Origin of the sequence: Gottschalkia purinilytica (assembly GCF_001190785.1) — a bacterium.
In the GTDB taxonomy this organism is placed as follows: Bacteria; Bacillota; Clostridia; order Tissierellales; family Gottschalkiaceae; genus Gottschalkia_A; species Gottschalkia_A purinilytica.
Genome location: NZ_LGSS01000003.1, coordinates 57672 through 115342, shown reverse-complemented (window position 1 = coordinate 115342; position 57671 = coordinate 57672). Strand labels below are relative to the sequence as shown.

69 protein-coding genes, 1 other RNA gene and 1 other annotated feature (1 of these 71 only partly in view) are annotated in these 57671 nt (G+C 29.2%); of the genes, 63 read left to right on the top strand and 7 right to left on the bottom strand.

Annotated elements, in window-relative coordinates; genetic code table 11:
• From CLPU_RS03915 to rnpB, 27 genes are all read left to right on the top strand, one after another.
• Window positions 1-35: the end of a histidine triad nucleotide-binding protein gene (locus CLPU_RS03915; protein ID WP_050354346.1), read on the top strand. 310 nt of this gene lie to the left of the window's left edge; 35 of the gene's 345 nt are visible here — the last part of the coding sequence; the start codon falls outside the window, past its left edge; the stop codon is at window positions 33-35.
• 128 nt (window positions 36-163) lie between these two features.
• Window positions 164-346 (top strand): 30S ribosomal protein S21, encoded by a 183-nt coding sequence (rpsU, locus tag CLPU_RS03910; protein WP_050354345.1) that lies wholly within the window; start codon window positions 164-166, stop codon window positions 344-346.
• Window positions 347-358: 12 nt separating this feature from the next.
• Window positions 359-802, top strand: coding sequence for a GatB/YqeY domain-containing protein (locus CLPU_RS03905; RefSeq protein ID WP_050354344.1), 444 nt, complete (start codon window positions 359-361; stop codon window positions 800-802).
• A gap of 181 nt (window positions 803-983) precedes the next feature.
• Window positions 984-2051: an N-acetylmuramoyl-L-alanine amidase gene (locus CLPU_RS03900; protein WP_050354343.1), complete on the top strand. Its 1068-nt coding sequence runs from the start codon at window positions 984-986 to the stop codon at window positions 2049-2051.
• A 148-nt stretch (window positions 2052-2199) separates the two neighbouring features.
• Window positions 2200-2478: a sporulation protein YqfC gene (yqfC, locus tag CLPU_RS03895; RefSeq protein WP_050354342.1), complete on the top strand. Its 279-nt coding sequence runs from the start codon at window positions 2200-2202 to the stop codon at window positions 2476-2478.
• Between the two features lie 14 nt (window positions 2479-2492).
• Window positions 2493-3701 carry a sporulation protein YqfD gene (yqfD, locus tag CLPU_RS03890; protein WP_050354341.1) on the top strand — a complete coding sequence of 403 codons (1209 nt, stop codon included), beginning with the start codon at window positions 2493-2495 and terminating at the stop codon, window positions 3699-3701.
• A 28-nt stretch (window positions 3702-3729) separates the two neighbouring features.
• The gene (locus CLPU_RS03885) at window positions 3730-4704 is read left to right on the top strand and encodes a PhoH family protein (protein WP_082154062.1); all 975 of its coding nucleotides are present in this window, start codon (window positions 3730-3732) and stop codon (window positions 4702-4704) included.
• A 25-nt stretch (window positions 4705-4729) separates the two neighbouring features.
• Window positions 4730-6835, top strand: a complete 2106-nt coding sequence (locus CLPU_RS03880) for an HD family phosphohydrolase (protein ID WP_050354340.1) — start codon at window positions 4730-4732, stop codon at window positions 6833-6835.
• The gene (gene ybeY / locus CLPU_RS03875) at window positions 6836-7318 is read left to right on the top strand and encodes an rRNA maturation RNase YbeY (protein WP_050354339.1); all 483 of its coding nucleotides are present in this window, start codon (window positions 6836-6838) and stop codon (window positions 7316-7318) included.
• A 16-nt stretch (window positions 7319-7334) separates the two neighbouring features.
• The gene (locus CLPU_RS03870) at window positions 7335-8033 is read left to right on the top strand and encodes a diacylglycerol kinase (RefSeq protein ID WP_050354338.1); all 699 of its coding nucleotides are present in this window, start codon (window positions 7335-7337) and stop codon (window positions 8031-8033) included.
• Window positions 8034-8047: 14 nt separating this feature from the next.
• On the top strand, window positions 8048-9316 hold the full coding sequence (locus tag CLPU_RS03865) for a hemolysin family protein (protein ID WP_235436096.1): 1269 nt from the start codon (window positions 8048-8050) through the stop codon (window positions 9314-9316).
• 29 nt (window positions 9317-9345) lie between these two features.
• Window positions 9346-10356, top strand: a complete 1011-nt coding sequence (locus CLPU_RS03860) for a DUF3048 domain-containing protein (protein WP_050354337.1) — start codon at window positions 9346-9348, stop codon at window positions 10354-10356.
• 13 nt (window positions 10357-10369) lie between these two features.
• A complete protein-coding gene (locus CLPU_RS03855; protein WP_050354336.1) occupies window positions 10370-10759 on the top strand; it encodes a cytidine deaminase in 390 nt (129 codons plus the stop codon).
• 23 nt (window positions 10760-10782) lie between these two features.
• The gene (gene era / locus CLPU_RS03850) at window positions 10783-11670 is read left to right on the top strand and encodes a GTPase Era (RefSeq protein ID WP_050354335.1); all 888 of its coding nucleotides are present in this window, start codon (window positions 10783-10785) and stop codon (window positions 11668-11670) included.
• A gap of 135 nt (window positions 11671-11805) precedes the next feature.
• A complete protein-coding gene (locus CLPU_RS16525) occupies window positions 11806-11967 on the top strand; it encodes a YqzL family protein (RefSeq protein ID WP_082154060.1) in 162 nt (53 codons plus the stop codon).
• 13 nt (window positions 11968-11980) lie between these two features.
• Complete coding sequence (recO, locus tag CLPU_RS03845) at window positions 11981-12730, top strand: DNA repair protein RecO (RefSeq protein ID WP_050354334.1); 750 nt, start codon at window positions 11981-11983, stop codon at window positions 12728-12730.
• Between the two features lie 13 nt (window positions 12731-12743).
• Window positions 12744-13202 (top strand): DUF4342 domain-containing protein, encoded by a 459-nt coding sequence (locus tag CLPU_RS03840; RefSeq protein WP_050354333.1) that lies wholly within the window; start codon window positions 12744-12746, stop codon window positions 13200-13202.
• Window positions 13203-13256: 54 nt separating this feature from the next.
• Window positions 13257-13426: a binding site (T-box leader), on the top strand.
• A 55-nt stretch (window positions 13427-13481) separates the two neighbouring features.
• Window positions 13482-14873: a glycine--tRNA ligase gene (locus CLPU_RS03835; protein ID WP_050354332.1), complete on the top strand. Its 1392-nt coding sequence runs from the start codon at window positions 13482-13484 to the stop codon at window positions 14871-14873.
• Between the two features lie 105 nt (window positions 14874-14978).
• Complete coding sequence (gene ccpN, locus CLPU_RS03830; RefSeq protein WP_050354331.1) at window positions 14979-15620, top strand: transcriptional regulator CcpN; 642 nt, start codon at window positions 14979-14981, stop codon at window positions 15618-15620.
• Window positions 15621-15634: 14 nt separating this feature from the next.
• Window positions 15635-16456 carry a pyruvate, water dikinase regulatory protein gene (locus CLPU_RS03825; protein WP_050354330.1) on the top strand — a complete coding sequence of 274 codons (822 nt, stop codon included), beginning with the start codon at window positions 15635-15637 and terminating at the stop codon, window positions 16454-16456.
• Window positions 16457-16881: 425 nt separating this feature from the next.
• Window positions 16882-18714: a DNA primase gene (dnaG, locus tag CLPU_RS03820; RefSeq protein WP_050354329.1), complete on the top strand. Its 1833-nt coding sequence runs from the start codon at window positions 16882-16884 to the stop codon at window positions 18712-18714.
• Window positions 18715-18747: 33 nt separating this feature from the next.
• Window positions 18748-19857 carry an RNA polymerase sigma factor RpoD gene (rpoD, locus tag CLPU_RS03815; protein ID WP_050354328.1) on the top strand — a complete coding sequence of 370 codons (1110 nt, stop codon included), beginning with the start codon at window positions 18748-18750 and terminating at the stop codon, window positions 19855-19857.
• A gap of 198 nt (window positions 19858-20055) precedes the next feature.
• Window positions 20056-20763, top strand: a complete 708-nt coding sequence (locus CLPU_RS03810) for an HAD family hydrolase (RefSeq protein WP_050354327.1) — start codon at window positions 20056-20058, stop codon at window positions 20761-20763.
• A 29-nt stretch (window positions 20764-20792) separates the two neighbouring features.
• On the top strand, window positions 20793-21485 hold the full coding sequence (locus CLPU_RS03805; RefSeq protein ID WP_050354326.1) for a tRNA (adenine(22)-N(1))-methyltransferase: 693 nt from the start codon (window positions 20793-20795) through the stop codon (window positions 21483-21485).
• Window positions 21479-22582, top strand: coding sequence for a Nif3-like dinuclear metal center hexameric protein (locus CLPU_RS03800; protein WP_050354325.1), 1104 nt, complete (start codon window positions 21479-21481; stop codon window positions 22580-22582). The genes CLPU_RS03805 and CLPU_RS03800 overlap by 7 nt, the downstream gene beginning before the upstream one ends.
• Window positions 22583-22607: 25 nt before the next feature.
• Window positions 22608-23903 (top strand): deoxyguanosinetriphosphate triphosphohydrolase family protein, encoded by a 1296-nt coding sequence (locus tag CLPU_RS03795; protein WP_050354324.1) that lies wholly within the window; start codon window positions 22608-22610, stop codon window positions 23901-23903.
• A gap of 210 nt (window positions 23904-24113) precedes the next feature.
• Window positions 24114-24458, top strand: an RNA gene (gene rnpB, locus CLPU_RS04885) — RNase P RNA component class A.
• A gap of 65 nt (window positions 24459-24523) precedes the next feature.
• Here the strand turns inward: rnpB and CLPU_RS03790 are convergent.
• The 3 genes from CLPU_RS03790 to CLPU_RS03780 are packed head-to-tail and all read right to left on the bottom strand — an operon-like array spanning window position 24524 to window position 26886.
• Entirely contained in the window at window positions 24524-25675 is a 1152-nt protein-coding gene (locus CLPU_RS03790; protein WP_050354323.1) for a site-specific integrase, read from the bottom strand.
• Window positions 25676-25722: 47 nt separating this feature from the next.
• A complete protein-coding gene (locus CLPU_RS03785) occupies window positions 25723-26268 on the bottom strand; it encodes an ImmA/IrrE family metallo-endopeptidase (RefSeq protein WP_050354322.1) in 546 nt (181 codons plus the stop codon).
• A gap of 24 nt (window positions 26269-26292) precedes the next feature.
• Complete coding sequence (locus CLPU_RS03780; RefSeq protein ID WP_050354321.1) at window positions 26293-26886, bottom strand: helix-turn-helix domain-containing protein; 594 nt, start codon at window positions 26884-26886, stop codon at window positions 26293-26295.
• A gap of 211 nt (window positions 26887-27097) precedes the next feature.
• On the opposite strand from CLPU_RS03780, the gene CLPU_RS03775 reads away from it, so the two are divergent.
• From CLPU_RS03775 to CLPU_RS03730, 10 genes are all read left to right on the top strand, one after another.
• A complete protein-coding gene (locus tag CLPU_RS03775) occupies window positions 27098-27286 on the top strand; it encodes a helix-turn-helix transcriptional regulator (protein WP_050354320.1) in 189 nt (62 codons plus the stop codon).
• Window positions 27287-27359: 73 nt separating this feature from the next.
• Window positions 27360-27674, top strand: a complete 315-nt coding sequence (locus CLPU_RS17610) for a helix-turn-helix domain-containing protein (RefSeq protein ID WP_200898477.1) — start codon at window positions 27360-27362, stop codon at window positions 27672-27674.
• A gap of 132 nt (window positions 27675-27806) precedes the next feature.
• Window positions 27807-28562 (top strand): phage antirepressor KilAC domain-containing protein, encoded by a 756-nt coding sequence (locus tag CLPU_RS03765; protein ID WP_050354319.1) that lies wholly within the window; start codon window positions 27807-27809, stop codon window positions 28560-28562.
• Complete coding sequence (locus tag CLPU_RS03760; RefSeq protein WP_050354318.1) at window positions 28543-28845, top strand: hypothetical protein; 303 nt, start codon at window positions 28543-28545, stop codon at window positions 28843-28845. Before CLPU_RS03765 ends, CLPU_RS03760 begins: the two co-directional genes overlap by 20 nt.
• A 14-nt stretch (window positions 28846-28859) precedes the next feature.
• A complete protein-coding gene (locus CLPU_RS03755) occupies window positions 28860-29162 on the top strand; it encodes a hypothetical protein (protein ID WP_050354317.1) in 303 nt (100 codons plus the stop codon).
• Window positions 29140-29382 carry a hypothetical protein gene (locus tag CLPU_RS03750; protein WP_050354316.1) on the top strand — a complete coding sequence of 81 codons (243 nt, stop codon included), beginning with the start codon at window positions 29140-29142 and terminating at the stop codon, window positions 29380-29382. The genes CLPU_RS03755 and CLPU_RS03750 overlap by 23 nt, the downstream gene beginning before the upstream one ends.
• On the top strand, window positions 29382-30095 hold the full coding sequence (locus tag CLPU_RS03745) for a hypothetical protein (RefSeq protein WP_050354315.1): 714 nt from the start codon (window positions 29382-29384) through the stop codon (window positions 30093-30095). Before CLPU_RS03750 ends, CLPU_RS03745 begins: the two co-directional genes overlap by 1 nt.
• A 251-nt stretch (window positions 30096-30346) precedes the next feature.
• The gene (locus tag CLPU_RS03740; protein WP_050354314.1) at window positions 30347-31087 is read left to right on the top strand and encodes a phage replisome organizer N-terminal domain-containing protein; all 741 of its coding nucleotides are present in this window, start codon (window positions 30347-30349) and stop codon (window positions 31085-31087) included.
• Window positions 31088-31089: 2 nt separating this feature from the next.
• Entirely contained in the window at window positions 31090-32379 is a 1290-nt protein-coding gene (locus CLPU_RS03735; RefSeq protein WP_050354313.1) for a replicative DNA helicase, read from the top strand.
• 314 nt (window positions 32380-32693) lie between these two features.
• The gene (locus CLPU_RS03730) at window positions 32694-33089 is read left to right on the top strand and encodes a hypothetical protein (RefSeq protein WP_050354312.1); all 396 of its coding nucleotides are present in this window, start codon (window positions 32694-32696) and stop codon (window positions 33087-33089) included.
• Window positions 33090-33575: 486 nt separating this feature from the next.
• On the opposite strand, the gene CLPU_RS03725 is transcribed toward CLPU_RS03730, so the two are convergent.
• The gene (locus CLPU_RS03725) at window positions 33576-33782 is read right to left on the bottom strand and encodes a helix-turn-helix domain-containing protein (protein WP_050354311.1); all 207 of its coding nucleotides are present in this window, start codon (window positions 33780-33782) and stop codon (window positions 33576-33578) included.
• A 233-nt stretch (window positions 33783-34015) separates the two neighbouring features.
• The gene (locus tag CLPU_RS17495; RefSeq protein ID WP_164492050.1) at window positions 34016-34156 is read right to left on the bottom strand and encodes a hypothetical protein; all 141 of its coding nucleotides are present in this window, start codon (window positions 34154-34156) and stop codon (window positions 34016-34018) included.
• 183 nt (window positions 34157-34339) lie between these two features.
• On the opposite strand from CLPU_RS17495, the gene CLPU_RS03720 reads away from it, so the two are divergent.
• The 23 genes from CLPU_RS03720 (at window position 34340) to CLPU_RS03625 (ending at window position 51021) form a co-directional block, all read left to right on the top strand.
• Window positions 34340-34915, top strand: coding sequence for an HGGxSTG domain-containing protein (locus tag CLPU_RS03720; RefSeq protein ID WP_050354310.1), 576 nt, complete (start codon window positions 34340-34342; stop codon window positions 34913-34915).
• Window positions 34912-36177 (top strand): PBSX family phage terminase large subunit, encoded by a 1266-nt coding sequence (locus tag CLPU_RS03715; RefSeq protein WP_050354309.1) that lies wholly within the window; start codon window positions 34912-34914, stop codon window positions 36175-36177. The genes CLPU_RS03720 and CLPU_RS03715 overlap by 4 nt, the downstream gene beginning before the upstream one ends.
• 11 nt (window positions 36178-36188) lie before the next feature.
• Window positions 36189-37670, top strand: coding sequence for a phage portal protein (locus tag CLPU_RS03710; RefSeq protein ID WP_200898476.1), 1482 nt, complete (start codon window positions 36189-36191; stop codon window positions 37668-37670).
• A complete protein-coding gene (locus CLPU_RS03705; RefSeq protein WP_200898475.1) occupies window positions 37576-38571 on the top strand; it encodes a minor capsid protein in 996 nt (331 codons plus the stop codon). The genes CLPU_RS03710 and CLPU_RS03705 overlap by 95 nt, the downstream gene beginning before the upstream one ends.
• Before the next feature lie 59 nt (window positions 38572-38630).
• Window positions 38631-38798 (top strand): hypothetical protein, encoded by a 168-nt coding sequence (locus tag CLPU_RS17165; RefSeq protein WP_157857700.1) that lies wholly within the window; start codon window positions 38631-38633, stop codon window positions 38796-38798.
• A gap of 61 nt (window positions 38799-38859) precedes the next feature.
• The gene (locus CLPU_RS03700; RefSeq protein ID WP_200898474.1) at window positions 38860-39504 is read left to right on the top strand and encodes a capsid assembly scaffolding protein Gp46 family protein; all 645 of its coding nucleotides are present in this window, start codon (window positions 38860-38862) and stop codon (window positions 39502-39504) included.
• Between the two features lie 20 nt (window positions 39505-39524).
• Window positions 39525-40475: an SU10 major capsid protein gene (locus tag CLPU_RS03695; protein ID WP_050354307.1), complete on the top strand. Its 951-nt coding sequence runs from the start codon at window positions 39525-39527 to the stop codon at window positions 40473-40475.
• 18 nt (window positions 40476-40493) lie between these two features.
• Window positions 40494-40667 carry a hypothetical protein gene (locus tag CLPU_RS17160; protein WP_157857699.1) on the top strand — a complete coding sequence of 58 codons (174 nt, stop codon included), beginning with the start codon at window positions 40494-40496 and terminating at the stop codon, window positions 40665-40667.
• A gap of 11 nt (window positions 40668-40678) precedes the next feature.
• A complete protein-coding gene (locus tag CLPU_RS03690) occupies window positions 40679-41020 on the top strand; it encodes a phage head-tail connector protein (RefSeq protein ID WP_050354306.1) in 342 nt (113 codons plus the stop codon).
• Entirely contained in the window at window positions 41017-41322 is a 306-nt protein-coding gene (locus CLPU_RS03685; protein ID WP_050354305.1) for a hypothetical protein, read from the top strand. Before CLPU_RS03690 ends, CLPU_RS03685 begins: the two co-directional genes overlap by 4 nt.
• On the top strand, window positions 41312-41737 hold the full coding sequence (locus tag CLPU_RS03680; protein ID WP_050354304.1) for an HK97 gp10 family phage protein: 426 nt from the start codon (window positions 41312-41314) through the stop codon (window positions 41735-41737). The genes CLPU_RS03685 and CLPU_RS03680 overlap by 11 nt, the downstream gene beginning before the upstream one ends.
• Window positions 41734-42102: a hypothetical protein gene (locus CLPU_RS03675; RefSeq protein WP_050354303.1), complete on the top strand. Its 369-nt coding sequence runs from the start codon at window positions 41734-41736 to the stop codon at window positions 42100-42102. Before CLPU_RS03680 ends, CLPU_RS03675 begins: the two co-directional genes overlap by 4 nt.
• A 17-nt stretch (window positions 42103-42119) precedes the next feature.
• Window positions 42120-42644, top strand: a complete 525-nt coding sequence (locus CLPU_RS03670; protein WP_050354302.1) for a phage tail tube protein — start codon at window positions 42120-42122, stop codon at window positions 42642-42644.
• Between the two features lie 14 nt (window positions 42645-42658).
• On the top strand, window positions 42659-43117 hold the full coding sequence (locus CLPU_RS03665; RefSeq protein ID WP_050354301.1) for a hypothetical protein: 459 nt from the start codon (window positions 42659-42661) through the stop codon (window positions 43115-43117).
• 152 nt (window positions 43118-43269) lie between these two features.
• A complete protein-coding gene (locus CLPU_RS17155; RefSeq protein WP_157857698.1) occupies window positions 43270-43422 on the top strand; it encodes a hypothetical protein in 153 nt (50 codons plus the stop codon).
• Window position 43423: 1 nt separating this feature from the next.
• Window positions 43424-46210: a phage tail tape measure protein gene (locus tag CLPU_RS03660; protein WP_050354300.1), complete on the top strand. Its 2787-nt coding sequence runs from the start codon at window positions 43424-43426 to the stop codon at window positions 46208-46210.
• Window positions 46211-46222: 12 nt separating this feature from the next.
• A complete protein-coding gene (locus CLPU_RS03655) occupies window positions 46223-47119 on the top strand; it encodes a phage distal tail protein (protein ID WP_050354299.1) in 897 nt (298 codons plus the stop codon).
• Window positions 47120-48235 (top strand): siphovirus ReqiPepy6 Gp37-like family protein, encoded by a 1116-nt coding sequence (locus tag CLPU_RS03650; protein ID WP_082154059.1) that lies wholly within the window; start codon window positions 47120-47122, stop codon window positions 48233-48235.
• Between the two features lie 4 nt (window positions 48236-48239).
• Window positions 48240-49781 (top strand): hypothetical protein, encoded by a 1542-nt coding sequence (locus CLPU_RS03645; RefSeq protein ID WP_050354297.1) that lies wholly within the window; start codon window positions 48240-48242, stop codon window positions 49779-49781.
• Between the two features lie 21 nt (window positions 49782-49802).
• Entirely contained in the window at window positions 49803-50018 is a 216-nt protein-coding gene (locus CLPU_RS03640) for a hypothetical protein (protein ID WP_050354296.1), read from the top strand.
• 18 nt (window positions 50019-50036) lie between these two features.
• Window positions 50037-50219 (top strand): hemolysin XhlA family protein, encoded by a 183-nt coding sequence (locus CLPU_RS03635; RefSeq protein ID WP_050354295.1) that lies wholly within the window; start codon window positions 50037-50039, stop codon window positions 50217-50219.
• Between the two features lie 11 nt (window positions 50220-50230).
• Window positions 50231-50455 carry a phage holin gene (locus tag CLPU_RS03630; protein ID WP_050354294.1) on the top strand — a complete coding sequence of 75 codons (225 nt, stop codon included), beginning with the start codon at window positions 50231-50233 and terminating at the stop codon, window positions 50453-50455.
• An 11-nt stretch (window positions 50456-50466) separates the two neighbouring features.
• Window positions 50467-51021 carry an N-acetylmuramoyl-L-alanine amidase family protein gene (locus CLPU_RS03625; RefSeq protein ID WP_050354293.1) on the top strand — a complete coding sequence of 185 codons (555 nt, stop codon included), beginning with the start codon at window positions 50467-50469 and terminating at the stop codon, window positions 51019-51021.
• Window positions 51022-51062: 41 nt separating this feature from the next.
• On the opposite strand, the gene CLPU_RS03620 is transcribed toward CLPU_RS03625, so the two are convergent.
• Complete coding sequence (locus CLPU_RS03620; protein ID WP_050354292.1) at window positions 51063-51932, bottom strand: polysaccharide deacetylase family protein; 870 nt, start codon at window positions 51930-51932, stop codon at window positions 51063-51065.
• A gap of 248 nt (window positions 51933-52180) precedes the next feature.
• On the opposite strand from CLPU_RS03620, the gene CLPU_RS03615 reads away from it, so the two are divergent.
• On the top strand, window positions 52181-52945 hold the full coding sequence (locus CLPU_RS03615) for a hypothetical protein (RefSeq protein WP_050354291.1): 765 nt from the start codon (window positions 52181-52183) through the stop codon (window positions 52943-52945).
• 112 nt (window positions 52946-53057) lie between these two features.
• Here the strand turns inward: CLPU_RS03615 and CLPU_RS03610 are convergent, their stop codons facing one another.
• Window positions 53058-53249 carry a hypothetical protein gene (locus tag CLPU_RS03610; RefSeq protein ID WP_050354290.1) on the bottom strand — a complete coding sequence of 64 codons (192 nt, stop codon included), beginning with the start codon at window positions 53247-53249 and terminating at the stop codon, window positions 53058-53060.
• Window positions 53250-54458: 1209 nt separating this feature from the next.
• Here CLPU_RS03610 and CLPU_RS03605 point away from each other — a divergent pair.
• Both CLPU_RS03605 and CLPU_RS03600 read left to right on the top strand, forming a co-directional pair.
• The gene (locus CLPU_RS03605; protein WP_050354289.1) at window positions 54459-55337 is read left to right on the top strand and encodes an HNH endonuclease signature motif containing protein; all 879 of its coding nucleotides are present in this window, start codon (window positions 54459-54461) and stop codon (window positions 55335-55337) included.
• A 60-nt stretch (window positions 55338-55397) separates the two neighbouring features.
• On the top strand, window positions 55398-56507 hold the full coding sequence (locus tag CLPU_RS03600) for a M48 family metalloprotease (protein ID WP_050354288.1): 1110 nt from the start codon (window positions 55398-55400) through the stop codon (window positions 56505-56507).
• Window positions 56508-57671 lie beyond the last annotated feature (1164 nt).

Genomic DNA, 57671 nt, shown 5'->3' with positions numbered 1-57671 from the left:
TTGGTGGAAGGCAATTGCAATGGCCTCCTGGCTAAAATAAAAGTTGCATAAAGTATGGATTTAATGTATAATAATCTAGTGCCGAATTCCACTTACTGAAATACAGTAATGTAGCATAAATAAGAACCCTTTTGTAGTGGTGGTTGAGGGGAGGGAGAATCGAATGTCAGAAATTAGAGTTGGTGAAAACGAAACATTAGAAAATGCCCTAAAAAGATTTAAAAGACAATGCGCTAGAGCTGGTGTCTTAGCTGAGGCTAGAAAAAGAGAGCATTATGAAAAACCAAGTGTGAAGCGTAAAAAGAAATCTGAAGCTGCAAGAAGAAAAAGTAGCAAAACCAGATAAGAGGTGATATATATGTCCCTAAAAGATAAATTAATGGATGATTTAAAAGCATCTATGAAGGATAGGGATAAAGTTCGTAAAAATGTTGTCACTATGATAAGAGCAGCTATAAAACAAAAAGAAGTTGATGAAAGAATAGAATTAGATGACGATGGTATAATAGATATAATATCTAAGCAAGTAAAGCAGAAAAGAGATGTAATAGATGACTTTAAAAAAGGTGATAGACAAGATTTAGTCGAACTTACTGAAAAAGAAATACAAATTCTGCTTGAGTACTTACCACTACAGTTAACAGAAGAAGAGTTAAAAGTAATTGTTAAGGCTGCTATAGAAGAAGTTGGCGCAAGTAGTGTAAAAGATATGGGAAAAATAATGTCAAATGTCTTACCTAAAGTTAAAGGTAGAGCAGATGGCAGTTTGGTTAATAAAATAATAAGAGAAAACTTAAAATAAACGAAAACCTGAATACATATGTGTTCAGGTTTTTTTATTACTTAAAGGCTTCGTATTATAAGCTAAGATATAACTCCTAAAGATATAATATTAACTAATAATGGATTTTTATTTACAATTATGGTATATTATTGAAAGTATGATTAGATTATAATATATTATGTCAATAGGGGGGAAAACATTGAAAAAAATTGTTTTGTTTTTTATGGTAATTATTATGGTATTAGGTTTAAGCATCGGGGGATTTGCTCAATCAGAATCTATTAGTGTATACATAGATGGACAGAGTATGAATTTAAAAAAATCAAATGTAATTTTTAATGGAAAACTTTTAGTATCGGACTCTTCACCTATTATATATCAAGGAACCACTATAGTTCCTATTAGAGCTATTGGTGAGAGCTTAAATGCGGAAATAGACTGGAACAAAAAAACTAATGAAGCTACGTTAACTTTTGTTAATAAAAAGATAATATTTAAGGTTAATAGTAGTCATGCTATAGTTAATGGAGTAAAAAAGAAAATTCCATCTGCTCCTGCTAAGCTTATCAATGACGGGAGGATAATGGTTCCACTTAGGTTTATTGCAGACGAGCTAGGGTATACTATAGATTGGAATCAGAATACTTGGACAGCAAATTTAGTAAAGAAAGAAGATAATATAACTCCTATACCACAGCCTAAGCCAGATATTAAAGAAAAAGTAATAGTAATAGATGCAGGTCATGGAGGAAGAGATCCAGGAACTACAGCTGCCTCTGGTAGACCTGAAAAGGAATTTAATCTTGAGGTTACATTAAAACTTGATAAAAAACTTAGAAGTTTAGGCTATAAAACTATTCTTACAAGAGATAAAGAGCTTAGTAAAAATTATAAATTAGAATTAGAAGATAGATCATATATAGCTAATAAACATAACGCTGATATATTCATATCTATACATCATAATGCCTTTGAAGAAAATCCTAATGTTACAGGAATAGAATCCTTTTACTACCCTAGTGCTAAAGAAGGGAAAATTCTTGCAGAGCTTATACAAAAAGAACTAATACAAGAATTGAAAGCGGTAAATAGGGGTGCAAAACCAAATAATTTTGCAGTGTTGAGACAAACCAAAATGCCTGCAGTTTTATTAGAGCTAGGATTTATTTCAAATCCTAAAGATGAAAAGATAATAGAAACAGAAGATTATCAGGATAGAGCTGTAGAAGCAATAGCTAGAGGATTAAATAAATATTTTAATAGATAAGATAAAATAAGGTTGATCCAGTATTAAACGTTAACTGTGGATCAACCTTATCTATTTTTTGAGCTAAATTATACTATAATTTTGATATTCAATATTGTAATACAAAATCAATATTCTTCATACATTTATATAAGAGGGAGGGCTATCATTGAAAAAGAGAGTGGATGAAATAAAAGAAACAGTTTCCGAAATGTTAGAACTACCAAAAGATATTATGTTAGATTTGCCTAAAGTAACTATGGTGGGTAATTTACAAGTTTATATAGAAAATCATAAAGGAATAATAGAATATAGTAAACAACGTATTCGAATAAATACTAACAATGGAGTTCTAAGAATTTTAGGAAACGATATGTTTATAAGAACAATACTTACAGAAGAAATAATAATCATTGGAGAAATATATACTATAGAATTTACAGAATAAAAGGGGTGTAAGATATGCCAATTATAAGATTATGGAATTATTTTAGAGGATATGTTATCATTAAAGTTGAAGGACTTACTCTGGAAAGGTTCATAAATCTAGCAATATCAAAGGATATCTTTCTATGGGATATAGTTAGACTAGATTATACAACTTTAGAGGCTAAAGTTAGTATAAAAGGTTTCAGAGATTTGAAAGAGATAGTGAGGACGGTAGGTTGCAGAATAAGTATTAAAGACAAAAATGGATTTCCTTTTTTTGCAAGTAAATTTAAATATAGAAAAATGTTGCTGTCAGGCTTTGGTGTTGCTATTGCACTTATAATATATTTGACATCATTCATATGGTCAATAGAAATAATAGGAAATGAAAAGATAAAAGAAGAGAAAATATTAGCAGATCTTAAAAATATAAATGTAAAGTTAGGAATAAAAAAGAGCAAATTAGATACTGATAAAGTAAAAGGATTTTTACTTTCAAAATCCCAGGAATTTTCTTATGTAAGTGTATATACTAAGGGCACAAAGCTAATAGTAGATGTTAAGGAAAGGGATATTCAACCAGAAAGAATTGAAGATGATACCCCATGTAATATAGTATCTAAAAAGAAGGCTGTAATAGAAAAAGTTATTGCCAAGAATGGAAAAAGAGTAGTTGAGAAAGGAGATATTGTTAAAAAAGGACAAGTTTTGATATCAGGAATCATACAAGATGAATCAATGGAAGAATCAACAGAAGAATCAGCAGAAGAACCATTTTTAGTGCATTCTAATGGAAGCGTCTTAGGTAGAACATGGTATAAGGAAGTTGTGAAAGAACCTTTAATAAAGACTATAAAAGAAGAAACAGGTAAGATTCATACTAGTAGAGAATTAAAAATAGGTGATAGAAAAATACAGCTTATGAAAGGTGAAATACCTTTTAAACATTATATAGAAGAAAAAAAAGTTAAAAAACTTCTAAAAACAAGTGTTTTCGAACTTCCAATAGAGGTAATAATACATACATATAAGGAAGTAAATTTAAAACAAGTTACGCAAAATTCTGATTCATTAAAAGAAATAAATGAAGTAAAAGGAACTCAAGCTCTTATGAAGAAATTACCTAAAGAGTCTAAAGTTATTTCTAAAGATGTAAAGCATCAATTAGAAGATAAAGCTTTAACTACAGAAATCATTGTAGAGGTTGAGGAAGAAATAGGTCAAAAAGAAAAAATAAGATAACTAATTTAATTTTTGGGGAGGATTAATATTGGAGAAAGAAACACTTCAAAAAATAATCGAAATAGGAGATAATGATTATACTAGGGAGCTATTTGGAGATTTTGATGAAAATATAAAATTAATTGAGAAAACTTTTAATGTAGATATTGTATCTAGAGAAGGTGAAATAAGAGTAATAGGAGAAGAGATTTCTACTAATATAGTAGAAAAATTAATCAATAAGCTAATACACATTATAAAGAAACAAGGAAAACTGAATAAGCAAGAAGTTCTTTATACTATGCAACTTGTACTAGAAGGACAAGAAGATAAAGTGCGGGAACTTTTAGATGACGTTATATGTATAACATCATCGGGAAAATCTATAAAGCCAAAAACTTTAGGACAAAAAAGATATGTAAATGCTATAAAAGAAAATGATATAGTATTTGGAATAGGTCCAGCTGGTACAGGAAAAACTTATTTAGCTATGGCAATGGCTGTGATGGCATTTAAAAATAAAGAAATTAATAAGATAATATTAACAAGACCAGCTGTAGAGGCTGGGGAAAGTCTAGGTTTTTTACCAGGAGATCTTCAAGAAAAAGTAGACCCTTATTTAAGACCTTTATATGATGCAATGTTTGATATACTAGGAGCTGAAACTTATTCTAAATACATGGAAAGGGGTTTAATAGAAGTAGCTCCATTAGCTTATATGAGAGGAAGAACTCTAGATTCTTCGTTTATTATACTGGATGAAGCTCAAAATACTACGAATGAACAGATGAAGATGTTTTTAACTAGACTTGGATTTGGATCAAAGGCAATTATAACTGGTGATATTACACAAATAGATCTTCCAAAAGGAAAGACTTCTGGGCTAAAGCAAGTATCACATGTTTTAGATAAAATAAAAGGTATAGAATTTGTATATTTAGATAAGAGAGATGTAGTTAGACATCAGTTAGTTCAAAGAATTATAGAAGCATATGAAAAATTTGAAAATAAGGAACAAAAATAAAGTCACATGTATGGAGGGAATTTCCATGCTTTTTTTACTGGAGAAGAACTTAAAAAAATTTAGGAAAACACAATTATATAAAACTTTATCAAAACCTAAAGCCAAGTATATGACTTTAGGGATTATATTTACTAGCATACTTTTTATACTAATAATGATTAGTATAGTACCAGAAAGAATTAGTGTAAGAGTAGGAGATATATCTCCTAAGGATATTAGAGCTACTAAAGACATAGTAGATGAAGTTACAACTGAAAAGTTTAAACTAGAAGCTATGGAAAAAGTAGAGCCAAAATATAGAATAGATACTTCTATACAGATAAAAGTTAAGAGTGATATCAGGAAGTTTTTTGAATTAGTAAAAAGATTATACAATGACAATGATATTAACTTATCTGATAAAGAAAAAGAAGATTCTCTTTTACAACAGGAATATGTAAAGTTATCATCTGAAGAATGTAAGCAACTACTGACAATATCTCCAGAAACTTTACTGACCCTAGAAAGCAACATTTATGAAGTAATAAATCAGATAATGGGAGTTGGAATAAAAGAAGAAGAATTAAAATATGAAAAAAATAATGTAGCTAAAACTTTTGAAAATTTTGATAACTTAACACAAGAGTCAAAGTTAATAGGTGCAAAAATAGTAAAAGATAAAATACAACCTAATAAATTTGTAGATATGGAAACTACTCAACAAAAAAGAGAAGAAGCTGCAGAAAGAGTAGATCCTGTTATTATAAAAGAGGGACAAATAATAACAGAGAGAAATAAAACAATCGACAAAACTGCTTATTCTCTTATTAAGAAAACAGGACTTTTAAAAGAAAATAAAGGAATAGACTATACCCTAATATTTGGAGCACTAATTTTAACTATACTAATAGAAACTATAATTATGGGGTATCTATACGTATTTGATAGAAAGGTGATATATAACTTTAAATTGTTGGTTATTTTAGCTATCATAATTCTACTAATAAGCATGATAGCTAAGAGTATATATGGATTGTCAGGTTATATGATTCCAATATCAAGTGCTACTATACTAATTTCTATACTAATAAATCCGAGATTATCTATATTAATAAATATTATATTATCTATAATTATTGGGATTACAACATCAAGTGAACTAAGTATTTTAATAGTTTGTTTAATATCAGGTATAGTAGGTGCATTTGCTACGGTAAATACACAACAAAGATATAATATTTTTTTAATAGGACTATTAGTTGGAACAATTAATATAATAACCATATTAGGATTCGGACTAGCTTATAGCTTGGAATTTAATGAGATATTAAGAAGAAGTATATATGGTATGACTAATGGAGTAATTAGTTCTATATTAGCAATAGGTTCATTGCCATTATGGGAAAACATATTTAATATACTAACTCCACTTAAGTTATTGGAACTTATGAATCCAAATCAACCTCTATTAAAGAGGTTGTTAATAGAAGCTCCAGGGACTTATCATCATAGTATAATTGTAGGCAATTTAAGTGAAGGAGCTGCTGAAGTTGTAGATGCTAATGCTTTAATAGCTAGGGTAGGAGCTTATTATCATGATATTGGAAAGTTAAAAAGACCATACTTTTTTAAGGAGAATCAAAAAAATGGGGAAAATCCTCATGATAAAATAAACCCTAATTTAAGTGCCTTAGTAATAACTAATCATACGAAAGATGGTATAGAGCTAGCATGTAAACATAGATTGCCAGAAGAAATAAAAGACATTATAAAGCAACATCATGGAAAAACATTGGTGGCTTATTTCTATCATAAAGCTTTAAACGAAGAAGGCTCTGAATTTGTTCAAGAAGAAAGATTTAGATATGAAGGGCCTAAACCTCAATCTAAAGAAGCTGCTATAGTAATGTTAGCGGATTCAGCAGAAGCTGCTGTCAAAGCTATGAAAGATCCTACAAAAGGAAAAATAGAGGTTCTAGTAAGAAAAATAATAAAAGATAAACTAAATGATGGACAGCTAGATGAGTGTGGACTTACTTTAGGAGACTTAAATAAAATAGCTAACTCCTTTATGAACACTTTCATGGGGATATACCATGAAAGGATCGAATATCCTAACCTTAACTTAGCAGAACTTAAAGGAGGAAACTAAATGGAAATATTAATAAATAATGAACAAGACAAAGTCAATATGCCTGAGAATATGATTGATATATTAAAAGATGTAGTATGTGAATGTTTGACTTTAGAAAACAAAGATACAAATTATGAAGTGAGTATAACTTTTGTTGATAATGATAGAATAAGAGAGCTAAATAGAGATTATAGAAATATAGATAAACCTACAGACGTATTATCATTTCCTATGTATGATGATATAAGTGAAGAAGAGATGTTCGATGTTTGTGATGAAATTAACTCTGAGCTTCTTTTAGGAGATATAGTTATATCATTAGAAACTGCATTAGTACAATCAGAGGAGTTTGGACACTCTTTAGATAGGGAAATAGCTTATTTAACAGCTCATAGTATGTTTCATTTATTAGGATATGACCATATGGAAGAAACAGAAAAATTAAAAATGCGAGAAAAAGAGAAAGAGATTATGAAAAGGTTAAAAATTTTTAGAAACTAATAAAGCTGGTGTTTGTATGAAGAATAGAAGGCTTATAGATAGTTTTAATTATGCTGTAGCAGGTATTATTAGTGCTTTAAAAACTGAAAAAAATATGAAAATACATTTTGTTGCAGCATTTTTTATTTTATTTTTAAGTTTATTTTTTAATTTTAGTAGAATTGAAATGTTAATATTATTTTTTACGATTTCCTTGGTAATAATAACAGAAATGATTAATACTGCTATAGAAAGAACTATAGATTTATATACAAAAAACTATCATCCTTTAGCTAAAATAGTTAAGGATATTTCAGCAGGAGCAGTTCTTATAGCTTCAATAAACTCTTTAATAGTGGCATACTTATTATTTTTTGATAGAATTAGTCCTTACTCATCCATATTAGTTTATAAAATAAGAAATTCACCTATACACTTAACCTTTATTAGTATTATACTAGTTATAATTTTAACTATTTCAATAAAAACAAAAAAACATTCAGGAACACCTTTTAAAGGTGGAATAGTTAGTGGACATTCTGCTATAGCATTTGCTACAGCTACTGCTATAACTTTTATGACTAAAAATACTTTGGTAACTACTCTAAGCTACTTAATGGCTTTACTTGTAGCAGAAAGTCGTATAGAAGCAAAAATACATTTTTTTTCGGAGGTATGTAGTGGGGCAATATTAGGAACACTTATTACTATACTTATATTTCAAGTTATAGGATAAATGGAGGGATAATTTTGCCTATCGATGTATATGTTAAAGGGATTGTACTAATAATATTGTTAGTATTATCAGCTATTTTTTCAGGTTCTGAGACTGCTATAACTTCTATTACTGCATCTCAAATTAGTAAACTAAGAGAAGAAAATGAAGAGCAAGCTGAGAAATTAAAAAAAATAAAGAAAAAAATAGGCGATATACTTGCAACTATTCTTATGGGAAATAATATAGTTAATATAGCGGCTACTTCTATATTGACGGAATTGAGTATAGAAATACTAGGTCCTAAAAGTTCCACGTTAATTACCACCGTTGTTATGACTATTCTTATATTAGTGTTTGGAGAAATTACTCCTAAGTCATATGCGGCACAAAATACTACTAAAGTGGCAGTTAGAGTTGCAGGACTATTAGAAGTATTAGCATATATTTTCAAGCCAGTCTTATTTGTATTAACTAAAGTAACCAACTTTATAGTAAGGCTTTTAGGAGGAAATGTTGGAACAACTAATGCATTTGTAACGGAAGAAGATATTAGATCCTTAGTAGACGTTGGGGAAGAAGAAGGGGTTCTAGAGCATGAAGAGAAAGAAATGATACAGAATATATTTGAAATAAATGATAAAGAAGTAACAGAAGTCATGGTACCTAGAATAGACATAGTAGCAGTATCTGAGGATTCAGACATTAAAGAGGCTTTAGATATTATCATAACTTATGGACATTCTAGAATACCAGTATTCAAAGAAACTATAGATAATATTGTAGGAATACTTTATGCAAAAGACTTATTACCTCACTCTTTTTCTAATATAGAAAAACTACAAGAGAAAACTATAGCTAGTATAATGAGAACTGCTTATTATATTCCTGAAACAAAAAAGATAAATCAATTGTTAAAAGAACTTCAACAAAGTCAGGTTCATATTGCAATAGTTTTAGATGAATATGGCGGTACAGAAGGTCTAGTTACTATTGAAGATATACTAGAGGAAATTGTAGGAGATATATTTGATGAGTACGATAATGAAATAGATTTAATAGAAAAAATAGATGATAATTCATATATAGTTCAGTCAGAAGTTTCCTTAGAAGAAATAAATGAATTACTTGAGTTGGATTTACCAGAAGAAGACTTTGATTCATTGGGAGGATTCATATTTAGCACATTGGGAAGAGTTCCTATACAAGGGGATATTGTAAAATATGAAGATATAACTATGAAAGTAATAAAAGTTCAAAATAGAAGAATCAAGAGTATTGAGATTAAAAGAACAGTCATATAAAAGTAAAAAAACTGGGGGGATATGACAATATGAAAAAAAGGATATTTATAATCTCTATATTACTTATTTTTACATTATTAGTTGCTTGTGGGAAACAAGGTGATTTAAATATAAAAGGAAATAAACAGACAGAAGATAATAGTAAATCAGGAACAGCCTCGCCATTGAGTGGAATATATGTAGATGAGGAAAAAATAAATAGAAGACCTGTTGCAGTCATGTTTGATAATCATCCTAGAGCAAGATGGCAAGCAGGACTAAATGAAGCTGAGATAGTATATGAATTTTTAGTAGAGCATCCTTATACAAGATACATGGGAATATATCTTATCAATGACCCTAAGCTTATTGGTCCAGTTAGAAGTGCTAGACCATACTTTATATCAACTCTTTTACAATATGATCCTTTATACGTTAGATGCGGTGGAAGTGAACAGGCAAAATCTGATGTTATAAAATATAATGTAGCTGATATAGATGGACTTGTTAGTAAATCATTTTGGAGAAGTACAAAAACTGGGAAAAAATCTCCACATAATTTATACACAAGTATGAAATCAGTAAGAGAAGAACAAAAAAGAATGGGATATAGTGATACTTCTGATTATGAAGGATTTAAGTTTAATAAAGAAGATACAAGTATAGAAGGCTCTAGTGCAAATACAGTTAAAATAATATATAATGGTGAAAACAGTACCAAATATGTGTACAATGAAGATAAAAAGGTATATGAAAGATATAAAGATGGTAAACTACACATAGATGAATCTGATAAATCAACTATTACAGCCAAAAATATAATAATACAAAAAACTACTGGTAAGACAATAGATAGTGAAGGTAGAAAAGAGATAGATGTTGTAGGCTCAGGTGATGGTATGTATATAACAGATGGTAAGGCTAAAAGAATTACTTGGGAAAAAGCATCAGTAAAAAGTAGAACAATTTACTATGATGAAAATGGTGAAGAGATATCACTTAACCCAGGTGTTACATGGATTCAAGTAACTGCATCTAATACAAATGTATCTATGGAGTAGAAGGAGATATTAAATGGATATAAAAGAGCTTATAAAAAAAGCAATAGAAGTTAGAGAAAAAGCTTATGCCCCATATTCTAATTTTAGAGTAGGGGCTGCAGTTTTAACTAAAAATGATAAAATATATACAGGGTGTAATATAGAATCTGCATCTTATACACCTACTATATGTGCAGAAAGAACAGCTATATCTAAAGCAATTTCAGAAGGAGATAAGGACTTTAAAGCTATTGCAATAGTAGGAAGTTCAGATTATACTTTTCCATGTGGAGTATGTAGACAAGTTATAAGGGAGTTTGGGAAAGATATAATAGTCATAGTTGCCAATAGCGAAGATGACTATAAGACTTTTAGCTTAGAAGAATTACTCCCACATAGTTTCGGACCAGAAGATCTAGACTAAATCTAATAAATAGGAGTGGTAAAATGGCGTATAAGTCAGGATTTGTAACTATAATAGGAAGACCAAATGTAGGGAAATCAACTTTTTTAAATAGAGTGATAGGAGAAAAAATAGCTATAATATCAGATAAACCTCAAACAACTAGAAATAAGATACAATGTGTATATACAGGAGATGACCATCAGATAGTCTTTTTAGATACACCTGGAATACATAAGCCTAAAAATAAGCTAGGACAATATATGGTAAGTGTATCAAAAGATAGTCTTAAAGAAGTAGATGTTATACTTTTATTGGTAGATGAAAGCTTAGAGATGGGACCAGGAGATAAATATATATTAGATGAAATAAAAGACATAAAAACACATAAAATATTAGCAATAAATAAAATAGATAAGCTTAAAAAAGATGAAGTTGATCAAATAGTACGTAACTATGAAGAATTTGGAGTATTTGATGAAATAGTACCAATCTCAGCTCAATTAGGTAGTGGAGTAGGCTATCTAATACAAGCGATAAAAAAACTTTTACCAGAAGGTCCTCAATACTTCCCAGAGGATATGATAACAGATCAGCCAGAAAGACTAATTATATCAGAAATAATAAGAGAGAAAGCACTACATTACTTAGAAGAAGAAATACCTCATGGAATTGCTGTAGGAATAGACATGATAAAGCAACGAGAAAATAAAGACATAGTAGATATTAATGCTACTATATATTGTGAAAGAGAGTCCCATAAAGGAATTGTAATAGGAAAAGGCGGAAGAAAGCTTAAAGGTATAGGTAAAAGTGCTAGAATCGACATAGAAAATTTACTTGGTAGTCAAATATATCTTAACTTATGGGTAAAAGTAGAAAAAAACTGGAGAGATAAAGAAAAAATAATAAAATATTTCGGATATAATTAATAATTCTACAAAAACATTTCATTCTTTGCACAAAAATAGAATAATTTGTATTGTATTAAAAATGAGATATAGACCTAGAATAATAATATGAAATAAATATTAATATAAAACAGTCTCTTACAGGAGGTAGAAAGTATGATAAAGAATGAAATGTGGAAAATGTTTGAATTGACGGGTAATATAGAAGCGTATCTTTGCTATAGAGATTGTGTTGATGATATTAAAATACACGAAAATGAAAGCAATAATTATTATAGTGTAAATCTAAGCGAGGAGTTATTTTTTCAAGGCATTTAGCTGAGGTGAAAAAATGTTAGTAAAAAGTGAAGGGGTAGTATTAAGGAACATAAATTATAGTGAGGCAGATAAAATACTTACAATATTCACTAAACAAAATGGTAAAGTTCAGGCTATAGCAAAGGGTGCTAGAAAATATAAAAATAACTTGGTAGCAAGTACCCAAACTTTTTGCTATAGCAATTTTTTAATGTATGAAGGAAAAAATTTCTATCATATAAATCAAGGAGAAGTTATAGATTCATTTTTTTCATTAAGAGAGGATTTAGAAAAACTGGCATATGCCACATATATAATAGAGCTTATTGATGCTGGAACATTAGAGGGAGAATCAAACCCAATATTATTTGATCTATTAATAAAGACTCTACAGGTTCTTACGAATATAGAAAAAGATTATAAAAATCTACTTCTAGCATTTGAATTAAAATATATAAGCTTTATTGGATATAAACCTCAACTTAAGAGATGTGTATCTTGTGAAAGTGACTTTACTAATAATATTAAGTTTAGTGTAGCTCATGGTGGAGCTTTATGTGAAAATTGTTTTAATATTGATGCAAATAGTAAAAGTATAGATTTAATAGTTTTAAATAAAATGAAAGAGTTGTTATATTTAAAACTAGACGAAATTTCAAATATAAAAATTAATAATAAAGAAGCCAATAGAATAGAATATTTATTGCTTAGATATATAACTTCTCACTTAGACAAAAAGAATTTTAAATCATTAGAATTTATAAAATCCCTAGAAGGGAAATAAAGGAGGCTATAAAATGGAAATTAGTTTAGAAAAAATAGACATGATAAGAGAAAGAACAGGAGTAAGCTATAAAACAGCGAAAGAAGTTCTTGAAAAACACAATGGAGATGTAGTTGAAGCTCTTGTGGAATTAGAAGAAAAAGGAAGTTCATGGGCTAATAATATTACTAGTAAAGGTGATGAACTTTTAGAAAGAATAAAAGAAGTATTAAAAGAAGGTAATGTTACTAAGATAACTGTAAAAAAAGATGGAGAAATAATAATGAATATACCAGTCAATGCAGGTGCAGTTGGTGTATTAATTTCTCCACTACTTGCAACTTTCGGACTTACAGCAGCTGTATTATCTAAGTGTACTATCGAAATAACAAAAAAAGATGGAGAAGTAATTAAATTAGAGGAAGTTGCAGGAAAGGCAATGGATAAAGTGAAACAGGCTGTAAAAAAAGATAACAAAGATGGTAATGAGTAGTATTGACAATATAAAAGATATCTGCTAAATTATGTACTGTAAAGTAAGAGTAAATTGAATGCTATGAGGAAAAGAGTAACTAAAATAAATTATTAAAGCGAGCTAGTGATAGTGAAAGTCTAGTATAATTTTTTTAGTGAAAGGCATTTCTGAGCATTATTATAAAGCGGACATTTTTTATGTCAAGTAGGGTGGAACCGCGGAAGTAACCTTTCGTCCCTATACGTTATGTAGGGATATTAGGTTGCTTTTTTTATTATAAAAAAAGGAGGGCATACTATGGAAAATAAAAAAACAATGGAAAAGATAGTTTCTCTTTGTAAATCAAGAGGATTTATTTTCCCTGGGTCAGATATATATGGAGGATTAGCCAACACATGGGATTATGGCCCATTAGGAGTAGAACTTAAGAATAATGTAAAAAAAGCATGGTGGAAAAAATTTATTCAAGAGTCTGTACATAACGTAGGACTAGACTCTGCTATACTAATGAATCCACAAGTTTGGGTAGCATCAGGACATATAGGAGGATTTAATGATCCACTTATGGACTGTAAAAAATGTAAATCAAGATTTAGAGCAGATCACCTTATAGAAGGTTATATGAAAGAAAACAATAAAGAGGATGTAGTTGTAGATAGCTGGTCTAATGAGCAAATGGAAGACTATATAAGAGAAAACTCAATAAAATGTCCAGAATGTGGTGAGCTAGATTATACAAACATAAGACAATTTAACTTAATGTTTAAAACATTTCAAGGTGTTACGGAAGACTCACAAGCTGAAATATATTTAAGACCTGAAACAGCTCAAGGAATATTTGTTAACTTCAAACAAATAGCAAGAACATCGAGAAAAAAGATTCCTTTTGGAATAGGTCAGATAGGTAAGTCGTTTAGAAATGAAATTACTCCTGGTAACTTTATATTTAGAACTAGAGAGTTTGAACAAATGGAGTTAGAATTTTTCTGTAAACCAGGGGAAGATTTAGAATGGTTTAAGTATTGGAAAGATTTTTGTAAAAACTGGCTACTTGACTTGAAAATAAATGAAGAGAACTTAAAATTAAGAGATCATGAAGAAGAAGAGTTATCACATTATAGTAATGCTACTACAGATATTGAATATAATTTTCCATTTGGATGGGGAGAATTATGGGGTATATCAGATAGAACTGACTTTGACTTAAAAAGACATATGGAGACATCAGGAGAGGATTTAAGCTATACTGATCCAGTTACTAATGAAAAATATGTACCTTACTGTATTGAACCATCATTAGGAGCTGATAGAGTTACTCTTGCATTCTTAACAGAAGCATATACAGAAGAAAAGCTAGAAGATGGAACTGAGAGAATTGTATTAAAACTTCATCCAGCTCTATCACCATTTAAAGCTGCAGTATTTCCTTTAACTAAAAAACTAAGTGAACCAGCTATGGAATTATATAATGAATTAACTAAAAAGTTTATGATAGACTATGATGAAGCAGGTAGTATAGGAAAAAGATATAGAAGACATGATGAAATAGGAACACCTTTCTGTATAACATTTGATTATGATTCACTAGAAGATAACTGTGTAACTATAAGAGATAGAGATACTATGGAGCAACAAAGGGTAAAGATAGAAGATTTAGAGAGAATAATAAATGAAAAAATAGAGTTTTAGTTGTATTAAGGGAGTCAAATAATATTTATTATTTGTAGACTCCCTTTTATAGATTTATTTAAATGTTTTTGATACAATAGGATTAGAAGAATATCCCAAGGAAGGGTGAGAACTATTCAGTTTACGGATAGACAAGAAAAAATAATAAATATAGTTAAAGATAATCAGCCTATAACGGGAGAAGAAATAGCCAGGAAGCTAAAGTTAACTAGAGCTACTCTTAGGCCTGACTTAGCTATACTTACTATGGTAGGTATGCTAGATGCAAGACCTAAAGTAGGATATTTATATAGTGGAAAAGAGATAGAAAGTATATTTGCACAACAGTTAAAAAGTTTGAAAGTAGCTGACATAAAGTCAGTTCCCATAGTAGTTGAAGAACAAACAACAGTATATGATGCTATAGTAACAATGTTTTTAGAAAATGTAGGTACTATATATGTTACATCAAATGGATATTTTACAGGAGTGGTTTCTAGAAAAGATTTTCTTAAGAGTGCTATAGGGGGAATAGATGTAAATAAAATACCTGTAGCAGTTATAATGACTAGAATGCCAAATATAATAACCGTTACATCAGAAGAAAGTATATTAGATGCTGCCACAAAGATAATAGAACATGAAATTGATAGTGTTCCTGTCATTGAAGAGGTAAATGAAGACGATATGAAATTATATAAAGTTATAGGGAAGATATCTAAAACGAATATTGTAAGAGTATTTGTTGACTTGTGCAAAAACATTTAGGAGGTAATAACCGTATGCAAAAAAGTACCATAGTATATGTACTATCAGATTCTATAGGAGAAACTGGTGAACAAGTAGCTAAGGCAGCTATAAGTCAATTTAATTCAGGTAGATATGAGACAAGAAGATTTCCTTATATAACAGACGAAGAACAAATAGTTGAAATACTAGATGAGGCTAAAGAAGAACGTTGTATGATAGTGTATACTCTAGTTATCGATGAACTTAGAAACTTTTTAGAGGAAAGAGCCAAAAAATATAATATTCCTACAGTAGATCTTATGACACCTATACTAGATGCACTAAAACAAGTTGTAGGATTTGAGCCAAAAAGAGAAGCTGGAATTATTAGGAAATTAGATGAAAAATATTTTAAAAAAGTAGAAGCAGTAGAATTTGCAGTTAAATATGATGATGGCAAAGATACTAGAGGAATTAAGAAGGCTGATATTGTATTATTAGGAATATCTAGAACTTCTAAAACTCCTTTAAGCATGTACTTAGCTCATAAAAATCTAAAAGTTGCAAATGTGCCTTTAGTTCCTGAGATTCCACCACCAGATGAGATATTTGAAGTGGATCCTCAAAAAATTATCGGACTTACAGCTAATCCTATAAAGCTTAATGAAATAAGACAAGAAAGACTAAAAACATTAGGACTAAGTGACAATGCAAACTATGCGAGTATAGATAGAATAATTAGAGAAATAGAGTATTCAGAAAGTTTAATGAAAAGATTAGGATGTCCAGTTATAGATGTTTCGAATAAAGCAGTAGAAGAAACAGCAGGTATAATACTTGAAATGACTAGACATAATAGTAATATAAACATATAAAAAAGAGTGTTGATATCAACACTCTTTTCATTTTAATAAAAATAGTTAAAATATTTAACACAAAAAGAATAAATATAGAGGAATATAATTGTAATTATGGTATATATATACCATAGAAAAATTTTTATATATAAAAAAATATAACTGCACAATAGTGATAAAATGTTAAGAATAATTAATATCTAAAAATTTGACAAAAAAAGAGGAAAAAGAGAGAAAAATGACGAAAACTATAAAAAAGAGATAAAATGGTTTTTGACAATATCTATAATTAGTATATACTAAATAGGTATTTATAACACAATAAAGTAAAAATTACAAGTATTTAATGTTAAGGAATATTAATATAAATAATATTTCTTAAACAATTTAGAAGGAAAAAGAAGTTTTTTGACGAATATGATAATTTGAAAAAGGTGATATATATGCCTTATCCTTATAACGATGATATTATAAGAGAGGTTAGAGAAAGTAATGATATTGTCGATATTATATCGCAATATGTACAACTAAAGAGGACAGGCTCAAACTATAAAGGTTTATGTCCTTTTCATAATGAAAAAACACCTTCATTTGTAGTATCACCTATAAAACAGATGTTTCATTGCTTTGGATGCGGAGAAGGTGGAGATGTTATAACTTTCATTATGAAATATCAAAACTTAGATTTTGTAGAATCTTTAAAAATTTTAGCAGATAGAGCAAATATAATTTTAGAAGATAAAACTAAAAATATGAATATAGAATTAGAAAAAACAAAAAATAGACTATATGAAATAAATAGAGAAGCGGCAATATATTTTTATAAAAACTTGTTCAATAATGGCAATGCTTTCAAATATCTTTTAAATAGAGGTATAAATGAAGAAACTATAAAAAAATTTGGAATAGGATATTCACCAGATAGTTGGAATGGACTTCTATACTATTTAAAAGGGAAAAACTACAGTGAAGATGAATTAGAGAAAGCAGGATTAATTATAAAACATAGAGATGGAACAAGATATTATGATAGATTCAGAAATAGAATAATGTTTCCTATAATGAGTACTAATAAAAAGGTTATAGGATTTGGAGGAAGAACAATTGATATTAACTCACAGCCTAAGTATTTAAATTCACCAGAGACACTTGTATTTTCCAAAGGAATTAATTTATATGGATTAAATATAGCAAAAGAATATATTAGAGGACAAAAAATAATTTTAGTAGAAGGATATATGGATGTAATATCTTTATATAGAAATGGAATAAACTATTGTGTAGCTTCTCTTGGAACTGCTTTGACTACAAATCAAGTTAAATTATTAAAAAGGTACAATGCACAAGTATACACATGCTATGATTGTGATGAAGCAGGTATGAAAGCAACAGATAAAGCACTTGATATACTTAAGGAGGAAGGAATAAATCCTAAAGTTATAATGCTAGGAGAAGGAATGGATCCAGATGAGTATATAAAAATTTATGGATCAAATGAATTTAAAAAAAGGATAGATAATGCCTTAAGTTATATGGATTTTAAAATTCAAAGAATAAAATTAAAGTATAATATTTCTACTACAGAAGGGAAAATTGATTTTACTAAGAATATTGCTAAGTTACTAAAGCAATTTAAAAGCCCCATAGAACTAGATGCATATATAAAAAAAGTATCAGAAGATACTAATATATCTATAGAAGCCATAAAAAAAGAAGTTTTTAATAAAGAGGATAATAGCACAGATTTAGAAGTTAAGAGCAAGTATATAAAAAGTGGTTATAGGTATAATAATAAAGAAAATATTAAACCAGTAGAGTATTTACAGGAACCAGGACATTTAATAGCTGAAAAAGAACTGCTGAAGCTTATATTAAATGATAAAAATATATACCTTAATATTAAAGATAATATTAGTCCGAGAGATTTCTTAAATTCTAGTTATAAAAAAATAGCTGAAACCGTATATAAAATATTTGAAGAAAATATTGATATAGATATTAATGAGCTTTCTAATAATTTTGATCAAATTGAGAAAAATATGCTTAACGAATTGTTTGATGAAACTACTCAAATGAATCAAAGTGAAAAAATGAAGGCAGCAGATGATTATGTTAAAAAAATTAATTATTATAAAATAAATATAAAAAGAAGTGAAATAAAAAAACAACTTAAACTATTTGAAAATAAGAAAGATAAGACAGAAGGAGATGTTGAAACATTCAAGGAGCTATGTTTAGAATTAATCAAAATAGATCAACAACTAAAGACAAACTAATATTTTTTCTTTTGAAAGGAGGGAAATGGTATCATGAGTAATTTTGATAAGCCAAAAGATAACGTTATAGGATCAGTTAAGGAATTAATAAATAAAGGGAAAAAGCAGGGAGTGCTTTCATATAAGGAAATAGTAGATACGCTAGAGGATATGGATCTAGATACAGATCAAATAGACGAAATATATCAAAACTTAGAAGATATGGGAATAGACGTAGTAGGCGATAAAGAGGCTGATGATATCTTAATACCAAAAGAAGTAGATGATGAAATAATAGATATATCAAAAGAGGATCTATCTGTTCCAAAAGGAATAAGTGTAGATGATCCTGTAAGGATGTATTTAAAAGAAATAGGCAAGGTACCATTACTAAGTGCAGAAGAAGAAACAGAGTTAGCTAAAAGAATGGAGCAAGGAGATGAAGAGGCTAAAAGAAGACTTGCAGAAGCTAACTTAAGGCTAGTAGTTAGTATAGCTAAAAGATATGTTGGTAGAGGAATGTTATTCCTTGACTTAATTCAAGAAGGAAACTTAGGACTTATTAAAGCCGTTGAAAAGTTTAATTATAGAAAAGGATTTAAATTTAGTACCTATGCTACTTGGTGGATACGTCAAGCTATAACTAGAGCCATAGCAGACCAAGCAAGAACTATAAGAATACCAGTTCATATGGTAGAAACAATAAATAAATTAATAAGAGTATCAAGACAGCTCCTACAAGACTTAGGTAGAGATCCAACTCCAGAAGAAATAGCTAAAGAAATGAATTTAGATGAAGAAAAAGTAAGAGAAATTCAAAAGATAGCTCAAGAACCAGTATCATTAGAGACTCCTATAGGAGAAGAAGAAGATAGTCATTTAGGAGACTTTATTCCAGATGATGATGCACAAGCACCAGCTGAAGCAGCTACATTTACATTATTAAAAGAACAACTTGTGGATGTTTTAGATACACTTACTCCTAGAGAACAAAAAGTGTTAAGATTAAGATTTGGATTAGATGATGGAAGAGCGAGAACTCTTGAAGAAGTGGGAAAAGAATTTGATGTAACTAGAGAAAGAATAAGACAAATAGAAGCTAAAGCACTTAGAAAATTAAGACACCCTAGTAGAAGTAAAAAGCTTAAGGATTTCTTAGAATAATAATAAATCAAAAAACCCCGATAGAGAATATAAAAACTTAAAGGATGGATCCTATATAAAATTTCCATCCTTTTTATATTAGATGTTATTATAATATTATAATTTTTTTAGCTTTCAAGCTATTAAAGTAGAAACTAAATAAAATTTATTTAATTTTAAAAATATTAAAAATCATAATATATTTAAGGAGGAGTAGATTTGAAAGCTATATTATTTGATTTAGACGGTACGTTACTTCCTATAGATGTTCAATTATTTACAGATGAATATTTTAGAATATTAACTGAAAAAGTTGGAAATGAGGAAGAAGCTAAAAAATTATGTAAAGTAATATGGGACTCTACTCAATACATGATAGATACAATTGATGAAAACAAAACAAATGAAGATTGTTTTTTCGAGCATTTTAATACTAAAATAGAAAAAGTAGAAGAAGCTACAGATATCTTAAATCATTTTTATTTAAATGAATATACAGGACTTAAAAGTATATGTAAACCAAATCCATTAGCAAGAGATATAATAAAGATTGTTAAAGATAAAGGATATGAACTTGTGATAGCTACCAATCCACTATTTCCGAAGGAAGGAATTAATAGAAGAGTAGAATGGGCAGGGTTAGATGTTGAAGATTTTAAATTAATAACGACATATGAAAATATGCATTACTGTAAACCTCATTTGAAATACTATGAAGAAATACTGAGTATCATAGATAGAAAACCAGAAGAAGTTATGATGGTTGGCAATGATGTTCAAGAAGATCTAGTTGTAAGTGAGCTAGGAATTAAAACTTTCTTATTAGAAGATTATAAGATAAGCAGAGAAGGAAAAATATATGAACCAGACTATAAGGGAAGCTACAAAGAACTCTATGAATTTGTAAAAGAACTTCCTAAGCTATAATTGTAAAATAAACACGAAGGAGAAGAAGCATGAAGCTATCACCTAGATTAAAAGCAATAGCAAGTTATGTTAAAAAAGGCGATATTGTTGCTGATATAGGAACCGATCATGGATATATACCAGTTTATTTAGTTAATAATAATATTTCAGAAAAGATAATAGCTAGTGATATTAATGAAGGACCTCTCAATAATGCTATAGAATATATAAAAAAGAATAAATTGCAAAATGAAATAGATACTAGACTAGGAGATGGATTAAATTCTATAAATCCAAATGAAGTGGATACTGTTATAATAGCAGGCATGGGAGGACTTTTAATAGCTGAAATATTAGAAGAATCAAAAGAGGTTACTAAAAGTATAAAAAATTTTATACTACAACCTATGGTAGCAGTAGATGAATTAAGAAGATATTTGTATGATAATGAATTTAAAATAATAGATGAAAAGCTAGCAAAAGAAGGGGACAAGTTATATCATATACTTTACGTACAACATGGAAAAGATGAATTAGAAAAAGAAATTTACTTTGAAGTAGGAAAAAAGCTTATTGAAAACAAGGATGAACTATTGGAAGAATTTCTTAAACTTAAAATAAATAAAATAGAAAAAATTTTAAATAACTTGCAAAATCAACATAAGGAAAAAAGTAGGAATAAGTATATAGAGTTAAAAGAAAAATACAGTCAATATATGGAGGTCCTTAAATCATTATGTTAGTTAAAGATATAATTAGTATTATGAATAGACTAGCACCCAATTATCTTATTGATAGTTGGGATAATTCAGGATTACAAATTGGTAGTATGGAAAAAGAAGTGAAAAAAGTCTTGATTTCACTAGACTTAAGTATTGATACGGTAAAAGAAGCAATTAAAAATAATATAGATATGATAATAACTCACCATCCTTTTTTCTTTAGTTCAATTAAAACAATATCTTTAGATGATATTAAAGGAAAAATAATATCAGAAATTATTAAAAATGATATAACAGTATTTAGTGCACATACCAATCTAGATATGTGTGAAGGTGGAATAAATGATATATTATCAGATAAGCTAAAACTAAGTAATACAAAACCTTTATCAAGATTTCATACAGATAAACTATATAAGATATCTGTATTTGTTCCATTAACACATAGTGATGTAGTAAGAGAAGCTTTAGGTGATAATGGGGCTGGATTCATAGGAAACTATAGTCACTGTACATTTAACACAAAAGGTGTAGGAACGTTTTTACCTAGTAGTGGAACTAATCCCTTCATAGGAAAACAAGGGGTGTTAGAAAAAGTAGAAGAAGAGAAAATAGAAACTATAGTTGATGAACATATATTGAGTAGCGTGATATCAGCTATGATAGAAGCACATCCTTATGAAGAAGTAGCATATGATGTATATCCTTTGAATAATGAAGGAGAATCCTATGGTTATGGTAGAATAGGAGAGTTAAGTGAAGAAGTTACTTTGGAGCAATTTAGTAGGACTGTAAAGGATACGTTAGAATGTGAAACTATAAGAGTTTACGGTGATATGAATAATAAAATAAGAAAGGTTGCATTGTGTGGAGGTAGCGGAAGTAGTTTTATTAAAGATTGTTATAGGAATAAGGCAGATGTATATATAACAGGAGATATAAAATATCATGATGCTCAACTAGCTTTAGAATTAGGATTATCAGTTATTGATGCAGGTCACTATGGAACAGAAAAACATGTTATAGACTATTTAAGAAAATATATAGGAGATAATATTACTGACGATATTGAAATACTAGTTCATAAAAATAGCGTAGCACCTTTTAAAACTATATAGAGTTAAAAATAATCAGGAGGGGCTTATGGGAGCGTATGGAATAGAATGTGTTAACTATGCTAAGAATTTCTTATATAAGATAAAGGCGAGTGACAATAGTAATAAGAAGGATATACTTTCAAAAAGACTTAATTTTGAAAGGGATAGAGATAGGGAAAGAAATGACTATCAAAGAGACTATGCTAGAGTTTTATATTCATCTTCATTTAGAAGACTTCAAGGAAAAATGCAATTGTTAGCAGTAAGGAACGATACATTCTATAGAAATAGGTTGACTCATAGCTTAGAAGTGTCTCAGATATCAAGAGAAATTGCTACAAAATTAAATTATGAAAGAGATGACATAGTTGTGGTAGAAGCTTGTTCATTGGCACATGATATCGGTAATCCTCCATTTGGACATTATGGAGAAAAGATATTGAATGGACTTGTAAAAGATATTGGAGGATTTGAAGGTAATGCACAATCTTTAAGAGTGCTTATGGATCTTGAAAAGAAAAAACCAAATATACCTGGACTTAATTTAACGTTAAGAACTCTTTTAGGTATAATAAAATATTTTACTACTGATACAGAGAAATACGGAAAATTTATATATAAAGATAACTATGATATTATCTTAAAAGAATGTAAGGATATAGATATATTTCCTAGAACTTTAGATGTTCAAATAATTGATTTAGCTGATGAAATTGCATATGCAGCTCATGATTTAGAAGATACATTGAGTTTAAGATTACTTAATATAGATGAACTTTTATACGAATTTAGTATATCAGAATATAAAGATTGTTATGAAAGATTTGAAAATATAGTAAGTAAAGCTAGAAATAGAGCTAAAAAAGGTAATCTATATAATTCATCTGAAGAATATACATTCTTATTTGAAAAAGAATTAACTTCTATAATAGTAAATGAACTTATAAATGATATAGACTTAGTAGTAGTTGATAAAGAATTTAGAGAAAAAACAGGTACAAACAATGAAATAGAGCTAGGATTTAAAGACCTCTGTAACCTTGCTAAGGGGTTAAAGGAGATTACTTCTAAGTGTATAAATAGAACAGATATTATAAGAATGTATGAAAATACAGGAGAAAAGGTGTTATCTGGTCTTTATGAAGTTTTTACTGATAAAATATTTAATCGTGGATATAAACTACTTCCAGTAGAATTTAGACCTAAAAGTGACTGTAGTGAAGAAGAAACAAGAAGGCTAATAGTGGACTATATATCTGGTATGATGGATAACTATGCTATATCTACTTATGAAAAATTCTTTGGAAAAGCAAATAGTGATATTAAATACTTTAAAAGATAGTGATTAAGGGAAATTGCTATCAAAAAAATTTAAATTATTAGTTGATCTAATTTATTAATATTTAAATTATAATTGCTGGATAAATTATAAATATAATTTTAGCTATATAAATGTATAACTAAAGAATAAATGGTAAAAAATACAATTGACATAGATTATTTGTATATGTTATATTAGTTAAGCTGATTGATTTTAAAAAAGTAAATATAGTGAGTAAGTCAGATGATCGCATGCGTAAGCATGAGGAAAGTCCGAGCTCCATAGGGCAAGATGCTGGGTAACACCCAGTGGGGGTAACCCCAAGGATAGTGCAACAGAAATAAACCGCCTAAGTTTATACTTAGGTAAGGATGGAAAGGTGAGGTAAGAGCTCACCAGCAACTAGGCGACTAGTTGGCTCTGTAAACCCCATCTGGAGCAAGACCAAGTTAGGGAGATTTGGAGGTGGCTGCCCGTCACCTTCCCGTATGGTAGGTTGCTTGAACCCATTGGCAACAATGGGTCTAGATAGATGATCGTCTAATACAGAACTCGGCTTATAGGCTTAGTCACTTGTTATAAATACTAGCATGTAGAGAATGGAAATGGCAAATTTCCGACATTCTTCCGACATGCTTTTTTTATTTCATTAAATTGCTTAATTTGTCAGTTGCTTTTTTCTGCATATCTAAATTAACGTGAGAATATATATTTAAGGTTGTATTTATATCACTATGTCCAAGACGGGTTTGTATAACCTTGAAGTCAATTCCTTGCTCTAGCAATAAAGTTGCATTAGTATGTCTTAAGTCATGAAACCTTATATTTTTATTAATGTCATTAGCTTTTAATATTTTCTTAAATCGTACTGTATAATAATTTGGATGGATATATTTACCGTTTTCCCATGTAAAGATAAAATCATATTTCTTAGAGTTAAAGGTATTCTCTATATAATTAGGACCATATTTTAATTTAAGTTCATTTTGTAATAGCTTATGTTTTTTTAATAGTTGTATAATATTATTTGATACATACAATGTTCTCATACTCTCATCTGTTTTTGGAGTACTCATTACCACGTTATTATTAGTATATACTAGGTTATTTGTTATATTGATACAGTTATTGTTATGATCTATATTGCTCCATTCAAGTCCTGCAAGTTCTCCACGTCTTAGACCTAATTCCAATATTACTTGCAATGCTATTCTCATTACATAATCGTTATAGTTATTACTTTTATCTAGAGTATTAATAATCTTCTTAAATTCATCAATAGTAAGTGTATTAGGAGTAAATTTTTCTCTTTTAGGTCTATCTACATACTTGCATGGATTATCTTTTAATACTTTTAATTTAATAGCTCTATTGAATAATGAGTTTAAGACTCCATATATCCCCTGTAAAGATGAACTGCTAAGTCCCTTTTTCTTTTCTCCTTGTAATAATTTTTCTATCTTTATTGCTGTTATATCTTTTAATGAAGTGTAGCCAATATAAGGTTTTATGCTGTTTTTATATATTTCTTTATATCTTTGGTAAGTTGTTATTTTTCTGTTTTCTTTAATAAAGTTTTCTAACCAATCATTAATGTAATCATCTAAGAGTATTTTTTTAGGTTCTACATATCCATTATCATAATTATTAAGGGCGTTTCTTAAAGCTTCAAGGGCTTCTTTTTTGGTTTTCCCCCCAGCTCGTTCTATACGCTTACGCTTTCCAGTTTCATCTCTATCAATTTCAAATGAGTAGTACCACCTATTTCCCTTTTTTCTTACTGAACCTTCCATGTTATCACCTCCTTTCAAACATACGTTCTTATTAAATATAAAAAAAATTATTTTATTGGCATATATCCATAAAAGCGTTGTCTATGATGAACTATTAAACTTAAGTCTTGTCCAAATATTAGAGCTAATCTATATTCCATAAATTCATATGTAACGTTAAAATGTTCGGCTAATTCTTCTATCATTAAATATGTATTATCTATAAATTTTAGTTTCTTTAACATAAACATAGGGCATAGAAGATAAGCAGACATTCTCTTGGCTTGTGATTCCTGCTTATCTAGTAGAATGCTTTTTATATACTCTGCTTGATTTCCACAGTGTAAGAGTACATGACAAAATTCTTCTGCTAGTTCTTGCCTATGTTCCTTAAAAGGTAGTCTATTATCCATGACTATAATGGATTTATTTTTTCTTATAATGGTTTTACTACATTGATTAGCATAGAGTAAAGTTATATTCTTATACTTTGAAATAATTTGTTCTAAATTTATCTCCCAAGGATAATTTATATTATTTTCTATCAAAATGAGATTAGCTTTATCTTCTAAATGATTAGGGTGTTGTTTAAATATTAAGTCTTCTAGAGTCAACTAGTCCTCCCCCTTTAAACGTTTTTACTCATCTTCTTCGTCCATTTCATCAAATTTCTGAGAAATGACATCCCAAATACTTAAAAGTTGCTTAATTTTCTTCTTTGGTGCATTCTTCAGGTCATGAAAAAGAATGCTTATTTCTGGGTCAGATTTTATCTTTTCAAGGAGTTGTAATTCCTCTTGAGTAAGGTCATGTTCATTTATATTGTCGTAAAGATTGCGAGTATTTGCTTTACCTAGAAGATAGTCTAATGAGACATTAAAGAATTCAGCTAACAATTTCAATGTTTCATATGATGGATGTAATTTCCCAGATTCATATTTTTCGTATTCTTGACAAGGAATATTAAGAAAGTTAGCTATATGTTCCTTACTAATATTCTTCTCTTTTCTTAAATCATATAAAATTTCATGTATAGCCTTAGTACCAAATAAATCATTTACAGATACATTTAAAGCATTTGCTATTTTTTGAAGAGTATCCATGGAAGGATTTTCTTTAATTCCTTTTTCTATATTACTTAAATAACTACCACTTATATTAGCTAAACGAGCAGTTTCATTTAGACCTAGTCCTTTACTCTGACGTATTAACTTAATATTATCTCCTATCATAGTATCACCTCCTAAATAAAAAAATATTATCTGTTAGAATACATTATATTCTATTGGATAATAAAAGTCAATGAAATACCTAGAAAATTAAAGAAATTATTTGTAAGATAATGATAATTTACAACAATCGTTATCTATGAGATAATAAGGGGTTAGTGTTATCTGGGGGAATATGATACTATTATCCTGTGGAAAACAAGGGGGTGAAAAAATGAATGAGATAAAAAGTATAAGAGCTAGATTAAATTTATCTGTATATGATATTTCTAAGATTACAGGTTTGACACCTGGATACATTTCTAATCTAGAGAATGGTAAAAGAAATAATCCATCAAAAGAAACCATGGAAAAAATATCAAAGGCATTAGATAAAACAGTGTCAGAAGTTTTCTTTAAATAAGATTTATAAAAATAAAAAATTTTGCAACAAATATAGATTGAAAACGACATAAGTTTATGAAGGAGTGAGAAAATTGAATATAGAGGAAGCAATAAAAAATAAAGTATCAGAAGCTATTACTCAAGGACTTGAAATTGAACTAAATAAATTAGTTAACTCATTGAATACTATTAGTTCCGCTCTTAAAAAAGCTAATGAAGATATATCTCTATATACGGTTGAGGAAGTATCTAAGATATTAAAAAGTAATCCTAATACAATCTACAGCTTAATAAGAGAAGGGAAGTTACAGGCTCTTAAGCTTGGAAGATATAAAATACCTCACTATGAACTAGATAGGTTTTTAAGAGATAACTTGGGTCAAGATTTATCTGAATATATTGGATAAAAATACAAGTACTATCTAGGATTTTAATATCTTGATGTTGTGCATAGAGTATTCCTTTTTAAAAAGGGAAACCTTGAATAGCGATTCAAAAGCTATATCAGTAAAATTTTACATAGCTTAAGGAGGACTTATATGGAAAACATAATAAAAATCAACTATAAAAACGACAGACAAACAATAAGTGCAAGAAATTTATGGGAGTTTTTAGAAAGACCTCATAGTGAATTTATGAAGTGGTTTTCTAGATATTCAGACTATGGATTTGTTGAAAATATTGACTACAGAGGATATCGACTAAAAAGTCGACATGCTAATGGGAGAGATTATGAAGTAACAGACTATGAAATAACAATTGATATGGCTAAAGAACTAGCAATGTTACAAAGAACAGAAAAAGGTAAGATAGCAAGACAATATTTTATAGAGTTAGAAAAGAAATGGAATAGCCCAGAGGCAATAATGGCAAGAGCTTTACAAATGGCAGATAGAAAGATTTTAGATTATAAAGACACAGTTTTTCAGCTTGAAAATAAAATAGAAGAGGATAAGCCTAAAGTATTGTTTGCAGAAGCAGTACAAGCCTCAAAGACATCAATTTTAGTAGGAGAACTAGCAAAATTATTAAGACAAAACGGTATAGATATAGGACAGAATAGATTATTTAAATGGCTAAGAGATGAAGGTTACTTAATAAAAAGAAAAGGGACAGATTACAATATGCCAACACAAAAGAGTATGGATTTAGAATTATTTGAAATAAAGGAAACGTCAATTACCCACAGTGATGGTCATATAAGTGTAAATAAAACACCTAAAGTAACTGGTAAGGGACAAGTTTACTTTATTAATAAGTTTAAGGAGTGGTTAGATGAAAAATACAGTAAATAAGCTTATGAAAGAATTTGAGTTAAGTAAAGAATATAGAAAACTAGTTGAAGAGATGTACAAAGATGCTTTAAAGCAATTTGGAAAAGGTGCTTATGGTATGTGTAGAAATGTGCTAGCTGAATTTACAGGAAAGTCAATATATTTTACGGTGCAAGATGTAGCTGATATAACAGGAAAGAGTTCAAAGGAAGTAGTTGAAAGTATAGAGGAAATGAAAGAAAGTGGAGAGATTAGAGAAGGTGAACATGTATTCACTGTAGAGAAGGACAAGTATATAAATTAAGGGGTGGTTATAAAATGACAGATAACTTTAAGAATGTAATTTCAGGGGAAATACCAATATCACATAATCCAAGATTCGGTGAAAGGTTGGATAACCATTCAAGTAAGTATAATGCCCTTTCTAAAGAATTAGAAAAAGCAAACATAGACATACAACTACTATTAGATGTTGTACAAGCTACAAAAGAGCTAGAATGGTTGGGATATGAAGAATGTTATAAGTTAGGACAGCTAGACACACTAGAAATTATAGCAAACAGGCTTAAGAAAAATAAAACTCATAAGGAGAAATCACATGAAGCTAGTTTATGTAAATAATCATATAGACACTAAGATAGAAGAATTTTTAAATAATTTTGCAGAAACAACAATAGAAAACATAGTAAATGAAGCTTATAAAACTTTTGATGATGATAAAGGTAATGATATAGTATCTGAGCTATACGGAGGAAATGTCAAAGAGTTAAAAGAGCAGTTTAAGGAAATATTAGGAGATTACTTAGAATTTCCATTTAGGATATTTAAGGGGGAGATATGATGTTAAAAGAAAATTTTAGAAAGAAAATATCAGATAAAATTATATTTTATCTTGAAAGAAAAGAAGGGTCTATTTTTAAAGATATGCCACTGGAAGAACTTTTAATATGGAACTTATTAAGTAAGCCAGTACCTAAAGATACAAAAGATATACAAGAATGTCACAATCAAATAGTTTGGATTAGAAGAATAACACCGTGTTTATTAAAAAAACATAGAGAATATAAACGTAAATTAGGATCATATTTAGGAGGATATACAGATTTAATAGCTATGACTTATGCAAGGTTAGAACATATATGTAAGTTATATGATGAAGTAGATTTACCAATGAAAGAATTTATTCAAGTAGCCGGACTAAATGAAGGAGATGTAAAAACATTTTTTAATAAATATTTTTATGGAATACATAAAGGTATGAGTAATTATATGAGCTACCTTAATGATGGTATTGAATCGGAGCGTACAAAATATAACGAAGGGTTCAAATGGAATAGAAACGGAATGCCATTATTCGATTTAACAACAAGTTTTTTAATTGATTATGTGATACCAAAATATAAAGAGCAGGTTGGAGAAAAACAATACTATGATGAATTCTCAAATTTATTCGATAATCAATTGCCGATGTATACTTTAAAAGAAGATGAAAACGGAAACAAAACACTTGAACAGTATTACCCAAGACCTAAGCTTATTAAAGGAGGTAAATAATGAAAACTATAACAGGGAAAAAATTATTAGTTTACTATGTTGGAAAAGCAAAGGATATGCCTAACTTTATAGAGCAAAAAGAAAAAGCCAACTAAAAGTTAGACATGTAAAAATAAAAACTATACAAATTATACTAAATAAACCTATATAAATTATATTAAATAAAGAATAATAATGCAAGTTGGACAAGCAATATTATTTAACAGAAGGGGAGAAACCTCTCCTCTTCTTTATAACACGAGGTGGAGTTAATGAGTAATAAAGGTTGGATAAAACTTCATAGACACTTAATGGATAAAGCTATATGGATAGACTCAACTCCTGAACAAAAAACAATACTAATAACATTGTTAATGATGGCGAATCACAAAGTAAAAGAATGGGAATGGAAGGGCGAAAAGTATGTAGCTAAGCCTGGACAATTTGTTACTAGCCTTGAAAAAATAGCCATAAATGCAGGAAAAGGCGTATCAATTCAGAATGTTAGAACAGCTTTAAAGAAATTTGAAAAGTACGGATTTTTAACAAACGAATCAACAAACAAAAATAGGCTTATAACTATTGAAAATTGGGAGTCATACCAATGTAAAGATGAAGAATTAACAAGCAATCAACAAGCAACTAACAAGCGACTAACAACTAACAAGAATGTAAAGAATGAAAAGAATGATATATATATACTTACACAAAATGAAGAAGATTTTTTAAAGGTTTTAAATACTATAGACAATTATCCTTTTGATAGGGAAAAAGATTTGAAAATGTACCATACTTTAAAAGAACGATATGAGCAATTGGATATGTTAGAAGCAATAAAGCAATGGTCAGCATATAAACTAGATGAACCATTAAAAGCTAAATCAAATGCTCGTAGTCAAATTAACACTGCATTTAAAAAATATATTGAATGGGGAAAATGCCTAAAAGAAAATAAACAAGATAATGAAGCAAACTATGACTATAACTGGAGAGGAACTGACAGGAGGTTTTAAATGTGATTGAAGTCTTAAGGATTGAAAGAGAAGTTTTAGGAAGTTTCTTATTAGATAAAGGAACTCATGAATATATACACTATCTTGATGAAGATGATTTCATAGATGAAAGCAATAGAAAGGTATTAAATTCTATTAAAAGTCTAATAACCCAGAATAAAGAAGTAAATTATTTTGAAGTACATGAAAAGACTAACTTAGATATAACCTATATAACCGACTTAACTGACTTAGTAGCAACTACTAGATACATAGAAAGTAATATAAAGCTACTTAAAGATAAAGCTAATAGAAGGAGATTAGAAGAAAAGGCAAAGTTAATTATAGATATGACTAAGGACTCTAATGTTGATGTAGAGACAATAAAAAATAATGCTATGCAGGAAATAGATAAAATAAAATCTATATCTAGTGATGAAGTTACAACACTAAGGAAGGCTATGTTAGACACTATAACAGTTTTAGAGAAAAGGTCAGAAAATAAAGGTGATAAATCCTATTATACTGGAATATCAAAGCTTGATATAGCTACATCAGGACTACATGAAGAGGAATTAACAACTATAGCAGCTAGACCAGGAGTAGGTAAAACTGCAATAGCAATGCAAGTAGGACTTAACATAGCAAATAATAAAAGAAAAGTGATGTTTACTAGTTTAGAAATGTCAGATATACAATTATGTCAGAGAATAATTGCGTCACATTCTAGAATAGATGGAAATGATTTAAGACGAGGTAATCTGAATGAAGAGGGGTGGAAAAAAACTATATCAGTAGCTCAAAGATTTTGTTGGGATAACTTTATTTTAGATAAAACAAGCAAGAATACAGAGCATATACGAACTAAAATAAGAAAATATAAGCCTGATTTAGTTATTATAGACTACTTGCAACTTCTTAAATCAGTAGGTAAATACAGTAATAGAGAACAAGAAGTATCAAGTATAACTAGAGATTTAAAGTTAATGACTCTTGAATTTAAGATACCAATTATAATGCTTAGTCAATTAAACAGAAATGCAGAAGGAAACAGACCAACGCTGGCAGATTTGAGAGAGTCAGGAGCAATAGAGCAAGATAGTGACAATATTATATTTATCCATAAACTAAATAAAGATGAAATTGGAAAATTAATTAATAATGGAACGTATACAAGGGAAACGGTACAGGAAATACACAAAAGAGGTAACGTTTTAACAGATATAATACTTGAAAAACAAAGAAACGGTCCTGTTGGATTTTTTGGAATGGTATATGTACCTAGTTTAATGAAATTTATATCTATAGGATAAAAGGAGGATATCTAAAATGTTTAAATATAAAAGTGAAAAATTCATTTTAATAAAAGCTAACTTTAAAAAAAATAAGAGGATTTAGATATAAACCTAAAGATGATGATTACACGATTATATGTATAAATAACTCAATGCCAAAATGGAGACAACAAAACACTTTTCATAAGTTAATTAAAAAAAGAAAGATAAGCTATCTTAAATCAAAACTTAATAAGATAGACATAGAAAATAATAAAAGGTGTATTTAGAAAACAAACCCCATGCAAACATATTAATATTTTTTATAATTCAATAGTCTAAGGAGGGATTTTATGAAGCTAATAACTTCATATAGGGATTTGCTCAGTGAGATAGATATATACAATACTAGACTGGAAAACTTAGAAAGAGAATTATATGGAGTAGAGAGAATAAAACATACACATAAGATAGATTTAGATAGATATGTAGATAGACACACTAAAATAGTTAATGAGATGGCGTCAATAAGAGCAATCATAGAGGATAAGGAACAGAGTCAGAAAGAAATATTAGACAAGATCAATAAATTAGAGGGATTAGAATATAAAATCGCTTACAAAAGGTTTATAGAAGGAAAGACACATAACGAAATAGCCAAGGAAGTAGGATATACAGAACAATATATCAGAAAGATATTTTGTAAAAGAGTCAACAAAGAGTCAACACACATGCAAAAAACAATGTGATACAATGTTATTAGGTTAAGGAATAAATAAATTCCTTGTCCTCCTTTGAATAGTTCCGTTATCTAAATCTTATGTCGTGTACTTTAAGAGAAAAGAATGCATTACATTAAAGCAATCTTGTTCATTATCTTAACCCCAGTTGACTTATAATTCCTTGATATTTTTTAAAAAAGTCACTCTTTGAATAGAGTGGCTTTTTTAATTATAGCTCATCTACCAAGTTGTAGAAGGAGAGACCTAGACTCGGCATAGTTGAGACTGGATTTTTTAAGTTAAAAAAATACTAATAGAGGGGGTGGTTAAAATGACCATGCCCTAAACAGGTATTAATTTATAATAGAAGTTTTAGGAGTGAGTATACGTTTTGAAAATAGAACACAAATGTAAAAAATGTATGTGGGGGCATTGGTTAGAAGATAAAGCATTTTGTATATTGCCTAGGTGTGTAAAGGGAAAAGAAAAAAAGAGGGTTAATAATCAACCCTCTTAGTCCCTTTTTTTAGGCATAGGACCGTATTCACGTTCCATAGCCTCAATAGTTATTATCCACTGTTTTCCAAATTTTTTTACATCAATATTTTCTTGAAGTTTACCGTATGATACAGCTTTACGCAGTGTACTTTCGTGTAAACCCCATAGGTCAGTAGCTTCTTTGAAGCTCATTAGACCATCAAAAGGATTTGTTTTGTTCATTTTTAAATTCACGCTCCAATTTCTTTTTTATATGAAATAGATGTAGTTGGCGAATTTTTAAACATATAGAAATACCTAATATAGTAAAGATAATATAGTCTAACGATAATAGGTGTTTAAAGTCTAACTTTACAAAGAAATATAATAGTATTAACCATGGTAGACAGTTTAATAAATTGAAGGTTTTTTTCATAATAATGTGGTATACTATATAGTAGGAATAGGGGAGAGAGTTAATTCCCTCTCCTTATCCTTCTGATTTCTAGCTTTAGCTTTTCATTTTCTAACTTTGCTTTTTGGTTGGACAGCCAGAGTTTATGCAATGTTAAGAGTGATACTGCTAAAGCTATTGTTTTTTCTACTATACGTTCCACTTTGCACCTCCTTTCTATAATTATATTATATCACGTTATAGTGAAAACATCAAGTAAAATATAGAATTATTTATCATATTTTCTAAAATAATCTAATTATGAAATAATAAAAACTACTGTTATAAATTTTACAGTAGTTTTTATTATTTAAAAAAGAGGTGAATAAATTAGAGGTGAAACAACATGTACTGTGGAGCTAAAACAAGAACTGGACAACCCTGTAAGAATAGAGCTATGGCAAATGGAAGATGTCGTATGCATGGTGGAAAATCTACAGGAGCAAAAGACAAAGAAAAGCTTAAGAAAAATAAAAATGCTGTCAAGACGGGAGAGCATGAAACAATATGGCTTGATACACTAGACAGTGAAGAAATAGAGTTAATAGATAGAATTAACTTAGATAAAATTAAACAAATAGATGAAGAATTGAGGCTGTTTACTATAAGAGAAAGAAGAATGTTAAAGAGAATACAAGAGCTTAAAAATAAAGATTGTATTGTTGCAAGTAGACAAGCTGGAATTATAAATAATAAAGAAACAAATTTAGTAGAAATGACCACAGCACTAGATAAGATACATGATATAGAAGAAGCATTAACAAGGGTACAAGCTCAAAAAACGAAGCTTATTGAATTAAAACATAAGCTAGAAATAGACTTGAATACAGATGATAACACAGAAGCTATAGAAAACTTTATACAAGCTACTACAATGACAAGTGAAGAAATAGAGAACTTGTTTAAGGAAGAAGAAAATTGAGATTATTTAAAAAGAAAGTTAAACCTTTTAAATTTAAGCCCTTTTCCCTTAAACAAAAAAGATTATTAAACTGGTGGGAAGATGGTTCACCTTACAAAGATTGTGACATTGTTATAGCAGATGGGGCAATCCGAAGTGGGAAGACTATAGCTTGTATTTGTAGCTTCTTAAAATGGAGTCAGAAAAACTTTAACAACGAAAGCTTTATAATTGCTGGAAAGTCAATAGGTTCACTTAAAAGAAATGTTTTAGAGCCTATGAAAAAAATTCTAACAGCTTGGGGTTGGAAGTTTACACATAATAGGTCAGAAAACTATATTATTATCGGAGATAACATATATTATCTATTTGGTGCTAATAACGAAGCTAGTCAGGACACCCTGCAAGGTTTAACTAGTGCTGGAGCTTTAGCCGATGAAGTGGCTTTATTTCCTCAAAATTTTGTTGAACAAATGCTTGGGCGTTGTTCTGTTAAAGGTTCAAAAGTATTTGTAAACTGTAACCCAAAGAGTCCTTATCACTGGTTTAAAACAGAATATATAGATAAAAAAGAAAAGAAAAAAATATATTATCTTCATTTTACTATGGACGATAATCTAAGTCTTGCAAAAGATACTAAAGAAAGATACAAGCGTATGTTTAGTGGTGTATTCTTTAAACGTTATATTTTAGGCTTGTGGGTTATGGCAGAAGGTTTAATATATGACATGTTCAATAAGGATAAACATAGTCGTAAAACGGAAAATAGAGCGTATGTACAACATTATGTATCTATAGATTATGGAACACAAAATGCTACAGCTTTTATACTATGGGGAAAATATAAAAACAAATGGTATGCAGTTAAAGAATATTACTATAGTGGTAGAGAAAAAGAAAAGCAGAAAACAGATAATGAGTATTATAAAGATTTAGATGACTTTATAGGGAATATAAAGGTTAGAGGTATAATAATAGACCCTTCGGCGTCTTCTTTTATAACATTAATTAGAAAAGAAGATAAGTATAGAGTTATAAATGCTAAGAATGATGTATTAGATGGTATCAGAAACGTTGCAACATGCCTAAATGAAGAGAAAATACTATTCAACGATTGTTGTATAAATACATTTAAGGAATTTTTCTCTTATGTTTGGGATGAAAAAGCTTTAGAACGTGGAGAAGATAAACCAATAAAGAAAAACGACCATGCCTTAGACGCTGTTAGGTACTTTGTGCATACTATAGTATGTAGAGGACAAGCAAAAGTTATTGACATATAGGAGGTGACAAATTGAAGTTTGAAAGTACGTTAAAGCTAGATAAAATGAAAGAAAAGAAACATTTATATAAAATAAGAAACAATGATTTTGACCCTAATGAATTTATTACAGATTTTATCCCTATTAGGAATGAAAGACTAAGGAAATATAAGCAATATACAATTGAGCATAATCTAATAAATGATAGACCTAAGCCAGAGAGTAAACTGTTAAAAGTTCATAATAAAATTCATAACAGTTTTTATAATTACATTGTAGACCAAAAAGTTGGTTATTTGTTCGCTAACCCTATAGCGTATCAAGTTGCTACAGATGTAGAAGAAAAAGAAAGACAATATTTTAAAGATTTTATAGATAGTCAAGATATGTTTTTACTAGACATAGAAAGTGGAATACAACAAGGTGCTTGTGGCGTTTCCTACAGGTTATTAGACATAGAAACAGAAGAAGACGGTACAAAGCCAAAGTTAAAAAATATTGAGTCCTGGAATGCTTATATATTAGGAGATAGTGAGGCAGGAATAATACTAGATGAGGATTACACAGATAAGGGGTATACACAAGTGTTAACCCTTTATACAAAAGAACATATAAAAATATATCATCATTATGCCGAAAGACTGGAGTATATTAATGCTTTTAAGTTAGTTGATACAAAGTCTAACTTAATTAATATAATTCCAGTTTTTCAATTTATAAACAATTTAGAGTACCACGCAGATTTTGAAACTGTAGAGGATTTAATCGACGCATACGACAGAATAATTTCTGACGCACAAAACGAAATTGAGCAATTTAGACTTGCGTATCTCCTTGTAACTGGTACAGACCTAGGAGACGCAACAGCCAAAGATATATTTACTAAACAAACTGGTATATTCAATATTCCTGATGAAAAGGGAGAAGCTAAATTTTTAACTAAAGATATACCAGTCGACTTTTTTAAATATATAGTTGAAACACTAGAAAGAAATATATATAAATTTAGTAAAATCGTTGATGTAAACGACCCTGCCTTTGCAGGAGGTAATGAGTCAGGAGAAGCTAGAAAGTGGAAAATAATAGCTTTAGAATTTAAAGCAAATATTACACAAGAGTTTTTCAAAAAAGGCTTAAATTCTATGTTTAAATCTATAGTGGCGTATATGCATATAAAAGAAAACATGACTAACATAGAATCTAAAGATATTTATGTAGACTTTACTAGAACACTTCCAGTTGATTTAGGCTATTTAGCTGATACATTAACTAAATTACATGGTTTACTATCAAGGAGGTCGACTATAGCTCAATTACCGATTGTAGACGACGTAGACCATGAGTTACAATTGCTTGAAGAAGAAAGAAAAGAAACAGCTAATTTATTTAATTCATATGAAGGTCTAGAAGGTGAAGAAAATGCAAAACTACTGGATAAATCGCAAGAAGGAACTTTTAACAGTAGCAATAAAAAACGAAAACAAGACACTACAAGAAATCAAGAAGTTATATAACAGAAAGCTTGATGATTTAGAAAAGTCTATAGCTCAATATTATGCTAATTATGGAGCTGATAACGTAATAGACTACCAGGAACTTTTAAAGGCTATGACAGTTGAAGAAAGAGCAAAACTATATCAAAAGACAGAGCAGTTAATACAAGAAAGACCTGAACTAGCACGTTTTACAGAGGTTAGATATAGCTACTATAAGTTACAAAGGTTAGAGGGGTTACATGCTGATATGCTTCTACAATTGTATGAGATGGGAGCTATAGAAGAGGAAATACTATATAATCGTTTAGCTACAACCTACAAAGATAGTTATTATAAATCTCTATATAATAATGCTATGTACTATGAAATTACAAGAAAATATAATACAGTAGATAAGACCATTTTAGACATGATCCTAAATAAACGTTGGGTAGCTGGAAAGAATTTTAGTGAAAGGATTTGGAAAGCTACTAGTACACTATCAGATATATTAAAAAATGAATTTGGACAAATGTTAGCAAGTGGTACATCTCTTGATAAGATGACTAAGAGACTAAAAGAGCTATTCAATACTAAATGGCATGAAGCTGAGAGATTAGTGAGGACTGAAAGTGCCTTTGTAGTTGAACAAGCTAATTTAAACGCTTATAAAGAAGATGGAATCCAAGAATATAAATTCTTAGCTACATTGGATACTAGGACTAGTAAAAAATGTAGGGGACTTGATGGCAAAGTATTTAAAATAATTGAAGCAGTTGAGGGAGTAAACTATCCACCTGTACACCCATACTGTAGAAGTACGACAATAAGTGCTATGTCTAAGCCTAAGTATAGAGCTATGAACATAGGCAGAGGATATGAAAGAATAGAATTTATGAAATATGACGACTGGTACAACAAATATATAAGAGCTTCTTAAATTTGTCCTGGATATGACATTAAAAGGTCTATTTTTTATACCTAAAAGGAGGAATTAAATTGCTTGATAAAATAATTAATCTGCATTCTATAGCTATTGTTTTATTAACGATAGTATGCTTTACAGCTACTTCTTTAGAATGCAAGAGCAAAACACAAAAAGTATTAGGCTTAGTAATGGCTTTACTATACATTCCTATCCTTTTCTTTTTAATAAAAGTATATTAACAATTCAAAAATTTGGACTATTAGGGCATGTACTTAATGGGACAAAAAGGAGGTTTTTATTATGAAAAAAGATTATAAAAAAGAAGGTTTTAAAATAAATTTACAACTATTCGCAGATGGAGAGCCAACAGGAGGGGCAGGAGACGCACTTAATGGTGGCACTCAGAGTTCAAATGACACTAATGATACATTTACATTAGATGATTTTAATAACTTTTTAGAAAGCAATGTAGAAGCTCAAAAGATATTGCAGTCTAGAATTGATAGTGCGGTATCGAAAGGTGTTGAAAGTTTTAAACAAAATAAAATGCCTAAGTTAATCCAGGAAGAAATAAATAAACGTTCTAGTAAGACACCAGAACAGCTACAACTTGAAGAAATGAAGCAAGAAATAGAAAAGATGAAGCAAGAAAATACAAGGAAAACAATAGAAACAGAGATAGCTAAACAGGCTGATAAGTTAGGGATTGAGGTAGATTTTGCACTAGATTTTTGCATTGATTCTACATCTTTAGAAAACACATTAGAAAAAGTAAACAAATTCAATGAATATGTTGAAAAAATAGTAGAAGAAAGAGTCCAAACATCAGTAAATGAAAGGTTTAAGCAAAATTATAATAAGCCACAACAAAATATATCTCTAGAAAATAATACAACAAGTAATTACAACAGCTTAGACATTATAAAACAACAATTAGGAAAATAACTTAAAGGAGTGATTTTTTTATGAAAAAAACAATGGATTTAACTAGATTAGAAAATATAGATTTATCTCAGGCGATTGCTTATGCTTCACCAATGGACACGCCATTTATAACACTACTTTTACAAAATGGATTAGTTGAAAATGCTAATTCTACTAAAATTACATGGAGAGAGGCAACACTAGACGCTAATAGAAAAGGTCCTAAACTAGAGGGTGCTGACGCTACAAACATAGGTAAAACAGTAAGAAGAGAAATAGAAAACAACCAACAAATTTTTGAAAGAACTGCCGAAGTATCGGGGTCTTTAGACGCTATACAAGTTAAAGGGGTTGCAGGTGGAGAGTTAGCTCAGTCCATTAACGATAGAATGATAGAAAATAAAATTGACTTAGAATGGTACGCAATACAAGGAACTAAAGCAGACGAAGCAGGGGAAACACCTAGACAGATGAACGGTATTATAAACTTAATAAATTCTGCTAATAAGTTTTCTGTAGCAAATGCAGAAGGTAGAATCTCGGCAGATGATTTAATAAAAGCTTTTAGGCTACCATGGGAAAAGGGAGCAGGTGGCGACAAGATTATAATGTGTGGTGCTACTGTAAAAGAATATCTAAATACACTACTTAAAGTTGATAAAGGAGTGAGTATTCCAGTGTTACAGGGAGGAGGGAACATTATAGGAATAACAGCAGATAGAGTGCACACAGATTATGGAAGTGGAAACATAATACTAAATAGACATATCCCTGCTGAAACTATAATCATCTATGATTTACAAAATTGTAAACTAAGACCACTTAGAGCTATGAAAGCTGAACAACTTGCAAAGAACGGAGATAGCAGTAAATACATGATTATAGGGGAATACTCTTTACAATTTAATAACACATATGCAGGTAGTGTTATAACAGGAATAAAAGGTTATGTTGAACCAGTTGCAACAACACCACAAACGCTACAGGCATAATAAAGGAGGTAATTAACTATGGCAAGTAAAAAGAAGTATAGAGTATTAACACCAAATCCAAGAATGTACGTTGCGTTAAATGAATTACACGGATTATGGTCGGATGAAAATAAAATTATAGAAACAGATGATAAAAACATATATGACTACCTATTAAATTTTAGTGGATTTCAAGACGTAAGCAAACTATAGGAAGTGAAAATATGATAGAGAGAATAAAAATAAGACTAAATATTACAGATACTACAAAAGATACTCTATTAAATGAACTTATCACATCGGCATGTGACAGCATTATGTTACGTGTCGGTGTAACTGTATTTCCACGAATATTAGAGTCTATCGCAGTAGAAACAGTAATAGCAATGTATAACAGATTAGGTTCAGAAGGACTAGAAAGTGAAAGAATAGACGTTATAACAAATGACTTTATAAATGATTTACTAGAACCATACCAGGAACAATTAGAAAGTTTTAAAGTAGGTTTAAAAGATATAGACGAAAACGCCACAGGAGCAGGAACAGGAGGGGTGATTTTCTATTGAGATATGATGGAAAAGCTACGTTTTTTAAATATGAATATATAGAAAATGAATTAGGTGACCCTGTTCCAAAGCCTAAACCTATAGGAAACTTTGATGTACTAACAACACCCTTTACGCATGAAGAAATACAGCTTTTTGGATTAAATAAAATAAATACAATGACTAAAGTTCTATGTAAAAATAGAGAAGTGGTTGACTCTAGAGAAATAGAATTTGATAAAAAACTTTATAAAATCACTAGAAAGAATGACTATAAAAAGGTCATTCTTTTTTATTGTGAGCTGATAGAAAGTGAAAGTTAAATTTAAAGTAACAGGTGCTGACAAATTTAAAAGAGCTTTAAAAGCGTGGGAAAAAGAAACAGAAGAAAAAATTGTAAAATCTGTAGATACCTTTACTACAAATGTACGAGATAGTGCAAAGTCAAACGCTCAAGTTGACACTGGAGAAATGAGAAGAGAAATAAAGAAAAGACCTTTGATAAGGCAAATAGGTTATGTTAAAGGTGAAGTTGTTGCAGGAGCTAAACATTCACCTTTTAAGGAGTTTGGTCATTTAGTAAAAAAAGGTCAATTATTTTTCGACAAGCGTAGTGGCACATATAAGCGTGTAAAAGCTACTAAATGGGTAAAAGGTCGTTATTACATGACCGACGCTTATACAGAGCATGTGAAAGGCTTTAAAAGAGATTTAAGAAGGGCGTTGATAAGAAAATGATAAGAAAGTTATCTTTAAGACCTTTGCATGTAGCATTAAATAGTCTTTTAAAAAAATATGGAATAAAGCTATCAGATAAAAATTTCCCATTTGTAAATATAGATATACCAGGTATTTTTAATAATGATACTAAGACTTTTAAAGGTGATGAAGTCTTAGTGTTTTTTACGATTGTAGATGATTCAAATACAAATATTAGACTATATGAAATAGCTGAAAAAATAACAGAAGCCTTAGAAGAAGGATTAACAGTACAAGACTTTACCTGTGAAATATCTAGAAACAGTAATAGTGGAGTACAAGAAGAAGAAAACTACAGGACTTTAAGGCTTGGATATAACTTTAAACTTACACAAATTAACTAAAAAAAGGAGTGTTTTTTATGGCAGAACAAATGAAAGTACAAGTAGCTTCTTATCTGGGAGTTAAGAAAATCGTTAGAATAGCTGACTTAAATACAGCTGAAATTTTGGCTATAGGTGGACAAAGAAGTTCTACAGTTAATAAGACAGCAGATACGATAGATGTTTCTACTAAAACAGGTGGAATCTTGAACATGAAGGAAATTATGACTAAGCTAGGAGTTACTGACTACAAACCTAAGGAATACAATGACTACAAAGAATATATACAAGGACAAAAAGAATGGTCTATCGAAACAGAGGGGGCATTACCTTCTAGCGATACAGCTTTTAGTATATTAGATAAGGCATATCAAGACGGTGAGCCTGTAATCGTATCAGAATTGGATTTAGGAAGAATGAAAGAAAAAATAGGAATTGCCTATGTAGTAGATATGTCCGAAGAAGCACCACAGGAAGACTTGGCAAGTTATTCACTTACTTTACAGGGAACAGGTGAGCTTGTAGAAAGAGATTATGTACCAACACCACCAACAGGAGAATAGAAAGGGGTTAGAATATGAGTAGATTTGGAACTTTTGTACCTTATGAAGAACTTGTAATTGAAAAAAAGTTTTATGATAAAAAGTTAAAACAAGAAAGAAAAAAGAAAGAAGTATATAAATTAAGATTACCAAGATACTGGAAAATAAAGCTAGAACAAAGCTATGGAATAGATATAATAAGATACTATGCTGACATGTGTACAACAGGCAGTATAGGTAATGAATACAAATTCGGAGCAGTATTATGGGCGTTATTAAACGGCGGGGGGCAAAACTTTACAGAAGAAGAAGCATGTAATTTTATTGATTATGCTGTTAAATATGCAGGATATGACGCTTTAGCCTTTGCAGTCCATAGTGCTTTAACTGGAGCATTAATGACAGATGAACAATATAAGAAATATAAAGAGCTAACTAGGTATATGAATGAAAATGAACCACCAGAGATACTGGAGGTAGAAGAAAAAAAGTAGATAGTAATGAGCGTGATTTTGCTATTGCAGTTATAGACTTAAAATTAAGTCCAAGTGAATTTTGGAATCTTACAGAGCGTGAATATTTCACGCTTTTTTTACGTTTCATTGAGAATAAGCAAAATGAATTAATAGAGCAAAGAACTGTAATTATGAATGCTCATTACAATCTTAGCAGAAAGAAAGGGAAGCCATTTCAAAAGTTCCCGTTTGAAAGATTTACAAGTAAAAACAAAGCTATAGCAAAAACAAAAGAAGATAAACAACAGTTATTCTCTCAATTTGGAGGTAAGGTGGTGATGTAACTTGTCAGATGAATTAGTTGTAAAAGCTAAAGCCGAAGTTGATTCGGCAGGGGTTAAGACAGGTATAGACAAAGCCACAACGGAAGTTGATAAATTTCAAAGTAAATTAGAAAATTCTTTTAAAAAAATGAGTGATATGGGGGACAATCTTACTAAAAAGATAACTGTTCCTTTAATGGCTCTAGGTGGTATAGCTGTTAAGTCCTTTATGGATTTTGAAGAAGGATTGGCCAAGACGTCAACACTATTTGGTGATGTAAACGTAGATATGAATAAGCATAAAAAGACTGTCCTAGATATGTCTAAAACATATGGTATAGCTAATACAGAGATTAACGAAGCCTTTTATCAAGCTTTATCTGCTGGAATTCCTGCAACACGAGATATGGGAACAGCAACAAAATTTATGGGTGAAATGGCTAAGTTAGCTAAAGGTGGCTTTACTCAGTTAGATACAGCCGTAGACGCCACTACTTCTGTATTAAATGCTTATAACTTAGAGACAGATAAAGCTAATAAGATAGCTAATATATTAATAAAGACACAAAACTATGGTAAAACAACAGTTGACGAACTAGGGAAGTCCTTAGCTCAAGTTGTTCCAATTGCTTCAAATTTAGGTGTTAGTTTTGAACAGGTAGGAGCTTCAATTTCTGCTTTAACAGCACAAGGTATTAAAACTCCTGAAGCAATGACACGAATGAGAGCCTTATTAGACGAAGTTTCAAAGGGTGGAACAAAGCTATCAGCAACATTTAAGAAAGTAAGTAAAAAAACCTTTGTTGACTTTATTAAAAGTGGTGGAGACGTCCAACAAGCTATGCAACTCTTAAAAGACCATTCAGATAAGACAGGGAAAAGTTTCGGAGACATGTTCAGTTCAAGTGAAGCAAAAATCGCGGCGTTATCCTTAACATCGGAAAAAGGAGCTAGTGTATTTAAAAAGTCTTTTAAAGACATGCAGGGTGACGCCGACGCTTTGACGGACGCTTTTAATAAAATGGACAATACATCTAAAGCAAGTTGGACAAGATTTTTAGAAAAATTAAAGAAGGTTGCTATACAGCTTGGAGAATCCCTTATGCCATCTGTAGAAAAGGTATTAGATGGAATCGGAAAACTAGTTGATGGATTTAGTAACTTACCACAACCAGTTAAAGATTCTATAGTTCAGTTTGGATTATTAGCCATGGCAACTGGACCAGTTATAAAGACGATTGGAAAAGTAGGAAGTACAGTCACAAGCTTAACAGGAAAACTAGCAGGTGGAAAGGGATTAACTAGTCTATTAGGTAATACAGCTAAAGCACTTGGAGCAACTGGAGCAAGTTCTAGTATAGCAAGTGGAGCATTAGGGGGATTAGCTTCTTCAGCTCTTGGAGCAGTAGGAGCAGTTGCACCATTTGTTCCTGTAGTTGCGGGAGTAGGAATTGCAGGACATCAAGTCTACAAAGCTTTAACAGAAAAAACGAATCCTGCTTTAGACCTATTCGCAGATAAAACAGAACATACAACAGAACGTGTTAAATTAGCCAATGGGCAGGTAGCAGAGTATACAAAAGTTACAACTACTACAATATCCGAAGAGACAAAAAAACAACTAGGAGCTTTTATGGAGCTGTCAATGGGTGCTAGTCAGTTACTAACAGACATGTATGCTTCACAACAACTAGCTACAGATGAAAATATAACAGCTTTAACAGGCAAATTTACGCAGATGAAAGATACTATAATAGGAAAATACGAAGAACAAAAGAATGGCATGATACAAAAGACTACAGAAGCCTTTGTCGGCATGAAAAGTATAACAGCAGAGGAACAACAAAGTTTACTCGAATCTCTTAATAGCTATTATACAGAAAAAATAAAAAGAGTAAATGAGAATGAAAAAGGAATAGAAAAAATATTACAAGAAGTTAGAAGAAACAAAGGACAGATAACATTACAGCAATACCAGGAACTACAGAATTTACAATCTAACTATGAAAGTCAAGCTATTCAAATGTTATCAAGAAACAAAGCAGAGCAAGAAGTAATTTTAAATAACTTAAAAAGTACAAAAGGCAAAATTACAGATGAAATGCTTTCAAATGCTGTTAAAAAGATAAATGAAGAGAAAAACAAAACTTTAGAAGTAGCTAAAAAAGAAAGAGATGAGAAAATAAGAATAGCCAGTGAAATTAAAGAAACTTTAGGGAAAGAAGGAGAAGAAACAGCTCAAAAAATGATTGATGAAGCTAACAGACAGTATACAGAGGTTAAAGATAAAGCAGAACAGACCAAAAAGGAAGGAATCGACAGACTGGCAAGTGCTTACTCAGGTCTAAGAGAAACAATAGATGTAGAAACGGGGCAAATATTAAGCTTTTGGAGTAAATTAAAAAAGGCATGTAGAGAAGTAGCAGACGAATTGTCCAAATATGAAGGTATTTCTAATGTTCCATCACATGGAAGTTTACCAAATCCTAGCAAATCAAGTTCATCTGCTAATAGAAAAAGAACTGGGCCACAAGAAAGAGCTAATGGTACACCGTTTTTTACTGGTGGAGCTACATGGGTACACGAAAGAGGTCCAGAACTTATAAATCTACCAAGGGGAACTCAAATAATACCTAATAGTTTATCTAAATACATGATGAATTCATATGGTAAACAACTAGCTAAGAATACACAAAAATCTTCATCAAGACCTATAGAGTATCATATTCATAATCCTAAGGAAAATACAACGTATGAAAATATGAAAAAGTTTGAACAAATGCAGAGAAGACTTGCTTTAAACATATAATGAGGTGGTGAAATGCTAACACTAAATAAAATAAAAATAACAAATTCTAAAGGCGATAGTATTGTAATAGATGATTATAGTAACTATCGCCTTGTATCTTTTAATCCCACAGGAGTACAAGCAGAAATACAACGAGCAAAAATATATAATGGAGATGGTTCTAAGCATATAAAAACTGTATTGAGTGATGGCCCTATGCCCTTGATATTTAGGATTATGTACATGGACAGTGACTATGCTAGAAAAGAAGAACTATTACATCAGGTGTATAGAGTATTTAATCCTGGATTTAATCCCATAACAGTTGAATGTATGAGAAAAGATAAATACTTTAGTGCTACAGCAGTAATAGAGCAGTCACCTTTTTTCTATGAAGAATACGAACACTCAAACAAACTCTTTCAAACTGCACTAGTTGAAATAACCAATATAGATAGTTACTGGAAAGGTAGAGAGATTAAAAAAGATATTGCGGTGTGGGTGTCTAATACAGAGTTTCCACTAGAAATACCTGTAGGGGGTATAGAACTAGGCTACAGAGAGAAAAGCACAATTATTAATGTTTATAATGATGGTGACAAAAAAATCGGCATGACGATTGAATTTAAAGCAACTGGAGACGTAAAAAATCCTAGTCTATTAAATATAGACACCCAAGAAAGAATAAAAATAAATAAAGATTTAGTAAAAGGGGATATTTTAAAAATTTACACCCAAGAAGGTAATAAAAAAATTGAATTAATAAGAAACGGATTAGTTGAAAATGCTTCAAATTATATAGATTTACGAACATCAACATATATACAACTAGATGTAGGGGACAATCTCTTTCGATATGAAGCAGAAGAAAAACAGGACAACTTAGAAGTAAGTGTATACTATTCTCCTGTATTTTTGGGGGTGATTTAAATTAAAGGTGAAAACTTAGAAATATACGTTTTTGATAAAGACTTAAATTTCTTAGGTGTAGTAAATTTATTTGAAACCCTTGTATGGAAAAGAAGGTATCATAAAGCAGGGGATTTCATGCTTAAATGTCCGTTCACTGAAGAGAATAGGCAGTTATTAAAAGAAGGAAATATTATATGGAAGAAAGATGATCTAGAAGCAGGTGTTATTGAAACCAAAAGTGTTTTAGGTGAAGATATAACGGTATCAGGTCCTTTTTTAACATCATACTTAGGTAGGCGTATAATTTGGGGAACATTCTATGCAGAAAACTACACATTTGAACACCTCATGAGAATAATGGTAAACACAAATTGTATTAATGTAGTACCTAGCGACAGAGTAATTCCATATTTAAAGTTAGGTAGATTAAACTTTTTCAAGGAAACTACTTCCTATCAAGCTAGTTATAAAAATATATTAACAGAGCTAGAGGAAATAAGTAATAAATCTGGTCTAGGCTATAGAGTAGAATTCAATCCATTTGATAAACAATTACTATTTCAAGTTTATCAAGGATTAGACAGGACAGAAGGACAGAAGGTTAACTCTCCATGTATATTTAGCCAAGAATTTGAAAATGTGATGGAACAAGATTATACAAAAAGTTTAACGGACTATAGGAATGTTGCCCTTATTGGTGGGCAAGGAGAAGGAATGAACAGAAAATTAGTAGACATAGGGCTTTATAGTGGATTAGAGAGATACGAAATGTTTGTTGACGCTAGAGATATTCAAGATAAAGTACAGAATGAAAGTGGAGAAGAAAAAAATTTAACAGAAGAAGAAGTTAAAAACTTACTAATAGAAAGAGGAAAACAAAAGTTAGCAGAGTGTAAAAAGATAGAATCTTTTAACAGTGTTATTAACTTAAATAGTAATTTAGAATATAAAAAAGATTTTGACCTAGGTGATATTGTAACAATGTCATCTCAAAGGCTTAGAGTTATTCTAAGCACTAGAATTACAGAGATAGAAGAAGTATATACACGAAATGAAACAAATATAAATATCGTATTTGGAAATGATGTTCCTTCTTTTAAGGACAAAATAAGAGTAATTCAATATAGGTGGTGATATAATGCAAAAATCATATTTTTTTAATTCTGTAAATGGTGATAGACAAACAGATGCTAGACACTTTACAGAATTTTTTAGCTTCTTACTTACAAATGGCGTATTATCTAAGCCAGAAGGCAATCTAAAAGTTGTAGCGAATGATGGAATGAATGTTACATTAAGTGTTGGAAGAGGAATAGTCAAAGGACATTTTTATATAAATACAGAGAAAGAAATATTTTTAATAGACCATGCAGATGGATTACTTAATAGGATAGATAGATTAGTTTTGAGGCTAGATGAAGAAAGCAGAGAAGTAAAGGCACATATTAAAAAAGGTAACTTTTCAGAAAACCCAGTTCCACCAAGTGTTACAAGGAACGATTATATACATGAATTAGTATTAGCAGATATTTACATCAGAAAAGGTGCGATAAGTGTAAGGCAATCCGATATAACAGATACAAGGCTTAATAGTGAACTATGTGGAATAGTAAACAGCTTAATACAAGTAGATACAACTATGCTATTTGAACAGTATGTTGCTTGGTTTCAAGAAGCTACAGGAAGACATGAGTTTGAGGCTCAAGAGCTATTAAGGGACTTTCAACGAAACTTTAACGCTTGGTTTGAGAATGTAAAAGGAATACTAGATGAAGATGTTGCAGGAAACTTATACAATGAAATAGAGAAGCTACAACAGGATATAAATTCAAAAGTAAGTCATGCTGACTTTATATCTACAGTAGATAATTTAAATAGAGATATAAGACAAGTAGAATCAAAAACAGAAGCTATAGGAACTAAAATTGAAACTCCTTTGTTTACACAGTATGGGCGTATAACTCAATCACACGCCCTTAGATGGGGGCTCAATAGTCGTTTTAACGGAGTAGATTCTACTCCAGATGGAAACTATGTTTATCACGTTTGGAAGCTTAAAGAAGGTGAAGTTTATATAGAGAGAAGAAATATCCAAACAGGATTAACCGAAACATTAGTTCATAATCCAAGTCAATCTAATCTAGGTTTTACAAATGGTATAGCTTGTGACAATAGCAACTTGTATATAGGAAATAATCAAAGTTTATATGTATATTCTTATCCTAATGCAAACAAAGAAATTACACGAGTTAATGCATTTTCAACTAATGTGATTATAGAAGATATAACAGTTGATAATGATTATATATATGTCGTTGGTACTCCTGCTTCAAGTACGAATAAAGTTAACTTTATAAAAATGAATAAAAATGGAGTTGTCGTATTTGAGAGGTATTTAAACTTTGGTTTTACAGAAATGATTAGAGGTATAGTTAGTTTTAAGAATGAGTTATACATATTAATAGGACCTGGAGCACGAGAATTATATAAAATAGACTCTAACGGTTCACTATTAACAATGTACAGTTTAACTCATTTATTGCCTACGCAATATTTAATGAAAGTAGGAAAAAGATATAATAATTTATTATTTTGTAGTGCATTTAGTTACGATAGTTCTATTTTTGAAATAGAACATGCCAATTTGTCTTTTTATGGAATTAGAAATACAAACATATAATGTTGGATTTGAGGTGATAAAGTGTTCTTTTATAAATTTAAAATAGAAATAAAATATTATGGTGGTACTTATAAAAGCTTTATATATCCAGTAGATATACAAGAAATTATCGCAATAAAATACAATCAAGACTTAACTGAATGTGTTGTAATATGCAAAGATGAATTAACAGAAACACGAGATAAAGTACAAGCTATAACAGAACAAGAATTCAACGAATACAGCGAAGCGATTTAATGAGATATGAGGTGCTATATGTCAGAAAACATTATACAAGAAATGAGAGAAAGATTAGTGAAAATCGAAACAATGATAGAAATGAGTATGACAGATACAAATAAGAGAATTGATAAATTAGAAGACAATCAAAAATGGTTGTGGAGAGCAATAGCAACATCAATTATAAGTGGTGCTATTGCTTTTTTATTTAAAGGATAAGAGGTGATTTCATGAAAAATAAAAAAGATTGGACAATTCTATTAGTTGGATTCTTAGGAGCATTAAAGTTGTTTTTGACATCTCTAGGAATTAATTTTATCACTGATGATATGATTAATAGTTTTGTAGATATGTTAAGTTTCGGTGTAGCTTTATATGCAGTATGGAAAAACACTTATGTATCTAATAGAGCAAAGAAACAAAAAGAAGTATTAGAAAAAAATAAACTTATATAGGAGGACCACTTATGAAACTAATAGTTATAGATCCGGGACATGGGGGAACAGATAGCGGGGCAGTAGGAAACGGATTAAAAGAAAAAGATGTAGTTTTATCCATAGCACTTAAAACAGATTGGTATTTAAATAACTATTATAAAGTTAAAACAATAGTTACAAGATATACAGATAAATATCTTAGTTTACAAGATAGAAGTAAAATATCTAACAATAACAATGCAGATTTATTCTTTTCTGTACATTGTAATGCATTTAACAGTAAACCCTGTGGCTATGAAGATTATACCTATACTAGTGTGAGTGCAAACACTACGAATATAAGATTAATATTCCATAATAAAGTTAAAGAAGTAATAAGTAAGTATGGTATAAACTACAGAGGCATGAAAACAAAAAACTTACATGTATTAAGAGAAACAAGAGCTAGTGCCATATTAGCAGAAACATTATTTATAGATAATGTACATGATTCTAACTTATTAAAAGATATTAACTTTATAGAGGATATTTCGAGGGCTTATGCAGATGGCATAGCATTAGCGTTAAAACTAGAAAAGAAATAAGACTAGGATTAATTAATCCTAGTCTTATTAAGTTAATATACCTACTTTTTAATTAGAACAATTTTTTTAAATTCTTCCATAGAAGTATCCGGAAGTATTCCGAATCTAGGCAATTCATATATTTTGTTACTATCTTTTGTCACATACCCATTTTCAATTGTAAAAGCCATTTCATGATTCGTTTCTTTTAAGGCTTTTATAGCACTAGGATTTCGCTTACCAAATGGATAAGCAAGATATTTTGCTCCTAATAATTCTTTGTTTTTAGTAATGTCATTTAAGACATCTTTTTTAGAAGATGCTATTAATAGTCCTTCGTTATTATCGTTTAACCTGTGAAGGTCATAAGTGTGGCTTTCAAAACTAAATACATCTTTATATTTATTTAAATCTTTCAATTTTAAGAATTGTAATTTTTTAAAATCGTACTCTGCCGTATCTCCAAACATATAAGTTCCTATCATAAAGATTGTTGCCTTAAAATCGTATTTCTTTAAGATAGGATAAGCATAAGTTACGTTACTCAAGTATCCATCATCAAAAGTTATAACAACAGTTTTTTTAGGAAGTTCTTTTTTTCCTTCTATAAATTCTTTTAGTTCATGTAAGGTAGCTACGTAAAACCCGTTATCATGAAGAAATTTCATTTGTTCTTCAAACTGAATATTTGAAATGACAGACGAATTTTGCTCCTGTTTCATTTCTTTTATATGATTAGGTTCCATTATATGATGATACATTAATACAGGTATTTTATCTGCAATATCATTCTGATTCTGTAGGTTATCTACTTTACTACTTACTTCTTTTTTATCATCTTGTTTATTTAATTGATTTCCAGAACTTTTAACACTAGAGCAACCTGTAAAAGTTAAGAATATACAAGTAATAATTGCAATTATTTTGTTCATATCAATACCCCTTTATCTTATATTGTATTCTTAAATGTCATTTAAGTGCATTATATCAACACTAATATAAAAAGAATGTCGAAAAAGATAAAAGATATTCATTTAAAATATTAAAAATGGATTTTAATATTTTGTTAATCATAGGAAAATATTAAAAAATTTATCTTTTTTGTAGAAATATGTAGATTTTTTGGAAGAATTATGTTATAATTTGTAGAACAAAGTAAAAAAGATTAGGAGTGATAAGTATGGAAAATAGATCAATACCCCCATATCAAATTTTAAAAGGTAGTAAGAGCTTTATAGAGCCACATATTAGCGGTCACTCGGCAGGTTCATATTATTATATGTACACAGGATATAATAGTACATATAGTCAAGCACACGGAACTGTAAATTTAAAGAAAATACAATTTGACAATAAAAACTTAAGAAATGCTTATATATCTTTTGGAATGTATGGTTATAACGGAACTCCTATAGACTTTGGACTTATGAACACTGGATCTGGATGGAAAGGATATTACTATGTTCCTAAGCTTGGAGCTGAAAAAGATTGGTGGGAAGATTCTGAAGGAGTGAATAATGCTGATAGTGTAACTTTTGATATAGGTTTTCATGCAACTAATCAAGATATAGTGACAGGATATTTTGAATTTAAGGACTCGACAGGAAAAGCGATTAAGAAGGTATATAAAGAAATTAATATAGCTGGTACAGGCATATTTGAAAAGGTAAATGGAAAAGCAGTATGTAGATTTTATCGCTTTGTATCGCTAATACCAAAACGTGGAAATCCGGACAATAATAAAGATGGATCATATCTAATCGATGTCGACTTTTCAGCACTACAGTTATATAGTAAGACAGAAAATAAATATGTTAGTTGGGATATGAGGTCAGGAAGCACTGTGGAACAAGCATTTATTGTTAAACCAGATAATATTAATTTTGGAACATATGCCTTAAGTGGAATGGGAATCGTTGATAGCACGACGATTAGTTATAGATAGTATTTAGTTAATATGAATTATAAAAGTATAAAAAACAACAAGTAGTTTGTATATAACTTTAACTACTTGTTGTTTTTTTATATAGAATTACTATGGATTAAAACTTTTCAAGTTATAAAATAATTAAGATTAATGTAATTATTATTAGTATTGATAGCATTATAAAAGTGGCACAACCCATTGCACTACCTGCTTTTCGTTGTCTACCTGACCGTGTCGTTGGTATTCCTGTTTTTCTAGAAAAGTTCTGTTTCGCTTTTGTAACACCGGTAGCTCTTTTCCATGAAAAACCACCTTTACTCATATCAATTCCTCCCTAAGTTTGTTTTTCAATTTTAAAAAGATTATAACAATATACGCATAAAAATGTTGTCGAATAAAGTAGAAATTAGTTTATTTAATACAAAATTTAATTCATTTTTATTGTATTTTATGTTATATGATTTTTTAGCAAGATGTCTATAGGTAATGTCGGAAGTTTTATACTTCCGACATTCTTCCTACCAATCTTCCAACATGAAGGAAAACTCAATAAAATTCATTCTAATAAAAAAAATACATAAGAGGTGATTTAAAATTAGCAATATCAATAGTTACATGATATTATACACTATAGAAAAAACTATAATATTTTTATCTGGGTAAAATACAGAACTCGGCTTATAGGCTTAGTCACTTGTTGAAAACATCACATTTGTTTGTGGTGTTTTTTTATGTTCATGTTAATAAAAACTTAGCTTGTATTATTCTAAAACCAATAAATTTTATCTCTTTGTCAATGTCTAATTTTCATATAATTCTTTAAAATTCAGCAATATGTAGATTGATTTATTATATATTTACTAATTATAAAGAGTAAATATATACTTTATGGAATGGTAATATATCCAATTAGAAAATTTATTTATAGTTGAATAATTAGATTCTATATTACTAAAAAACTAATCAATACACTATCTTAAAAAATTATTATATTATAATCACTAATTTAGAAAATTATGAAAATAAGAAATACTAATAAAAAAAGATAAAACAGAATAATATTTTTACAGACTAGACTAAAATTTTTGGTTTCTTTTGTTTTCTACAGAAATTACAATACATAATTTATAATATTAATAATTTTTCAAAATACTATACATTTATAATAAAAATAACTTACAAGTAAAATAATATCATATTTAAGTATATTAGAACAATAAATGTATTATAGATTTTTAGATAACTAGTTTTTATTAAAAAATATAAATAAGTTAGAAAATATTAAAAAAATTTTATTTTTACAAATACAGAAAATATAACTACATATTGTAAAAAAAGCACATATAAAGTATAGTTGATATTAGCAAATAAAACTTATAAACAATTGAATTGAGAGGATAATCTATCATGATGAGATAATTCTAATTATTGAAATTATAATAACGATTATTATAAATGAAAAGAAATATTTTTTATAAATATATAGATACAGTATGATTCAATTAGACAATATTAAAAAAGGAGATAAAATATGTCTTATAAAGATAAGGATTTAAAGATACTATGGTCAAAATCAGGAGGAATTTGTGCATTTCCTGGATGTAATCAAGAGTTGATCTGTAATAATACGCAAGATATAATCGGGCAAATATGTCATATTATCGCTAAAAAGCCAGATGGACCAAGAGGAGATAGTAACTATTCAAAAGAAGAGTTAAATTCATATAGTAATCTCATATTATTATGTCCAACACATCATAGTATAATTGATAATAATGTTGATACATACACAACTGATAAATTAATAAAAATGAAAGAAGAGCATGAAAGTATAATGTTAAGCAAGATTAAGTCTAAAGAATCATGGAAGGTAAATGTAGCACAACTTTATTATGTAAATATTCCTCGAATTGCTATACTTGCTGGAATAAATGGTATTGAATTTGATTTTAAGGAACTGTCTTATACCAATTGTTTACATTCAATGGGTTGGAGCTTGAATTATCTTTTAATAAAAATACAAAACTTAATTAACCTATTATCAATTAATTCAAATATGCTAGATGATAATATAGATAAATTAGCTTTAGGACAATTAATTGAGTTTAATCATAAGTTTAGAACGAAGAATGTTCCATACCCACAAAAAGTTAAATCGGGAGAGTATTTTTTAACAGGAAATATTGATAAAGATCCTCAAATTTACTTTAAAAATAAAAGCTATAAATTTATTCTATCTATTGATCCTAGATGGATCACAACAAGTACGTCTTATTGTAATTTAACTAGCGGGTGGATTGATGCAGCTGGTCTTTGTATGATAAAAAGTATAGATTATCACAATAAAATAATAATTGCTACACCATATATAATAGGTATTCCAAAAAGTCTATATGATTTTATTTTTTAATCAATGAACATTTAATGAGAGTGTATTACATAAATTATATACTTTATATGGAGGGATTAAATGGATTATAGATTTTTTCTGTTTGAATTTTGTTTTATTATTTTTTATTCAATAACAATAGGTATGATATCAGACTTATTAATTGAGCAAATAAAAGAAAAGGATTTTCAGAAAAACTTTTACTATGTTTTTTACATTATTATTTGTATAATATCTGTTATAGCAGTACCCAATATAGCTATATCTATGTCAAATTTGCTAGGAAACACACTATTTGGAAATATTATGATGTCTATGGTGTGTTTAGGTTTTGGGGTAACTCAAACTAAATTTATGTGTAGCATGATTTTAGAAAACTCTAATAATAAAGAAAGTTACGTGGTTAATCAATATTACAAATATAAAAATAAGAGAATAAGTGAAATCGGAGATTATAGCAAACTAGATATAAATCCCAATTTATCAATAAGAATAAATAATCTTATAAAAGGTTCAAATTTAAAAAATATAAATCTATACTTTATTGATGGTGATTCTATAAATGGTTTTGCTAGTATAGACCCTGAAAATAATAATAATAAAATCTATTTAACTGCTAAATGTGCTGAGCTAGAGTGGAATAAATTGGCTGCTATAATAGGACATGAATTAATCCATATAAAAAGGAGAAATAATACAAAACTGGATTATGTGAGAAGAATATTTGGAGGAATTTTTCTTTTTTTAGTAATTATATTGTGTATATTAGTAAGTAATTTTTTAAATATATATTTTGGAACATTAGGTGATATAATTAGTGTGTTTTTTATGATATTAGCTTTGTACAATTTTATTATGATTATAATTTATTCATCAATTATAACAAAGAGATATTGGAATCAAATAGATGAATTAATTTGTGATAATAAAGCTTGTGAAATTGATGGTGTGGACGTAATCGGTATGTATGAGCTCTTGGAGGACTTGAGTAAAGAACAAGATAGTTTTAAAAAACAAAGATGGTATATTAAGAACTATATAAGATACTTCACAATTGTTGAACATCCATGTATTAGATATAGAGCAAGGCTAATAAAAAGATATAAAAAGTGGAATATACTTACTTATTATAAACATGCGATGGTTATGTTATGGTGGGTAGTTACTGGACGAGGATGGATTGGATATTAGTTAATGATTTTATATAATAGCATTTTATAATTTATTTGATATAGGAAAATAAAAAAACTATTTAAAGATGAAGTAATAATGAAATAATCAGTAAATAACTATAATATAAAAATCTCGATATTTCACTATGTGATATTAATTAAATTTAGCCTGTTATATTAGCCAAGTTGAAAATAGTGAGCTTACCTCTGTAACTAAATTCTAATTTTAATATATTAGAGAAATTTTCAGTTCAAATATTATTATGCGTATTTACATTTATAATGTTATATTAAAATAAGTATTTAAGATATATTTAATACTTTGGTCACTATGGATTTGTAAATCTATAGTGATTTTTTTACCATAGTTTGCTTAATGGTACTTGTTACTAACTAAGAGTTCGATTAATTCTAGTTTTATATAGAATTATGAAATTATCTAATAGATATTTAATAATTGATAAATGAAGAGTCACTTTTTTAGTTCTTATATATAAAATATATGTAATTCATTTTTTATTAGGTTTATTTTAATAGTAAAATTTTTGTCTAGTAGATTATAGTAATTATATATAATATTGTTATAATGAATATATTTTCTTTATCCATATATCTGTAATAAGAGCTTATATTTACTCATAATATGTAAAATATTCTTGTTTTTATATTATATTTATTAGAAACTTTATATATAGTTTTAAATTTTGAGTTATTGCATTCTATTTTTCTTAATTGTAGAAAAAAATTTAATAGTTTTATTTACATTTCAAGTTCTTTAAAGTTTTTGCCTCTATTTATTGCTTAGTTTCTTTAGTTCACCTTAAATCCATGTGTATAATTATTCCTTCCTTTTTTCATCCATAAAAATATTACAGGTTAGAGTCTTTATTCTACAACAAGAGTTCTTTTTATAAACGTTTATTTGGAGTAGTGCATTAGTTGGCGATTTCCCTTATATAAAAAACTAATATTTAAGTCGTTAAATATCAAAGATTAAAAAGTAGATTACAAGAGAATAAGAAGTGTTATAAATTTTGTGGATATTATGTAGAAATATATCATTTATTGAAATATATTGCAAAATAATGTAATGTCTGCTATGATATAACTGAACTTTAAATATCATTCGTGAAAGTATGATTATAAAGAACAACAGTAAAATTACATCTATTTATAGCTTTGA

Excerpts from the sequence above, each read along its gene's own strand:
- rpsU (WP_050354345.1), top strand. The coding sequence starts at position 164 with ATGTCAGAAATTAGAGTTGGTGAAAACGAAACATTAGAAAATGCCCTA.
- CLPU_RS03905 (WP_050354344.1), top strand. The coding sequence starts at position 359 with ATGTCCCTAAAAGATAAATTAATGGATGATTTAAAAGCATCTATGAAG.
- yqfD (WP_050354341.1), top strand. The coding sequence starts at position 2,493 with ATGCCAATTATAAGATTATGGAATTATTTTAGAGGATATGTTATCATT.
- CLPU_RS03880 (WP_050354340.1), top strand. The coding sequence starts at position 4,730 with ATGCTTTTTTTACTGGAGAAGAACTTAAAAAAATTTAGGAAAACACAA.
- ybeY (WP_050354339.1), top strand. The coding sequence starts at position 6,836 with ATGGAAATATTAATAAATAATGAACAAGACAAAGTCAATATGCCTGAG.
- CLPU_RS03870 (WP_050354338.1), top strand. The coding sequence starts at position 7,335 with ATGAAGAATAGAAGGCTTATAGATAGTTTTAATTATGCTGTAGCAGGT.
- CLPU_RS03860 (WP_050354337.1), top strand. The coding sequence starts at position 9,346 with ATGAAAAAAAGGATATTTATAATCTCTATATTACTTATTTTTACATTA.
- CLPU_RS03855 (WP_050354336.1), top strand. The coding sequence starts at position 10,370 with ATGGATATAAAAGAGCTTATAAAAAAAGCAATAGAAGTTAGAGAAAAA.
- era (WP_050354335.1), top strand. The coding sequence starts at position 10,783 with ATGGCGTATAAGTCAGGATTTGTAACTATAATAGGAAGACCAAATGTA.
- CLPU_RS16525 (WP_082154060.1), top strand. The coding sequence starts at position 11,806 with ATGATAAAGAATGAAATGTGGAAAATGTTTGAATTGACGGGTAATATA.
- recO (WP_050354334.1), top strand. The coding sequence starts at position 11,981 with ATGTTAGTAAAAAGTGAAGGGGTAGTATTAAGGAACATAAATTATAGT.
- CLPU_RS03840 (WP_050354333.1), top strand. The coding sequence starts at position 12,744 with ATGGAAATTAGTTTAGAAAAAATAGACATGATAAGAGAAAGAACAGGA.
- CLPU_RS03835 (WP_050354332.1), top strand. The coding sequence starts at position 13,482 with ATGGAAAATAAAAAAACAATGGAAAAGATAGTTTCTCTTTGTAAATCA.
- CLPU_RS03825 (WP_050354330.1), top strand. The coding sequence starts at position 15,635 with ATGCAAAAAAGTACCATAGTATATGTACTATCAGATTCTATAGGAGAA.
- dnaG (WP_050354329.1), top strand. The coding sequence starts at position 16,882 with ATGCCTTATCCTTATAACGATGATATTATAAGAGAGGTTAGAGAAAGT.
- rpoD (WP_050354328.1), top strand. The coding sequence starts at position 18,748 with ATGAGTAATTTTGATAAGCCAAAAGATAACGTTATAGGATCAGTTAAG.
- CLPU_RS03805 (WP_050354326.1), top strand. The coding sequence starts at position 20,793 with ATGAAGCTATCACCTAGATTAAAAGCAATAGCAAGTTATGTTAAAAAA.
- CLPU_RS03800 (WP_050354325.1), top strand. The coding sequence starts at position 21,479 with ATGTTAGTTAAAGATATAATTAGTATTATGAATAGACTAGCACCCAAT.
- CLPU_RS03795 (WP_050354324.1), top strand. The coding sequence starts at position 22,608 with ATGGGAGCGTATGGAATAGAATGTGTTAACTATGCTAAGAATTTCTTA.
- CLPU_RS03790 (WP_050354323.1), bottom strand. The coding sequence starts at position 25,675 with ATGGAAGGTTCAGTAAGAAAAAAGGGAAATAGGTGGTACTACTCATTT.
- CLPU_RS03780 (WP_050354321.1), bottom strand. The coding sequence starts at position 26,886 with ATGATAGGAGATAATATTAAGTTAATACGTCAGAGTAAAGGACTAGGT.
- CLPU_RS03775 (WP_050354320.1), top strand. The coding sequence starts at position 27,098 with ATGAATGAGATAAAAAGTATAAGAGCTAGATTAAATTTATCTGTATAT.
- CLPU_RS03765 (WP_050354319.1), top strand. The coding sequence starts at position 27,807 with ATGGAAAACATAATAAAAATCAACTATAAAAACGACAGACAAACAATA.
- CLPU_RS03760 (WP_050354318.1), top strand. The coding sequence starts at position 28,543 with ATGAAAAATACAGTAAATAAGCTTATGAAAGAATTTGAGTTAAGTAAA.
- CLPU_RS03755 (WP_050354317.1), top strand. The coding sequence starts at position 28,860 with ATGACAGATAACTTTAAGAATGTAATTTCAGGGGAAATACCAATATCA.
- CLPU_RS03750 (WP_050354316.1), top strand. The coding sequence starts at position 29,140 with ATGAAGCTAGTTTATGTAAATAATCATATAGACACTAAGATAGAAGAA.
- CLPU_RS03745 (WP_050354315.1), top strand. The coding sequence starts at position 29,382 with ATGTTAAAAGAAAATTTTAGAAAGAAAATATCAGATAAAATTATATTT.
- CLPU_RS03740 (WP_050354314.1), top strand. The coding sequence starts at position 30,347 with ATGAGTAATAAAGGTTGGATAAAACTTCATAGACACTTAATGGATAAA.
- CLPU_RS03730 (WP_050354312.1), top strand. The coding sequence starts at position 32,694 with ATGAAGCTAATAACTTCATATAGGGATTTGCTCAGTGAGATAGATATA.
- CLPU_RS03725 (WP_050354311.1), bottom strand. The coding sequence starts at position 33,782 with ATGAACAAAACAAATCCTTTTGATGGTCTAATGAGCTTCAAAGAAGCT.
- CLPU_RS03720 (WP_050354310.1), top strand. The coding sequence starts at position 34,340 with ATGTACTGTGGAGCTAAAACAAGAACTGGACAACCCTGTAAGAATAGA.
- CLPU_RS03705 (WP_200898475.1), top strand. The coding sequence starts at position 37,576 with ATGCAAAACTACTGGATAAATCGCAAGAAGGAACTTTTAACAGTAGCA.
- CLPU_RS03700 (WP_200898474.1), top strand. The coding sequence starts at position 38,860 with ATGAAAAAAGATTATAAAAAAGAAGGTTTTAAAATAAATTTACAACTA.
- CLPU_RS03695 (WP_050354307.1), top strand. The coding sequence starts at position 39,525 with ATGAAAAAAACAATGGATTTAACTAGATTAGAAAATATAGATTTATCT.
- CLPU_RS17160 (WP_157857699.1), top strand. The coding sequence starts at position 40,494 with ATGGCAAGTAAAAAGAAGTATAGAGTATTAACACCAAATCCAAGAATG.
- CLPU_RS03690 (WP_050354306.1), top strand. The coding sequence starts at position 40,679 with ATGATAGAGAGAATAAAAATAAGACTAAATATTACAGATACTACAAAA.
- CLPU_RS03675 (WP_050354303.1), top strand. The coding sequence starts at position 41,734 with ATGATAAGAAAGTTATCTTTAAGACCTTTGCATGTAGCATTAAATAGT.
- CLPU_RS03670 (WP_050354302.1), top strand. The coding sequence starts at position 42,120 with ATGGCAGAACAAATGAAAGTACAAGTAGCTTCTTATCTGGGAGTTAAG.
- CLPU_RS03665 (WP_050354301.1), top strand. The coding sequence starts at position 42,659 with ATGAGTAGATTTGGAACTTTTGTACCTTATGAAGAACTTGTAATTGAA.
- CLPU_RS17155 (WP_157857698.1), top strand. The coding sequence starts at position 43,270 with ATGAATGCTCATTACAATCTTAGCAGAAAGAAAGGGAAGCCATTTCAA.
- CLPU_RS03655 (WP_050354299.1), top strand. The coding sequence starts at position 46,223 with ATGCTAACACTAAATAAAATAAAAATAACAAATTCTAAAGGCGATAGT.
- CLPU_RS03645 (WP_050354297.1), top strand. The coding sequence starts at position 48,240 with ATGCAAAAATCATATTTTTTTAATTCTGTAAATGGTGATAGACAAACA.
- CLPU_RS03635 (WP_050354295.1), top strand. The coding sequence starts at position 50,037 with ATGTCAGAAAACATTATACAAGAAATGAGAGAAAGATTAGTGAAAATC.
- CLPU_RS03630 (WP_050354294.1), top strand. The coding sequence starts at position 50,231 with ATGAAAAATAAAAAAGATTGGACAATTCTATTAGTTGGATTCTTAGGA.
- CLPU_RS03625 (WP_050354293.1), top strand. The coding sequence starts at position 50,467 with ATGAAACTAATAGTTATAGATCCGGGACATGGGGGAACAGATAGCGGG.
- CLPU_RS03620 (WP_050354292.1), bottom strand. The coding sequence starts at position 51,932 with ATGAACAAAATAATTGCAATTATTACTTGTATATTCTTAACTTTTACA.
- CLPU_RS03615 (WP_050354291.1), top strand. The coding sequence starts at position 52,181 with ATGGAAAATAGATCAATACCCCCATATCAAATTTTAAAAGGTAGTAAG.
- CLPU_RS03610 (WP_050354290.1), bottom strand. The coding sequence starts at position 53,249 with ATGAGTAAAGGTGGTTTTTCATGGAAAAGAGCTACCGGTGTTACAAAA.
- CLPU_RS03605 (WP_050354289.1), top strand. The coding sequence starts at position 54,459 with ATGTCTTATAAAGATAAGGATTTAAAGATACTATGGTCAAAATCAGGA.
- CLPU_RS03600 (WP_050354288.1), top strand. The coding sequence starts at position 55,398 with ATGGATTATAGATTTTTTCTGTTTGAATTTTGTTTTATTATTTTTTAT.